The organism is Arthrobacter sp. P1_B3, assembly GCF_056406615.1.
In genome coordinates this window covers 1-57671 of the sequence record NZ_JBFTZV010000022.1, presented here as the reverse complement: position 1 = coordinate 57671, position 57671 = coordinate 1, and the positions used below count along the sequence as shown (strand labels likewise).

Sequence of the window (57671 nt, the reverse complement as noted above, 5' to 3'; positions counted from 1 at the left end):
CCGTAACGGACGACTGACAGGTAGCTGAAACCCCCTCCGCTCGGGCTCCTTACGCTAGTCCAAATCGACCACCCGTCCGGCTCCTCTCTGAGCAGGCGGACAGCCCACTCTTAGAGTCCCGATTCCACCGGCAGCCGAGCTGGCAACGATGCAGGGGTTGCCCACCGAGTGCATTAACGGGCTGACAAAAACTCGCTTAGCGGCTGGGCTGAGCCAGACCTGACAACTCAGACTCTCCGAGGCCGGTCGGACCGGTTGTGAGGGAGCAAGCGGGAGACCTTGAGGCACCAGCACACATCGAGACACAAGAAAATTAGAACCACTCGCACGGACGCACGACCATACCGGCTCCGCGGCCAAGGTAACTTGCGCTGTCACCCAAGTCAGATCCCCGGACACCGAAGGCTACTCACCGTCGAACCGTCGGTGCGGGGCGCACGTAAGGCGCTTCGTTTCTCCATACGCCACGGGGATTCCCCATTTCGCGAGCCGCGGCAGCAACTGGCGCCGGACGTCCGGTAGGGGTCCTTTTGAACTCAATACAAACCGCATAGGAGAACAATGTCTGTACTAGCCGGGCTCACAGCAGCCCTCACAGATGGTTCCGTGGAAGTCATAGACCTGACGACTCCGCTCAGCAGCGATACGCCGATACTGAATCTTCCGCAGCCCCTGGCCAACACACTTGGCCTCAGCCTTTCGCCCGTGAGTAACTTTGATGACGCTGGCCCGGCGTGGGCCTGGAACGATGTCACCGTTGGGGAGCATGCCGGCACCCACCTGGATGCGCCCGTGCACTGGATTTCGGGCAGAAACGGCAAATCCGTTGACCAGATAGAGCCGCACCGTCTCATCGGACCCTTGATTGTCATCGACAAGAGCGCCGAAGTGGCTGAGAATCCGGATTTCCTCCTGGAGCCTGAGCACTTTGAGCAGTGGCAGGAAGCGCACGGCCAGTTGCCCGACAATTGCTGGGTGATCTTCCGGACCGGCTGGTCCTCCAGGGGCGGGAATGCCGCCGATTTCGTCAATGCCGATGACGCCGGGCCCCACACTCCGGGGGTGTCCGTTGCGGGTGCCCAATGGATTGCAGCCAATACCAGCATCAGCGGGTTCGGGGTCGAGACAGTGGGCATCGATGCGGGCCAGGCGGCAACTTTCGACCCGATGTTCCCCGTCCACTCATTTCTCCTCGGTGCGGACAAATACGGCCTGACATCACTTCGACAGGTGGACAAGCTACCCGTCGTCGGAGCGACCCTGGTGGTCGCCCCCTTGCCGATCGTCGGCGGCACCGGCAGTCCCACCCGCGTCTTCGCCCTGGTGGAGGGTTCATGAGCGAGACGGTAAGGGTATCCACCCTCGTGGCCCAAACCCTGGCCAAGCTGGGCGTCCGCCATGTCTTCGGGGTCGTGGGAAGCGGTAATTTTGATGTCACCAACATCCTCGTGCAGGCCGGCGTGCCCTATACGGCTGCCCGACATGAGGGTGGTGCCGCGACCATGGCCGATGCGTATTCCCGGATGTCCGGCAAGGTCGGGGTCGTCACAACACATCAGGGATGCGGCTTAAGCAATGCCATTACGGGCATCGGGGAAGCGGCGAAGAGCCGGACACCGATGATTGTTTTGACCGCGGACACACAAAGCGCTGCGGTCCGATCGAATTTCACGATTGATCAGGACTCCCTTGCCCGAAGCATCGGGGCAGTAGCGGAAAGGATTCACTCCGTCGAGTCAGCCGTGGCCGACACGGTCCGGGCATTCCGCACCGCAGTCAACGAACGCCGCACCGTCGTACTCAGCCTCCCACTGGATGTGCAGAGCGGTTCCGCGCCGGACACCCTCGAGTCTGTCCGGCTTCAGGAACCAACCCGGTTGCGGCCCGATCCCGCAGCAGTGGAGCACCTTGTCCAGCTGATCCGGGAGGCCGAACGGCCCGTGTTTGTGGCCGGACGTGGAGGGCGCGGGGCCAAGGACGCCATTCTGGCCCTGGCCGAGCATGCCGGCGCCTTGGTGGCAACCTCCGCGGTGGCGAACGGACTCTTCAACGGAGAGACCTTTAATCTGGGCATCTCCGGCGGCTTCTCCTCGCCGGCGACGGCCGGGCTCATCAGCGGAGCAGACCTGATTATCGGCTGGGGCTGCACCCTGAACATGTGGACCATGCGGCACGGCCGGCTGATTTCCCCCGGCACGAACGTGGTCCAGGTCGACGTCGAAGATGCCTCCCTCGGAGCCAACCGGCCAATTACCCTCGGCATCCTGGGCGACTCTGCCCTCACCGCCGCCGACGCGCTGGCCGTGTTAAAAACCGTCCAGCCGGCCCCGGCGGAAAAATACCGCACCGAGACCAACGCAGTAACCATCAAGCAGGGATCACGCTGGCGGGATGTGGAGACACCCGACCTGTCCAGGGCGACCCTGATCGATCCCCGCGTCCTCAGCCGCGAACTCGACACGCTCCTCCCGGTGAACCGTATCGTTTCGGTGGACTCAGGGAACTTCATGGGCTACCCGAGCCAGTACCTGGCCGTGCCTGACGAGTTCGGCTTCTGCTTCACCCAGGCATTCCAGGCCATCGGACTGGGTCTGTCCACCGCCATCGGCGCAGCCATCGCCCAACGCGAACGGCTGCCCGTCCTGGGCGCTGGCGACGGCGGTTTCCTGATGGGCATCAGCGAACTCGAAACAGCCGTCCGGCTACAGCTGCCCCTCGTGTGCATCGTGTACAATGACGCCGCCTACGGCGCGGAAGTCCACCACTTTGCGGAGCTGGACGCTTCCCTGGACCTGGGCAGCGTCCAATTCCCGGACACGGACATAGCCGCCATAGCCCGCGGATTCGGGGCCGAGGGCATCACCGTGCGCACGCTCGACGACCTCGGGCCGGTGAAAGCCTGGGTCGACAGCTTCACCGCCGGAACCCAGAGCCGGCCATTGGTCATCGACGCTAAGATCGCCTCGGATGGCGGCTCCTGGTGGCTGGCTGAAGCCTTCCAAGGCCACTGATTCACTCATGACTGAACGGGACTGGATCCGGCCGTGGCCGGGCTCGGTCCCCTCCGGGTTTCCCGGCCATCACGCGGAAGTGAACGCCGCAACGACCCAGCTGCCTTTCTTAGCGTCCCCACATGTGTCGTCAGGGCCTCGAAGCTACCCGCCGGAGCCGACTCCACTAGCCGTTCAGAGGTCAGGAGTCTGTCGTGGTGGCGTTCCTCCCATCAGACAACGAGGGATAGTCGATCTGCAGCTGAAGCTCAACTTCGTAGGTCAGCCACCGGCTTTTGAGCAGGTCATGCCGGGCTACCGGAGCCGATTGGGTCGCCTGTGCATGGGCCGCGGTGTTCCAGTCGAAACAGACCTGCACTGGGTGCTTACCGAAGTACTGTTCGCAGACCCGGTCCGAGCCATACTCAGGCGACGCTGCGCAGATCCCCGAAGAACTCGTCCACGTGGGCCGGCGTCCACTGCCATGGATACTCGTTCGTGGACTCCTGGAACCGCGTCCGCCGACAATCAGCAGGATGCCGGCGATGGGTGCGAACGAGCCCGACACAATGCGGTTCAGCTCGACCCGTGAGAAGCCGCTTCCGGCTCCCAGAACGATGAGCGCGAGCAGCATCGTGATGAGCGCTGGCAGCCTTCGTTCGCGTCGCAACCGGATCATCCACCGTCGGTGCACTGACTGCCGCCGGCCTCGCGCTCCCGCTGACCGAGGGACTGACCAGCCCAGGGATCTCACTCCTCGTCCTCGCGATCGGACTGGGCTCCGGATTCCTCTCACACGTCAACGACGCCGGATTCTGGCTCATCAAGGAATTCTTCGGCCTCACAATCGGGCAGACCTTCAAAACCTGGAGCCTGTTCTCCGTGGTCGCCCCCGTTGTCGGGCTCGTACTCGTGCTACTCCTCAACGTGCTCGTGGGATAGCAAAGTGATCCCTCGGATGTCACGCCTCCGTCAACAGGCCCGGTGCTAACGCGGGGATGGAACGAACCGGTACGGCACCATCAAATTTCACCCGTCAGCTCGCAGCACCGGAGTCTGAACTTGCTCGACAAATGGCGAAAGACCCCTACAACTTCGAGTTCCTCGGCCTTACCGGCGAGGTCGCCGAACGCGACCTGGAAAACGCGCTGACGAGCCGCATCACCGAAACACTCCGGGAACTGGGCCCCGGCTTTTCCTTCGTGGGCCGCCAGGTACCCTTCGACGTCGATGGTGATGACTACTACGTCGACCTGCTGTTCTTCCACATCGAACAACTCCGCTTTAACTGCACCAACACGTTCGGTGCCGGCGTCACGGATGAGCTGATGCTTGCGGCCTGACGGCTTCCTACTCGTTGATGAGTTGAGCGCCGTCCTCGAAGCGTCCGCTGACGCGAGTGCTCTGTGCGTGCTTTTCGCGGATATGGCGCAGTGACTCCTCCAGGGCGGCGACTTCTCCCAGCCATGTTTTCTGTTTGGCCTCTTCGAGGCGTTCCAGTGCGTTGTTTTCCAGATCCCGCAGACGGGGAATTTGTCCCGGTTCAACCTGGAGCATGGGACAGCGGACGCAGGCGTGCTCGTGGATGCAGGGTGTTCCGTAAGGGCGATGGCATGTGCCGAGAGCGACCCGCCGGCGCGTGAAGTGGTTCTCGAAGTCGGACCATTCCTCGGCAGTTGGATCGCGGTACTCGAGGCTGGGTCTGAGACTTCGGCGGTGATCGATGAACGTTCGGTAGTTTCGGATGACTTGCTCGGGGTAGACCGCCACGTAGCCCTGCGTGGTGTTGAGGTTGATGTGGCCCAGAAGCTGTTGCGCGATATGGATCGGCAGGCCGCTGTTGACCGTCTCGGTGGCAAAGATGCGCCGCAAATCGTGCGGAGAGAATGTCAGGGGAGTCCCGTCGACATCGCGAAGGTTCGCTTTCTCTGCGACTGCCTGCAGCAACCCGTGCGCGCCTGCTTTCGAGAGAACCCGGGGCGGACCGCCCATCCTGACCTGGAACAGGTGGGGCAGCTTGGGTCCCCACGTGCGTTCCAGACCGTCGTAGCGGCTGATGAGGGGAAGAGTCCCATCTGGTCCCTTGACCCGCCGGATGATCACCGCCAGGACTGATGACAGTTCCGGTGAGACTGGGATGACTCTCTCCCTGTCGGTTTTGGACGGTGCCACCTGCAGCAACGGCGTCACTTCGCCTCCGGGTGGGATGTATCGGCGGATGGCTGTGTGGGTAAGTTCGAGCAGTTCCTCGATCCGCATGCCGGTCAAACGAAGGACCTCGATGATGGCCCAGGACCAGAACGCCTTTTCTTCGGCACGGTGGAGGCGCATCAACACCGGCGTGGCAGCCAACTTCGTCCTGGCCGTGGTGCTCATCTTCGGCGTGGCCATGGCACCGGCCGCCGGCGTCACCGGTTCCCTGTTCTCCATGGTCTTCTCCCGCGAAGTCCGTTATACCGGAGCATCAGTCGGATACACCATCTCCCAGATCTGCGGATCCGCGTTCGCCCCCACGATCGCCACCGCACTGTTCTCCGCAACCAAGAGCAGCGACTCCATCGTCGTCTACCTCCTGATCGTTTCAGCCATCTCGATCATCTCCGTTGCGCTCCTGCCCGGAGGCTGGGGACGCAAGGAAGCAGCACGCCAAAACGGCGAGCTGCAGGAAACCCCACGGACCCCGGAGCCCAGCACCGCCGAGGCCTGATCCGGCCGTCGGGGCGGACGGCCTGCGTGACAGCCAACCGTCCGCCCCGAACCGGAACACGACGAGCTCGGCGGGCACCAGCGACTTGGACCAAGGCCTCCAACATTCGACAGGAAGGGCCGGACCCCATGCCAGCAAACTCCCGGTACTACGTACCCGCAAGCGAACCCGCGCCGGAAGCAGCGTGCATCCATCGCCCGTATCCCTTCCTGGAATGGAGCATGCTGGTCGGTGCCGTCGTCGATGTCCGGCGCGAGGGCGTGTTCGTCAGGACAGGCCTCGTGGAGGACACCACACCATCCGGAGACACAGCCTGGATAGCGGCGGACGGGCTCGACCGCCGGATCATGATCGAAAAATCCGCGGGCTACGACCTCTGGATCACAGCCGAGCAACTCCAGCTCCGAAGGGTCCATCAGCTAAGCCGCTGAACTGGAGGCCGTCTGTGGGAAGGGACGCCGGCAGCAACGCAAAGAGAACCGCAGTGCAGGTAGCCCGATCGGTTACATGAAGGAGAGAACGTGGTCACCGTCCCCACCGAACCCAAGCTGGTCAACTCCAATTATGGAAATGGCAGCACGCACGCAAGCGGCAGCCCACGGAACGCCGAAGACTTTCCCCAAGGCCAAATCACCTCATCAGCCTGGGAAGGCTGGTGGCACCAGTTTCCAGCCGAAGACTGACTTCTAACGTGACTCAAAGACCGTCCCTTCAGAAGCCGGCACCTCGAAAATTTGACGGTCCTCCGAACGCCGGCCCATGGAGTTTTCCAGGTGACTGTGCGCCCAGTGAAGCTGAGGAAATGAAATGGGCAAAGAGCAAAGTAGACGGACGCGAATGGAACGCGACCGAGTTCAGCAGGCTGGACGCCGCCTGGCGCCAGGCAGGGAGGGGCGGATTGGTCTGCCTGGGCTGCGGCGGTCCAGCGTTATTCCGGTCGCCCTCCGGCAAGAGACCCCCCACTTTCGTCGCTAAACATCAAACTGGTTGCGCCGCGATGACAGTGAACTGGACGGTGTTCCGTTACCTGCAGTAACCCCACCAAAGCCGGGAAATGGCTTGAACTGACAAGGCAGCACACCGGGAGTGGGTCGCGGGTCTTCACGATCTATGACGGGGAAATGCAATGTCCGCATCCTCGCCATCGGCAGCGCGGGTTCAGGTCCGCAAGAGCCAGCATTGGTCGCGACATTGGGGAGGGGCCACCGTCCGTCGCTCAAGACCTGTCTGGGTCTCCCCACGGTTCCCTGCTCAAGCGCCGCTGTGATTGTTGCGGGAGACGGCAGCGCTTCATGCTCGTTCGCCGGAAGGGGTCATAGGTGAAGGACGTGACAGCGATGGACTTCGAGGACCCGTCGAGTGCATAGCGGACCCTCGGGTCGTGCTTGGAACCGCAACGAGGATTCCCACGGTTGGGGCCATCCTGTGGAACTTCACGAGGTCGTTGACGGCAGCGACGTAGAAGTTCAGCTGTCCGGCGTTATGCGCGGCTGCCCATATCGCCGGCAAGCTGAACTCCTGTGTAGCCCTCGTCGACGACATGCTCCGCCGCGACCACCACAACGAAACCTTCGAAATCCTGATCTGTGGAAAGAACGCAGGGTGAGATATGGCCTCGGACTTCGGCCCAACGTGGCCATCTCACAGTCCTCGGACTCGAAGAGACGGATGCGCTTGGCGACCCGGTTTCGGGACGCATCTCGACGGTAGGGCTCGAGCAGGTCGTTCGGCGTCCGGCGGCCCAGGGTGTCTCAATGTGCGGCGAACGCCCGGGCTGGGATGCGTTCCGACCGGGCGCCGCCAACGGTAGACGTGGCTCCTCGAGGATGACCAGGGTTTCGGTGGATCCTAAGCCTGGGGGCCTGGGTCCCCAAGTTGGGCCAGAAGCTTATCAACCGTACGCCCTAGTTGGGTGGTCTCGCCGTCGTTCAGGATGTCGAACATGTGCCGCCGTACGACGTTTACGTGATGAGGTCGCCTCCTGCTGCGGCCATCCGTGAGCTTCACGACAGCGGCGTCTCTGTACCACAGGATGTCTCGGCGGTCAGGCTCTGGCGACCATGGATTAGCAGCCGAGTTCCTCCTTCCGAGTATCACGATGGTCAGCTACTCGCATGAGGAGCTCAAGGGGCCCTACAAGGCCTCGCCGCTCTCCTCGGCGGCTCGCGTGTCGAAACCGTCGACGCACCTCCGCTCGCTGGCGCCCATGGGCCGGCCCCCAATCGTGAGCCGCTGGGCGGGCCCTCACCGCCTCATCAGGGTCCGCAGGAGTTTCAATGCCACGGAGATCGAGGCGATATCGACCTGTCCCGGTTTGGTTACTTCCGCGAGGGTGTCCTTGATCCGTGCGAGCTGCTCCTGGTGCCCGCGTTCCCACTCCACGATGCGCTCCACGGCATCGGACGTGCCGGCATCTGCGGCACTGAGGCCCTGGGTGGTCTCCATCACCGAGACGGTCATGTCCGCTACTGCGGAATACACGTCATCGCGCAGGGCGGCGCGCGCGAGGGCCTCCCAGCGGCTCCGCCGCGGCAGGTCGGTGATGCTGAGCAGCAGACTCACCGCACCGATCCGGTGGAACACCGCGTAGTACAGGTCGGTGATGGTGGCGATGGGTTCACGCACCTGTTCGGAGATCAGGGAGATGTCCAGCAGCCCGAAACTCTCCATCAGTTCGGAGACGCGCTTTCCCAATTCCCGCGGCAGGCCAACCTCGTCCCAATGCTCTAGCCGGTCTGGGATGCGGTCACGATCGGAGCCGCGCAGAAATTCCAGGGTAGTGGTCCGCAGCAGCTCAAACGTCGGCGCGATCCTGCCCAGGGCCTCGGCTACGGGCTGGTTCCGGTGGTCGTGCGTCACGTACCACCGCGTGGCCCGGTCGAGGACCCTGCGCATATACTGCGTCATTTCTGCGGCGTGTTCGCCGGGGAACGCGGGGGGGAGTGCGGCCAGCCTGTTGACGATCCACGGCAGGTCGTAGGCTTCCCGCGCCACCACGAAAGCCCTGGCAACACTGGCGGCCGTCGCCGTGGTTTCCTCGATGGCGCGGAAGGCGAACGTGATTCCGCCGAGGTTGATCATGTCGTTGGCCACTACCGTGCACACGATCTGGCGGCGCAGCGGATGGTCCTCCAGCTCTGCTTCAAACCGTTCGGAGAGCTGGCGAGGGAAGTAGCCGCGGAGGACGCGCCGGAACCACGGGTCGTCGGCAAGGTCGCTGGCGTTGAGCTCCGCGGCCAGTTCGATCTTGGCGTAGGCGGCCAGCACCGACAGTTCCGGCGCGGTCAGGCCCTTGCCGGACCGGAGCCGCTCGTGGAGCTCCTCCGTGCTTGGCAGGCCCTCCAGCCTGCGGTCAAGGTCGGTGGCGTTCTCGAGCCAGTCCATGGTCCGTTCGAAGCCCGGGCTCCACTCCAGCACCAGGTGCCGGTCGTTGAAGAGCAGGACGTTCTGATCCGCGTTATTGGCCAGGACAAGACCGGCCACCTCGTCCGTGAGTGAATGCAGGAAGCCGGTGCGTTCCGGCGACGGCATCTTTCCCGCCGCGATCATCCGGTCCACGAAGATCTTGATGTTTACCTCATGATCCGAGCAGTCCACGCCGGCTGAGTTGTCGATCGCATCGGTATTGAGCAGGACACCGGAGAGGTCGGCCTCAATCCGTCCGAGCTGGGTGATTCCCAGGTTCCCGCCCTCGACGACGATCTTCGCCCGCACCTCATTGCCGTTGACCCTGATGGGGTCGTTCGCCTTGTCGCCAACCTCGGCATTGCCCTCCGACGATGCCTTGATGTAGGTTCCGATGCCGCCGTTGTACAGCAGGTCCACGGGCGCCCGGAGGATGGCCTGAAGCAGCGCATGGGGTGGCAGGGACACGGTGCCAGGGTCCAGGCCGAGCGAGCGCCTGACCTGTTCGGTGATGCTGATGGCCTTGGCCCGGCGGGAGTGGACACCGCCGCCCGCGCTGATCAGGGCCGGATCGTAATCCGCCCAGGAGGAGCGGGGGAGGGCAAAGAGCCGCCGCCGTTCCTCGAACGAGGCCCCCGCATCCGGCGCCGGGTCAAGGAAGATGTGCCGGTGATCGAAGGCTGCCACGAGCCGGATGTGGCGGGAGAGAAGCATCCCGTTCCCAAAGACGTCGCCGCTCATATCGCCGATGCCGGCAACTGTGAAGTCCTCTTCCTGGCAGTCCACCCCGAGTTCGCGGAAATGGTGCTTCACGGATTCCCAGGCCCCGCGGGCCGTGATGCCCATCTGCTTATGGTCATAGCCCACGGTCCCGCCGGACGCGAAGGCGTCACCCAGCCAGAAGCCGTACTCAGCGGCCACCGCGTTCGCGGCGTCCGAGAACGACGCTGTTCCCTTGTCCGCCGCCACCACAAGGTAATAGTCGTCGACGTCGTGCCGTACCACGCGCGCCGGAGGCACCACGGTTTCGCCGTGTGCGGTGGTGACCAGGTTGTCGGTGACGTCCAGCAGCCCGCGGACGAAGATCCGGTAGCACTGAAGGCCCTCCGTCAGCCACGCGTCGCGGTCCACGGACGGGTCCGGCAGATGTTTCGGATAGAAACCGCCCTTGGCGCCGGTGGGCACGATCACCGAGTTCTTCACGTTCTGCGCCTTGACCAGGCCAAGGACCTCGGTGCGGAAGTCCTCGCTTCGGTCCGACCAGCGCAGCCCGCCCCGGGCCAGTGGCCCGAAACGCAGGTGGACGCCTTCCACGCGGGGCGAGTACACCCAGATTTCGTATTTGGGACGGGGAAACGGCGCACTCGCGATGGCGGAGGGGTTCAGCTTGAAGCTCAGGTGGGGCCTGTTCTGGTAGTAGTTGGTGCGGAGCGTGGATTCCACCAGGTTCATGAAGGTGCGCAGCAGCCGGTCGGCGTCGAGGACGGGAATGTCGTCGATCGCGGCCAACAGATCCTTCCGGGCCGCATCGGTGTCCCCGACCCGGCCCGGGGCCTCCAGATCGGGGTCAAACTTGGCCCGGAACAGTGCCAGGAGCCCGTGGGTTGCCCGGACATTGGCCAGCAGGGTATCGGCCATAAAGCCATACGAGGTCGTCGTGCCCAATTGCTGCAGGTACTTGGCATAGCTGCGCAGGATTGCCGCCTGGCGCCATTCGATGCCCTCCCGCAGGACAAGGCCGTTGATGCCGTCGGATTCGACATCCCCCCGCATGGCAGCGCAAAACGCGTTCGCGAGCAGTTCGCTGGTTGCCTCCGGGTCCACGCCGGCCGGGTACTTCAGCCCGAGGTCGTACAGGAAGAGATCCTGATCAGTCCCGCGCCGGATCTCGAATGGGCGCTGGTCCAGGACCTCAAGACCGAAGTCGTGCAGGAAGGGCAGGATATGGGTGAGGCTCCGGGGTTTCGTCAGGTAAAGCCGGATCCGGGCATCTTCGGCGCCTCGGGGGGGCGTTCCCGGCGGAACATATACCGTAAGCAGCGGATCCCTGTAGGGTCTACCGCCTGTGCCGTCCAAGTCGAACTTCTCGAAACTGATGATGTCCAGGATCGCGGCTTCGGCCTCGTAATCCGCGCGATAGCTCGGGGGAAAAGCGTTCGACCACAGCCTGGAAAGCCGCATGACCTCTGCCGCCGGGAAGCGCTCACGGATCACTTCGTCGAGCCCGTCCGACCATGAGCGGGTGGCTAATATCAGACGCCGCTCCAGCCGGGAAGGGTCGACGCCGGCCTGACGGGCATCGGTGGCAGCGGCACCCGCCGGGGCGCCCGAGGCGGAGCCGTCCATCAGGATCCGGAAGAACACACTGGCCATCGGGGATTCACTCAGACGGACCTCGAATTCGAGCGAGGAGGAGCCGAAGGCCTGTTTGAGCTCGCTTTCGATCCGGAGGCGGACGGCCGTGCTGTACCTGTGCCGGGGGAGGAACACCAGGGCGGTCATGAAGCGCCCGTAGCTGTCCGGTCGAAGGAACAATCGCGTGCGTCTGAGCTCCTCAGCGCGGAGAATCTCTGCCGCCAGCCGGGCGAGATCATCGGCCTCTATGTGAAAAAGGTCATTCCGCGGAAAGGATTCCAAAATGGCCAACACGTCTTTACCTCGGTGGGACCGGGGCGTAAGTCCAAGGCGTTGCGTGACGGCCTGGACCTTTTCGCGGATAACTGGAATCTGCCGGACAGAATGCTGCGCAGCGCCGGGGGTAAACAGACCCACGAACCGTCGTTCCCCTGTGACTTTACCCGTACTGTCGAACACCAGCAGGCGCAACTCGTCCAAATAAGACCCCCGCAGGACGGTTGACCGGAGGTCCGAGGTAGCGAGCGTCAAAACGTTTGGCCAAGAGTTCCCCCGTTCCCCGGGTTCCGGGTGCCGGGCGCTGTCCCACGGTGGCCGTCGCAACAGGCCCAGCGCGGAACTTCGGCGCCGAGTGAGTAGCTCCTGGCCGCCGGTCGTCGTGAGATCATAGTCGCAATAGCCGAGGAAGACGAAGTTGCCGTCAGCCAGCCAGAGGAGCAGCGCGCGCAGCTGTTCCACCGGCGGAACAGCTGCGGCCGGCGCCCCGTCCACTGCAGCGTAAGCCTGGGACACCTTGCTGCTGATGGCTGCCTCGTCATTGGCGGCAACGCTCACATCGTCCAACACCCTTTTCAGGCGTTCCGTGAGCTCGCTCGTAGCTGCATCATCTGCCAACCTTCCGATTTCCGCGGCCACCCAAGTCTCAGATGTTCCACGGGCCGGCGGCACGGACCCTTCCAGAAGGCCTTCTCTGGAAAGGCCGGGGCGGACGTCCAACAGCGCGTAGGAATCCGGATCGCGCAGCACCTGGAAGGTCGGATGCACGAGCAGCCGGATCGGGGCGTCTTCACGGGTTAGCTCTGCGGTTACTGAGTGAACCAGATATGGCATGTCCTCGGCAACCACCGCAACGATGCTGGCGTCTAGCTCGTTCAGGATGCCGACTGCGGCCTGTCCGGGGCGTCGCGACGACGCCACCGCGAGATGGTGAACGGCCCTGGCCCGGAGGGTTTCGGGCCTGTAGTTCTGCACTTCCTCCGTGGGTACATGAGCGTAGTAGTCAGTCAGGAAATGCCGGTCGGGCCTGAAGGCGTCGGTAGCGGCAGTATGCTCCTCGCGGTTTGATTTTCGTGACATGCCAATGCGCCTCCACAAGGCGGGGTGCTATTCCAACTGCGGTTGATTTGTCTCGTCCCCGCGCATGTTTTCATCATCGCGGTCACCCGGAAACACGTCCAGAGCCTCCGAGTCCCTGATCGCGCCAGCCGGTCCGCATATTGCGGCTGGGCAGCCAGGACCAGAGTCAGGGGACCATCGAAGACTTCGCTGAAGACCGCGCTACTGTCTGGGTCCGTCTATTAGACCTTAGTGAAAGAAAGCTGCTACTTGCCGCCGATGTTTCTTGAAGTCCCGAACCAAGCGGCAGACACGATGCAATCCTGCTCGCCATAAACGAAGTCGGAAATTTGAATCCGGCGCTAAATTGATTAGAAATTCCCATGTCCTTACATTCTGTCTACTGGCACCTCTGCGTATCAATTTCTGGCGTATTTAGTAGGAACAGGCCGGGTTGGGTCGGACTGACCGCGTCTTAGCTGTGGCTTGGCTGGTCTTGGCGAATGCGTTGCTGGAACGTCCCCTTCGCCGGGCTGTGCTGTGTGCCTGACGGTCGCGGTGCCAGTAGAGCGGCACTCACTCGGCTGGGATCCCTGCCCAGTTGTGCGGAGTCCAGTCCACGGGGTAGACGCATTCTTCCATCGAGAGGAGGATCGGTTCGGGGCGTTCTTTCGACCAGAACGTCCACCACACACTCGGGTCCGTGGTGACGATCTCGATTTCCCAGGCTATGGGTGGGAACAGGTTCCGTCGTTGCTTGGCGAAAACCTCCCTGACCTGTTCGCCCGGCACCGTCCAGGGGCCGGGGTGGAGTAGGCGCAGCAGTCCACGGCCGCGGAACTCCATTTGCTGCGGCGTGACCACGAGATGAATCCATGGCGGGCCTGCCTTGACCTTGTAGTTGCTGTAGGCGCCGCCCGTGAACTCACACCTCAGTGCTGCGTCAAAGATTCCGTCATCGGTGTCCCCCATGGGGGTCAGTCTAGGCTTTGCAGGAATAGGGGTCACGGAAGAGGAGAGGCGTAGCTGTGCGGGCCGCTGCGAACCGGGTTTAGAGCGCGTTCCAGGTGAAGGAACCTCCTTTTCTGGATGAAGGCGAACTCCTCAGGGTTCAGCCCTCAGGTCGACGTACCGGGACCACGGTTCACCTGCGGCGTCAGCGTGGAGGAAGGCGACCTGGTAGCTGTAGCCGAGTGCGTCGGCGACCAATGGGGGCGGCGTGAGAGCGAGGTGTTCGTCCAGGGCGGTGTTTCGTGCGCCGAGGAGTTCAAGTCCGAGGCTGCGGAGCCGGAGCATGATGGTGTTCGGGTGGAGGTGCTGGCCTGCGCGAGTTCCTGGGAAGATCCAGGGGCTGTCCGTGCCTGATCCTGTTCTGAGGTTGGGGCGGCTTCGGAGGTGCTGTCTGAGAAGTTCCGCGAAGGGCTGCGGGACGGGCGATGGATGCGTACCAAAGGAGATTCTGATCGTCCCGTTGGTGTCGTTGACGATGACTGCGTCGGTGCGGAGCGCGGCCACCCGAACCAAGGGTTGGGCATAGAGGAGGAGCAGAGTTCCGGCGACTCTGTAAGGCAGGGACTCGCTGGTGCCCGTGAGTAGTTCCTTCAGCCAGGCAAGGCGTTGTTCCTGCGGGATGGCCGGGCGGCTCTTCGCGGCATAGTGGCCGATTTCCACGCGCATGTTCGTGCCGGTCTTCTTCGCGAAGACAAAGTTCGCGAAGACAAAGAAGGTCCGGATGGCCTTCCTGGTGGTGGGTCCGGTCGCCAGCCAGGTCTCGACGTCCTGCTGGGTGCAGGTGGATGCCGTCCGGCTGTGGGTCTGCCAAAGCCAGTCGAGGAACTTGATGGTTTCGGTGATCTCCTGTTTGGCGGAGTGCACCGGGCCCCGGACCGTTGCGTCCGGCGTTGCCATGGCCCGGATGCGTCGGAGATGGTGCCATTTGGCGAAGTGCTCGACGGGTTTGGCGACTTCGGCCGGCAGGGGGCGGAGCTTGTCGTCGATCCAGGTTTCGAAGCGGTTCAGGTATACGTCCTGATGGGTGAGGAGTCCGTGGTGCACGAGCAGCGCCCGGAGATGGTCGGCTGCGCGTCCTGCCGTGGTGCGGTGGCCGTCGAGGCCTTCGTGGGTCAGGGGAGTCTGCCCGGTCGAGACGGATGTCAGGAGTGCCTGGACCTTGGGGGAGCGTTTCCAGGTGATGATGCTTTCGGGTCGATCCGCCTCGCAGAGGACGTCGACTAGCCGGGTTGCGGTTCTGGGATCGGCGGCATTGGTCAGCAGCAGGGCGGTGAGGTCGTCCCTGAGTGCGCAGCGGGCGCAGATGCCGCGGCGGTAGAACTCGCCTTCGTGATTGCAACGGGAACAGTGGAAGTTGTGGAGGATGCCCGCGCACGGAGCGCACCGTGGTCCGTCAACGGCTGACGGCGGACCGGGCCGCAGGCGGTTCTCGCCGCAGTCGGGGCAGGTGCCGTGTGTGCGGGTCGCCACGGTGAAGCAGGGCCCGCAGATCTTGCCTTCGGGCCAGCTCGCCCTGGCTTTGCCGGCGTTGCGGCCGCAGCGGGCGCACCGGACGGAGCCGCTCGTGCGGGGACGGCCACGGACTGTGTTGCGCGGGGTAAGTCCGTCCGGGTGTTCAGTGGCCATCGTCGATGATGCGCGCACGGCGCGGGCGGACGGTGCGGTTGAGGTCCACGACGTTGGGGGAGTTGGCGGTTCCGTCCTTGCGTGCCCGGACGTCGGCGGCGGTGACGGTGATGAGGTCTTCGGGGCCGCAGGAGAAGATGTCGCAGATCGCGGCGATGACCTGCAGGGCGACCCGCTCGGGCTTCTGGTTGACGATCCGGTAGACCTGGGGCCGGGACAGCGTGATTCCACGTTCGGCCAGCAGGGGGATGAGGTCGGTGGTGTTGTGAAGGCCCCGGGCCGCCATCAGCTCGGAGAGCCGCCACGTGTATTCGACCTGGCGCTTCATCGCTGTCCTCCCGTTTGCTGGCCCAGGGCCTCGTCCATGGTGCGGTCCAGGGACGCCCGCAGAGTGGTGCTGCGGAAGTCGTCGCTGACGAATTGGTAGATGCCGGTGGTGGAAGCGTACTCGTGTCCCATTTGGTATTGCACGAATCTAGGATCCCATCCGTCTTCCAGCAGGTGCGTTGCGTAGGAGCGCCGCAGGGAATGCAGGTCCAGCCCGTCCGCAGGCATCCCGAGCTCGTCGAGATACCGTCGGAGCCGCCGAAGGAGGGTGGACTCGACGATCAGGCCGCCGCGTTCGCTGGGGAAGAGGTCGGGCGTGTGAAGCGTTCCGCGGCCGTTGGCGAGCCAATCCTCAAGGATGCCGGCGGTCCAGTCGAAGACCGTCAGGACGCTGCGGGGCTTGGGCGGTGATGCTTTGCGGGACTTGCCGAACCGGACTTTGCAGACCCCGAACTTCCCGAACTTGCGCGCGTGCGGGTTGGTTGCGAAGTCGACGGTCTGCAGGTGCCGCAGCTCATTGAACCGAAGCCCGTAGGAGTAGGCCAATTTGAGCATGACCGCGTCGCGGTAGGCCGCCTGCCAGCCCTTCTTGCCGGTGGCCTCAATGAGTTCGACCTCGTCGTCGGCGCGGTCGAAGATCTTCTGGAGCTCCTCTTTGGTGAAGGGGCGCTTGGACGGCCGGCCTTCGAATTCCTGTACGTGCGGTGCGGTGTTCCACTCGTAGAAAACCTGGGCCGGATGGGTACCAAAGCGCTGTTCGCAGACCCGGTCCCAGCCATAATCGGGGTTGGCGACATAGGACGTGAAGTGGCGCAGCGCGGACTGGTGGGCGCGCAAAGTCGTGACTCAAGTGTCGGATCGAGCGCAGATCCCCGAAATACTCCTCAACATGGGCCGGGGTCCAGTGCCACGGAAACTCATTCACATGATCCATGAACCTGCGGACGTAACGGATGCGCTGGTCAATCGTGTCGAACTTCAGGTTGCGCGAGAGCTGCTGGTTGCGCCAGCCATCCAGCATCTCATTGAAGGTCTGCTGTTCGGGATGAAGCAGCTGGACGGAGCCCAAAACGTGAACCCGTCCTGATCCATCGACTGCCATTCCGTCTCCCGAGCCCGCTCAAAAACCTGAATCAATGATTCATTAAATGCATCATCTCAGCAAATCCGCAGGTCAGGGGCGTTATTTCTGGCATTCGGCGCGTGGGCACTGATCGCCCAGTCACGGCGGGATGCATCGATCGAAACGGGACAAACCCCTGAATGCCGCGGCACAGGGCGCCCTGGACGCGCGCCCCGGGATGAACGCGGGAGAGGGGCTGAATGATTCATCCAATGAGATACGCAGAGTACAATCTGGCATAATCTCCGTTATCGGCGTTCCATAATGTGCGGGGGAGTGCCCGCACAAGGGCAGTTTTCCTGTGCCGCTCGCTGCAGCAGCTGCCGCCAACCCCTGGGTCACCGGGTAGGAGATTCTGAAATGACCATCGACATCGGCCGATTCAGTGAAGCTCCCGGCACTGGCGTTGATGAGCCTGCGGGCACGGCTGGGGCAGAACAGAAGCCACCGGAACTGGTGTACGGCTCAGCCGAAGAGTTCCTGCACGAGCAGTTGCTGCCCACCTACGTCAGGGACGTCGACGGCCGCGCAGCTAAATGGTGCATCGAGTGGTACTTCCACCCCGAAGCCGTCTCCCGGATAGAAGCGCTGTGGCGGGCCTGGGAACACCTAAGACTCGACGGGGCCACCGGCATCAGCGTGTGGTTCAAAGACCACGCCGACCACCACATGAGCGTGCTCCTCGATCCACGCGGACCGTTCTACAAATGCGATATGCAAAAACACCGCGATCCTGAACATCTTGAGCCAAAAAAGGCCCCGAACGGCTGGTTCCCCGACGTGCGAGTCCAGGAGAGGTAGCTCTGGCAGAACTAGGTGACTCTAAGCTGTCCACGGTTGGGGTCAATCCGGGTTATCCACCGCTGGGATGGGGAGCCATTGGGGAGCTCCCTCGGCAGCAGAAGCGGTGGATAACCCATCAGGAACGTCCCCGGCTGTGGGCAGCGGGCCCTGCCTTCACCCCAAACACCGGCAATCGTGCAACGGGCTGGTTTCGGTACCGGCTGAGCACTGGTCCTCACTGGCCCGATGCCCGTTCGAGCGACACGCGGGGGGCGGTTCTCGGTACCGCTCACACAGGCTCCTATCCTGTTGCTATGGCGGTGGCCTACCGGCGTCTTCGTATCCTGACCCCGAGCCTTGGGGCCTACTACGGCGTGGTCGACGAGGAGTACCGGCCGCACGAGCTTGCATCCTGGTGGCTTGAAGTCCGTTTCTTCGGACGGGCACAGGCTGAAACGACCAGTGCGCAGTACGCCAGTTCCATCGCCTTGTTCCTGACTTGGGCGCACCAGAGCGGACGGGACCTTGAGCAGGCAGCCCGAAACCTTCACCTGTTCGCGGCCTACCTCGCGACAGAACCCCAGAGATCCGGGCGGACTGCCGGCTCGCCCCGGACGGCGAGAGCGCTAAACAACGACGGGAGTCGAAACGGGGGAAACAGAGCCAGTCCACGCTGCCGTTTCGGGAGACGAGAGGCCCGGTTTGGAGGTCCGAAAGCAACGCATATTCCTCTAGGGGAGCAGCCATGGCTTCACTCAACCACAACTGATTCAGATCGCGTAGGGGTCCGTGAAAAGGAAACCCTTTTCAGCCTAAACCCAAGCATGAAGGTGCGGGGAAAGAGCGGACCACCCAGATAAGCGGCAGCTTCGAGAAGGGAACGTAACTACACCTAGCGAGCCATCCTGCGTTCATTTTTCATGGTGGGGAGCGCGCTCTGCAAGATCTTCACGTACGGTTCCGTCAACATGTCTTCCGCCGAGCTATCGAACGAAAGCCACTGCAGCGTTAGACCATCCATGATCCCAATAAGCATTCGAGCGAGTGTCTCAATATCAACATCGAGTTCCGCCCCGGTTCTAACTTCACGAAGTAGCTGCGTACAACCGTCCAAATACCGGCGGTAAACCCGCCTAGCCAAATGTTGGGAGTCTGAACTCCGTAAAGACCACATCGTGAGTTCGAAGGTGGCGAGTTGCATGTCGCGACTGCTCTGTGCCCATTTGGCGAATGACCGCGTTATGTCCGCAACGCCCTGGTATAGCCCTACTTCTTGCTGTATCAGTACACCGACTTCGGCAAAGCCGGCGGCAGTGATGGCTTCATAGACTGCGTGAAAGAGATCCTCTTTGGTCGCGAAGCAGTAGTGGAGGCTGGCCGTGGGAAGCTGAGCCACTTCGGCGATTCGGCGGGTTGTCGCCCTAGCCACGCCTTCCCGGCTGATCACTGTAATGGCAGCGTCCACGAATTGCCTGCGGCGGTAACTGACAGGCTGATGGTCCTGGGGCATGCTGCCTCCTCGCGGCCGCTCTTCTCAGAAGCGCGGGATCCCGGAAGTTTCTTGATCTTTCCTAGTCTACTTGGACGCTTGGCCAATTCGACAGTGGGTGGGCTCTTAATCTAACGCCAGGAGGACCACCTGCGGCTTAGCGTCCGGGGCGCCCGGCCCTCCTTTGCTAGTTGAAACAACCGGCAAGCATCGGATCGGGCGTGCATCCAGATGGTCAATCGGCCTAAGAGAGGTTGCAGAGTTCGATTGAACGTCCAACCTACACGGGCTAGGCCACGCCTCGCGTCCCAAAACTCTGAATCGGTTGACCAACTACGTTCTTTAGAAGATACCTCTAATTTACGATCCCACCCTCGTAGTCTGCCTGCCTCTAGGGAAACGCCGCCGGTCTTCCGCCCTAAAAGTCTTGACCGCTTGGCCAAGTCAGGACTAAACTTGATCATGTGATCAACCTCACTACCCGGTTTGAAAGGAATTGATCAGCATGACACGAGAAGAGGCCTTTGCCGGTTGCTCTTCGGACTCGTACGTGGAGTTCTACGGGGGCCAGTGGCTTGTCATACCGTTTGCACCTGTTGAGCAGCCATCCTTTTTCACCTGCTTGCCTGGTCGCAGTCCCGATATCCGTTACTGAATCGCGCCCCGACCGGCCGGATCCTGGCAAAAGGCAGGCCTCCCCTTGAGACCTGACCACTTGGTCAAGCGGATGTCGGACTCGAGCGCCTGGACGCTGCGGTGATCGCTGCGGCGCAGCAGGTCCTCGGTGACGAATCCGAAGAACCGCTCGACCTGGTCAGCCTGGAGTGGCAGGAGATAACTGCACCATGATCGAGCCAATGAGCCGGCGGGGCGATCCGGCCGCCTGGCACTGGAACGGGCCAGGCAGGAGGTCTTTACGGCTCACCCCGCGCGCCAGCTTGACGTAACGTCGGTTATCGGCGTTTGACCAAGGCATGCGGGAGAGTAGAGGGCTCCGCCCCAATGGGCAGGCGACTGGGGTCTCCAAAGATGCCTCCTCGTGCTTAGCTGGAGGCATGGCGGCACCCATTGAGGACTACGCACTCTTGTCGGACCTGGCCACCGGGGCCCTCGTGTCCAGGAGCGGGAGTGTGGACTGGTTGTGCTTCCCGCGCTTTGACTCACCGTCCATATTTGGGGCACTGCTGGGCAACGAGGACCACGGTCGGTGGCTGCTGGCACCGGCCCAGCCCGATGCAGTCGTCGTATCCCGGCAGTATCGGGAGTCGACCTTCGTCGTGGAGACCACATGGCGTGCCCCAAGCGGCCAGCTCAGTGTGACGGACTTTATGCCGGTCGGACGGGGCCAGTCCTCGCTCTTGCGCCGGGTTACCGGGCTTCACGGATCCGTTCCGGTGCGCCTGGAACTCAGCATGCGGCCGCAATACGGGGCACTCAGGCCCTGGATGAGCCGCGTACGCAACGCCACCGGGGGCAATGTACTGCTGGCCATGGCCGGCCCAGATGCCTGGGCCTTACACGGCCGGCATTTGCCGGAAGCCCACGACCGTGTGCATGTCGGGAATTTCGTCGTCTCGCCGGGCGAGACTGTGGACTTCGAGCTGACATGGTTTCCGTCATACCGGGAAGCTCCGGCACCGCTGGATTTTGACGCTGCCCTCGGTGAGGCGGTGAGCTATTGGACCACGTGGGGTGGTCATTGCCGCAAAGACGGAGCCTATGGGGTGGACGTGAAGCGGTCGCTGCTGGTGCTGCGCGCCCTGACCCACTATGAGACCGGCGGGATTGTCGCCGCTCCGACGACCTCCTTGCCTGAGGATTTCGGCGGTTCGCGCAATTGGGACTACCGCTACTGCTGGCTTCGCGATGCGGCGTTGACGCTGGAGGCCATGTTGACCCATGGGTATGAATCCGAGGCCTTGAAGTGGCGCAACTGGCTGCTTCGAGCCCTGGCCGGCGACCCCGAGGATATTCAGATCATGTACGGTGTCGCCGGTGAACGCGAGTTGCCCGAGAGGGTGCTGGACCACCTCCCGGGGTACCAGGACGCCAGGCCGGTGCGGATCGGAAACGCTGCGGTCGCGCAATACCAGGCGGATGTCGTGGGCGAAGTCATGGTGGCCCTTGAGCGGCTGCGCCTCGCCGGCGGCAAGGAAGATCCCTTCTCCTGGGCGCTTCAGCGGGCCCTACTGGGCTACGTGGAGAGGCACTTCGATGACAAGGACTGCGGTCTGTGGGAGATTCGAGGCACGGCCGAGTACTTCACGCATTCCAGGGTCATGATGTGGGCGGCCTTCGATTGCGGGGTCCGGGCGGTGCGAGACCACGGACTCCCCGGACCTGCGGAGCACTGGGACGAACTGCGGGGGCGGCTGCGGACCGAAATCATGGACCGGGGTTTCAACCGCGAGCTTGACTCGTTCACCCAAACCTACGGCGGCCACACCACCGACGCAGCGTTGTTGACTTTGCCGCAGGTCGGCTTCCTCGCTTACGACGACGAGCACATGATTGGCACCGTCGCGCAGCTGGAGGGGGAGCTCATGACTGAGCACGGCCTCTTGCTGCGCTACCGGACCGAAACGGGCATCGATGGGCTGGAACCAGGCGAGCATCCGTTTCTTGCCTGTTCCTTCTGGTTGGTGGAGCAGTACGCCCGCACGAACCGGTGGCCAGAGGCCAGAGCACTCATGGACGCCCTGGTGGGGTTCTCCAACGAGCTGGGGCTGCTCAGCGAAGAATTCGCTCCGCAGGAACAGCGGATGGCCGGCAACTTCCCGCAGGCCTTTTCCCATTTGGCCCTGGTGCGTGCCGCCGACGCAATGCACAGCGTGGACCGGCTCAGCATGGCGGTGAATACGCCTACGTAAGATCAGCAAAGCGGATGCTGCTGAGCACATTGCCGACTGTTGGCCCCTGAACGACGCGTCCCGCGCGACTTTCAGTTCCGCATCATGCAGCGTCGTCCGCTGCCGTCGCCGTGCACTGGGAGGAACGCAGCGTTGATATCCGGCAACGCCGGCCCGTCATGGAGAGCATCAAATTGCCCTGCCGACGTCCACGGAACCGGTCATTGCTTTCCCAAGAACATCATGCTCAGGCGTTCCCTGAAGCGGCCTCTGCACTCTCGTCAGGTTCGGTCCATTCCAGCGCTGCGACAAAGATTCACAACGCATGGCAGATGCAGCGCGACAGCTCGCTCACGGTACACGTGACCTGGAGAGTCCCCCGGACAGTTACGTAATCCTGGGCAATCTCGTAGACAGCCAGCGCTCGATTGAGCAGGTGCTCAGACAGTTAGCCGAATGGCACCGCGGTAAGGCCGCCGGCAGGCACTACCGCGCCAGCCACGACGAAAGCACCCTGGGCATCATGACAGCCGTTACAGACCTGGATCTGGCTGCGCAGCAGGCAGACGGCCTTCAGGAGACGCTATCCCGAGCCCGCGGAGCCAGCGGTGTAGTCCGAGGGTTCGATGAAGTCCGTCCGCCGGAAGAAGATTAGGCAGATTTACCCATTTCCCGGGCCCCGCTTCCCGGTGCTCCCCCAACGATTTCAACGGGCCGATGACCCACGTTACGTAAAGTAGCGGCTCAGAAGGGGCAGCCGCGTGTATCAAGTAGACCCCAACTACTATCGCCACTAGCCAGACCAGCAGGGCGCCCCACCTGCAGAGAGGTGGGGCGCCGCCCTCTGTTATGACACTGTAAGTTTCCCTGGCTTCGGGTTGGCCTTCTTCGTGACGATGCCCCAACCGTTGACTTGGTTCCCGTCTTCATCGCTGGAGATCGTGTTCTGGGGGTTCAGCGCGGACAGCTCTTGAGCAATGGACAGAAGTGCCGCTACCTCCGCAACCTTGAGTCGCTGGTCCACGGTCAGATGGTCCTGATCGGCGATGCTGCCTGCGCTTTGCCCTTTCGCGGCGCCTATCGCGTCAGTCAGCGCGTCCCAAGCGGTTGAATAATCGTGGCTCATTGCTCGATCCCCTTATTTGTCTATTGCCGGACTTCCCGACCACCGCCCACGCTATAGGACGGCCCTGATCGCACGGGCAATCGGTGGGTAAGCGGTGGCTGTGACGCGCTGGGCAGGCGCGAGACGGCGCTCCGTCCCAAAGCGCTGAGGCACGGCTGGGGCAGTACCTCAGAATGGGCAGTTAGCAGGGCACCGGAATCGGTGGCCATACCGTCAGTCCGACTCGGTTTCCTTTGAAACCTCGGCGTAGTCGACGGTTTCGATGCGGGGTACTATCGTCACTCGGCTGACCTTGAGCTCTGACGCGATGAGCGAAAGAGACACGCGGGCAGCGCACGCTGCCGTGTCATACAGGGCGTGATTCAAGTAGGACGCAGGAAATGTCCGTTGCAGCGTGTCCACGAGCCCTTCGCCGTCCAACGCCAATTGTGCGCCTCCATCCAGCTTGGCCGCGACAACCGTTTGTGTCCGGCTGTTGCTTCCTGAGATGTCGAGATGGCCAATTGCGTGAAATTCACCAGGGGCCAATTCCATGAGTCGGATGTGCCAGTCCGAACTCTCTTCGACGTTATGAGTGGTGCTAGATCGGGTGCTCAAGACTGTCAGCGCGCCGGAACCAATGGCTGTGAGTGCGTCAGATTCCGGTCGCACTTTGGTAGTCACCGGCGCCCGGCAATCGCAAGCCGTGCGAGATCGCCACTGATGTCCTCGTCGCTGTTGTCTTCCTGAGCGGAGTCACTGAGATTGGACCAGACAGCACGATTTCGGGCTTGCTCGGCCCAGACACTTCCATCTTCCACGTTGATGGAGATTCGGGCACCAACTGCCATCGCATAGCGGACGATAGTGCTGATCTTCGGGTCACCGTCATAGCGTTCGAAGGCTGTCACCGCTGTCCGGGTGATGCCGATGGTGGTGGCTACATCTTCCTGCGTGAGCCCCTTCGCCCGCCGCAGGTCAATGAGGTCCGCCAGAAGATCTTGAGTTTGGTTGATCAGGTCATTTGCGAGGATCTGGCGAGCATCGTTGCTGTCAGAAATGAATAAGGAGTCGTTGTTTTCCATGTTGCCCCCGTTAGGTTCGTGCTACCAAGGTATGTCAACTACAGCTAACATTCCAGTTCAATGCCCCACGAGTAGGAATTCTCCATCCCATCGTTATATCTGTACCGAGCCTCGTTGATGTGACGATCTTGAACGCTGTCTGGGTCGCCCGCGCTCGGTTTGCGCCCGAACTTGAGTCCGAGGAGAAGGCGCTGATGTGCTGGCGGTTCAGCAAAATAGAGGCGCAAAAGGTAGCGTTTGGCCGGAACGGGAGAGTCCGGGTTTACCTGCAGCCTCATCTCGAGAAGGTGGGGAGCCCGTTGTATGTCGGCCACGTCCAGCCGCTCGCCGAATCGAAGTCGGCCCCGTGTGGCGTCACGGGACATCCGATCCCACATCGCCTTAGCCAGGAACTGCTCCTGCCCTTCAATGGCGTCGAGGTGCTTAAATATCTCGGCCTTCACCGCACATCGGCCGTCGGCCGAACGCTCGCGGCACCAACGCCAGTAACCACCGCGCCGCGTCGACCTATCGCCCAAATACGAATCGGACCCTTGACGGGCCGATCGCGGGCCAGGTTTCGGAACTGTCATGCTCTCCCCCTAAAGCAGGAAGCAGAACGGCGCCGTCGCCGTCATTCCCCCAAATTGTGCTATTCAGGAGTCTAAGGCAAGTGGCGCCCGCACCTAAGCGCGAGCCGCTAAGGGATCCCGTTCCGCGTAGCGCTGGCACCCGCGGCGCCTATGCTTGGCACTGAATCGGCCGACCTCATGTCCCCTTCATGATGTACCGCTGGCCGCGGGCCGATCGGTCGACATCTACGCTGCGCCGAACGTTGGAACTTTCCTATGCTCTCCTGGCCTGGGGCGCCGGCGGCCACGCGCACGGGCAAGGTCCCTGCTCGGGGCTGGTCTGGTCTCCACTGCTACAGGGGAACACAAGTGATCAGTGACTGGACGAGGGACATATACCTCAGTGAGCTCGTTTATCAGGCAGAATGTGCTGCCTTGGCGAAGCGTCTCTTGGACAACGCCATCGAGAGGAAAGACATGCCCTCGGTGTTCGCGTTGGCCCAGAATGTCATGGGTAACGCAGCTGGCATGTCAAAGCAACTCGTGGCTTGTCCCGGACAACTGCCGACCTAGTATCGACGGCGCGACCAGTGGCCGCCCACCGCTTACCCACCGGAAACAACCAACACCACCCATAAATATCCCGCATCTGAGCGGCAGGGGGGACCTATCGTCCGCTTGGACCGCTCGTGCATCAGGACACGGCAGGCTTGGCCTCGGGCGCGAAACTCCTGACACCTCCGTGGGTTCACCCACGCCGCGAAAAAGCCACCACCCGTTGGCACTGAGCGGCCACACTTTGCAGAATCGCGGTTGGTAACGCAGAACGTCGAACGTCCTGTGACCAGCTGGAGTACACCTCAACCTGACGTCAGGCAGGCGGCTGAAAGGTTGTCGGAATAGGGTTTCATTCGGGCTTTTCTGACAATGGCTAGAAGAATGTCTCAGAAGCAACCCTGACGATAGCCGGCCGAGCGCAGCTAGCGACCGCTACAGTTTCTGAGGCATCCCCAAGATTGGTGCTGGCAGGATAGTACCGTGACGATACACGCTCTTGACGGGAATGGCGGTTCGACGCTGCTGCGGGTGAAGGTCTCGATCGTAGGGAGCGATCCGGCCATTTGGCGGCTCCTGGAGGTCGACTCTTCCCTGACCCTCGACCAGGTCCACGACATCCTTCAAACCGCTGTTGGGTGGCGGGGGTCGCATCTGCATTCCTTCACCGACACCGACCCCTTTGTGCGGCTGCGTGCCGTCAACGGACGTGTGCGTGAACCACGGCGATGGGTCGCCTTGGACCTGCTGGAGGACAGTGATGATGACCTGCCCGAGACGGAGTGCGTCCTGGGCCAGGTCCTGACCAGCGAGTCCGGCCCCCTGTTCTATGAGTATGACTTCGGGGACGGCTGGATCCACCGTCTCGAACTCAATGGAAATCTCCCCGCTCCGGCCGACGCCCCGCGGGCACGGCTCGTGGACGGGGCACGGCGGGCGCCATTGGAGGATTCCGGCGGTATCGGCGGCTACCTCGACCTGTTGGACGTTCTCGCCGACCCCGGCCATGAGGAGCACAGCAACCTGCAGGCATGGGTCGCCTGGACGGTCGGGCCGTGGCAGGGATTCGATCCGGAGTGGCTGGACATCGCTGCCGTGAACAACGAACTGGCCATGCTCTTCCCCACCGAGTCCACCGAGTCCACCGAGTCCACCGACGATCCAGGACCCGGCAGCGAGTCGGTCATCCATGAACTGACGCGCCGACTGCCCCCGGGTATACGTCGCGAGTTCCGCTCGTACCTGGCCGGCGCGGGCCTGGACGGTTCCGCATTCGTGGACACGGACGTCGCCGACGCGATGACCGCTCCTTACCGGTGGCTTGCCCGCCGCATCGGGCCCGAGGGCCTGCCGCTCACCGCTGCGGGCTGGCTGCCGCCGGCCGTGGTCCTCGAGGCAATGACCGAACTCGGCTGGGCACGCGAGTGGAACGGCAAAGCCAACCGCGAGGACCAGACCCTGCCCGTGCTCCTGCTCCGTGAAAGCGCCCAGCATCTCGGCCTGATCCGCAAAATCAAAGGCAGGCTCGTCCTCACAGCAACCGCCAAGCGGCTGCTTGATGACCCCGGACAGCTTTGGCTTTTCCTCGCCCGGGCCATAGCCCACCGACACCGTCAAGACTCCGAACGCGACGCGGTACAGCTGCTCCTCCTCGAGGTCGCAGCAGGAAAACGCACCCTATGGGACGACTACCTTGACGCCGTCTCATTCGGGCTCGGAGTACTCGGCTGGACGACCCGCACCGGGTCTGACCTGCCACCCGAAACCGTCCAGTCACTCCTCTACGATGTCCGAGCAGCGCTGATAAACCTCGGCGTCTTCAACGACCGCGACGGACTGACGACAACGACTGTCACGCCGCAAGGGCAAGCTTTTGCCCGCGCCGCTCTGGAATCCTGAACCACTCTCCCCCGCATCCGCGAACAGGGCCGCGACCACCCCAATTGGATGGAACACGACGCAGGGAAGTCTGTCACTAACGGAGTCCGTGAGTCACTGCCTGCGAGCCCATAGTGGACGTCACGTCACTAGAAAACTTTCAACTTCACTAGTTCGGAGCCACTTTCCGGCTGGGGGATCATGCAGCCCGGCCAGCCATCGAGTACGTCAGGAAAGGCGCGTCGCGGGCCGGCATGACAGTGACATTGCGATCCGCTCGTGCAGAGTCGACCCGGATGGGCAGTTCGTGAATCTTGGCATATCCCTGTAGCTGCTTCAGCGCGTCCGGCTCAACCAGGGCCTGCGAGAGGTCGACCTCCACGCCCAGGCCCCGACCGAGACTGCTGGTGCGCTGGACTATGGGATACAGCGCCTGAAGGCTTGACGTGGTCACATGGCCTGTCGCTGCAATCTGAATCCGTGCGCCATCAACGTCGACACGAACAACCACGGAGAGCTTGTCGCTGGCCAATACGCCGCCTTTCATCGGTTCGCTGCCACGCTGCAGCCTCCCCAGCGTAGGCGTCGAATGTGACCTGCGCAACATCCGCGACATCACTTCTCCACGCCATTCACGTATCGGGACGCGATACGTGCCGCAAGTGGGCGGGACGTCCTATCGGCCCGGAACTGGCATCGATGACGCCCTGAACGCTGCTGCCCGACCCGTCAGCTCGCGGCACAGGTCTTATCCCTCGCACTCGATGCAGTAAGAGCGGCCGTTCTTTTCGCGCGCGAGCTGGGACCGGTGCCTGACCAGGAAGCAGGAGTGGCAGGTGAACTCGTCCTCGGCCTGGGGAACGACTTGAACGATGAGTTCCTCGGAGACAAACTCGCCGCCGGGGGTTACGGCCTCATCCAGTGCGTCGGATTCGTCCAGCTCACGGACGACGCTGCGGGCATCCGGAGCGTTGGCGGACTGCAGCGCCTCCAGGGAGCGGTCCTGTGATTCTTTGACGTCGGAACGTACTTCGTCGTAATCGGTTGCCACTTGGGTCATTCTCTTTTCTGGCGTTCTTAACTGACGGGAATGCAACGTACACCATAGCCCCGATATTCCCTGATCGCCCGGCCCGCGGGCCCCGTCCGAAGCGCAAAATTCGACCTTGCATGCGCGGCCGGACTCTTAACGCGTCATGCGTCAAAAGGACTCGCTGGGTCGAGCTCGGGTGCTCCGGTGATGGCCGCCGGGGACGGCAGGGTTGCCTGCTCATCGACCGGAAGTGCCTCGTACGCGTAGGACGTTACAGTCAGGGATTGGGCGGCACCATCGAGGGCATAGCGCACAGTGCGTTCGTTTCTGGATCCGCACACCAGGATCCCGACAGTCGGGGCCCGCCTGGGCAGCCGGAGCATGTCGTCGGCGGCTGCGACGTAGAAGTTCAGCTGCCCCAGATGCTCGGGTTTGAACTTGCCAGCTTTCGGTTCTACGACAACGAAGCCCGTTAACCGCACCAACGACCCGCCCCGCGGTTGATGCCAGGCACCGCTCGCCCGTCAGGAACTGGGGCAGTCATCAAGTCGGGCAAATCTGTCACTACCGGACTCTGTGAGTTTTTACCTGCGGCCGGCAGCAGAGATTTCGTTTAGCGTGATTGAGCCGCCCAGTTAGATACTGCCCGGAAGCGGCTGACCGTTCGGCCCTAATTGTCCAGATAGTGTCTGGACAATTAGGCTGGCCGTCGGAACCTACAACCTCTCGTTCGCCATACGGGCCCTGGCCGTCTGGCCCCAACCCGGAATTCCGGACTTCGGCCGGGGCTGGAATCACGGGACCAGGACTTCCGCGGTGGCGCGGTTGGCGATCGGGAAGACCTTGAATCCGCTCAAGCAACATCAGGAATTGTCCAAAGCTCTCTGGACAATTAAGCCGGCGCTTACAGCACGAGCGCGCCGTAGCGGGCGTGAGTTCCCCAATGTGAGCGGATTATTGGCTGTCTTCGCTGTCAGAGTCTGGTTCTGCCCATTCCAGGGCCGCTACGAGGTGCCCCTCGTTGGGGAGAGCCTGTTGTTCGGAAGCCGGGAGCTTGTCGTATGTGTAGGCGGCGACGGCCATGGGTGAGGTGGAGCGTCCCAGGCTGTACCGGACGCTGCGGTCGTTCTTTGTGCCGCAGATGAGGATGCCGATGGTTTCGTTATGGTGCTGGCGCCGGAGCATGTCATCGACAAGGGCGACGTAGAAGTTGAGCTTGCCGGCGTACTCCGGCTGGAACTTGCCCGTCTTAAGCTCGATAACCACATAGCGGGATTGCTCTATGTGGAAGAAAAGAAGATCCACATAGAAGTCATCGCCGTCGACATCGAAGTGGACCTGACGGCCGACGAAGGCGAATCCGGGGCCGAGTTCTCGGAGGGTTTCGGTGATTCTGCTGGTCAGGGCGTTCTCGAGGTCGCGTTCGGCGACTTCCCCGGAGAGGCCGAGGAATTCGAAGTTGTAGGGGTCTTTGGCGACCTGCTGTGCGAGTTCTGAATCCTGCGCAGCAAGCTGCTGCGCAAAGTTCGAAGATGCTGCGCCTGTTCGCTCCAGCGTCTTGTTCATGATCATATTCAGCAGCACGTTCCTGGACCATCCGTACTCGACGGCTGCGGCGGCGTAGGCCTGGGTGGAGGCAGTACCGAGTCTTTTGTCGAGGAGGACCATGATGTGGCCCCAGGGCAATTGCGCAGCAGGCTGCTGCGCAATTGGCCCATCGGCCCACGTTCCGGCGAATGTCGTCATGTATTGAATGTTGCGGGCGGAGAGTCCCTTCATATCGGGGAACTCTTTACGGAGGTCTTCCGAGAGCCGCTTGATGACCTGGCTCCCCCACCCCTGTTGCTCCTGCTGTACACGCACTGCCTGTCCGATGGACCAGTACAGCTGGATCAGCTGGGTATTGACCGTCCGCAGTGCCTTGATGCGCGCGGCCCTGACCCGGTCCTTGAGCTCGCCGAGGAGATCGTTGTAGCCGGCGGGGAGTGCGAGATCGGGGGCGTCAGTCATGCATCCGATCCTATCGAGCCCGCTTGCCTCGGATCGGCATGTCCACAGGGAGCGGGTCCTTAGCGGCTGGGACCGTTCCTGGTTTTCTGGGCCCCGAGGGCGGCACCTGAGTTTGTTTTCCGCGCCTTCGCCGGCGCTTTACCCGTGACGAGTGCGGCACTGGGGTGCGTGCCCTCGCTGCGGGCCGCGGCAAGGCGCCCCTTGACGCGTTCCTCGCTGGCGGTTCCGGCGAGTGAGGCGGCGAATGCCTGGTGATGGCCGGCGGAGCCGTATTCTGCGGCCGAGCTGTTTTCGGCCTTCCCACCCTGGTCTTTCAGCCGTTTGCTGTCGTCGGCGGTGACCTTGCCCTCCAGCTCGCGGTCGAGCTCGGCGATGCGGGCGAAGAGTTCGACTTCGGTGCGTTCGTAGCGCTGTTCCAGCGGCTGCTCCTGGGAGCCTTTGAAGCCGCCCTCGGCAAGGAGTTTCGCTTCGTACCAGTCCTTGGCGGCGTCCACGAACCTGGCGTCGTTGAAGTGGTCCTCGCCTGCGCCGGTGAAGTTCGCGGTGGTTTCTTCGCGCAGCTGGTCGATGGTGGGTCCGTTGAGGCCGTCTTTGCCGATCAGGTACAGGCGTTCCTTCACGGCGGTGTCTGCAGCCTCGATGGCCGCGGGCGTCGTGGCGTCTTGTGCGCTCTGCAGCGCCGCCGACAGGGCGGGGTTGTTCAGGTATTCGAGAGGTACCTGGTGCCGCTCCATTTCCGGGGCCAGACTCTGGGCCTTGGCGCGGAGCTCTTCGGCCTGTGCCGCAGCGATGAGTGCCATGCCCTGCCGGTGCTCGGCCACTGCTGCGCGGCGCGCCTGTTCGGCGCTGATTGTCTCGATGCCGGATTCCAGGTACGCGGCGTCCGTACCGACGTCGCGGGTGTCGATGCCGTAGCGGCACTGGACTTCGCTGCGGATCCGTTCGGATGCGGCGAGGGCGGCGGGGTCATTGTCCTTCCAGCCTTCTGCGACGGCGTGGGCCGTGGCGATGTCGCTTGGCTGGGCCTTGTCCCACCATTGGTCCTTTTCCACGGGCGCCAGTGCCGCGTGGGCGGCGCTGCGTTCGGCGGCGAGACGTGCCCGGGCTTCGTGCGCTGTCTGGGTGTCCTGATGTTCCTGTTGCCGCTGGCTCTCCTGGCGCTGGCGTGCCAGTGTCTCGGCAATGCGTGAGGCGATCATCAGCGACTGCCGCATTCCGCCGTCCAGGACGTCATCCATTCCGTCTGATTCACTCATGCTGTTCCCCTTGCAGTTGGTGGTGGTCTATCGGTCGAAGCCAGGACCTGAGTCGCGTCGGCTGGGCTGGTAGGTCTTGGTCGGCGTCGCCGGTGTTGGCGTCGTTGGCACCGCTGATCCCGGGCGGATGGGGACCATGCCGCGCCGGGCGATATCAATCGCCCTGGGCGGTATTCCAGCGTCGGGGGCCGGCTGCTGCCCGGCGTTCACCAGAACCGGCTTGGGCATGGTGCCGGTGAACGGGGCAAGCCGTTCCTCGACCACCGACCGGATGCGCTGAGCCTCACGCGTCCGCCCGGACTGGGCATGCATTTCATACACGGCGAAGGCGGTGTTGATCAGCTGCACCATAAGTGCCGTTTGCGCGGCCGTCTTGTCCTTGCTGGACGCGGCCATGAACAATATGGCCGTACCGGCAATCGACGGCAGCGGCACAGGTTTGCCGTGCTGCCGTGGTGAGCGCAGCTGTGCGGTGCGGGACAGTTCAGCAGCGGTGGCCGCCAACGGACCTGGGGTCGGTTCCAGCCGGTACGACCATGCCGCGAACGCGCCGGATACGTCCCTCGCAGCCTTCGCCCAGGTCCCGTGATCATCCCGCGGAATGGCGCGCAGCTGATCCGCCAGAGCGGCCGCGTTACGGGTGTACTCCACCCACATTTCCGGCGGCGGCGTTGCATGCTCGGGCCCGGTCCTGGTGACCGTGCGTCTGTTGCGGGCCGCTGCGTTCCATTCGGCCGCGGCTTCGGTTGCCAGCTGCGGGGTGTCGGGCCATTCTTCACGGAGGGCACCGAGTTTCAGGTCGGAGGCGAGGGTCCCGCCGCCGAACCAAATGGGACGTTCACCCCGGGCGGGGCGTTCGGCTACGGAGTACCCGACGATGACGTCGGTGGTGTTCTTCGCGTAGCGCGGCCGCACCAGCAGGCCGGTGTCACGGGCCCTACGGACGAACTCCGCCTCGGACCCGGAGGCGCTGGCGCTGGCGCGGACTTTTCGTGCCAGGGATGAGCGGTGCATTTCCCGCTCGTCCCGGACGGCGGTGGCCTTTTCGGCCCGGTCGTAGCCGCGGGTGGAGTGAATGGAAGAGAGTTCTTCCAGGCCGTACTTGGTCTCCAGGGCGCGGCAGGTCTGCTGTGCGCGTTTGTAGTCGCCGTGGGTGGATGCTTTGGTGCCGTCTTCGCGGACGAGTGAGACGGCGATGTGGATGTGGTGGTTGCCGTTCTCTGACGTGCCGTGGTTGATCGCGGCCCAGCGGCACTGGGCTTTGCCGCTGACTTCGGTGAAGCCCATGGCATCGACGAAGTCGTTGGCAATATCACCCCACTGCTGGTCTGTCAGTGCACCTTCTTCGGCCCGCAGGCTCAGCGAGCAGTGCCACACATCAGCCGGTTTGCGGCCGTTCTCCACGCGCTGCTTAGATGCCGCGTCCCAGCGGAAATCCTTCTGCAGGATTTCGACGCCGAAGGACTTCCGGGGCTGGTCCAGGTGCTTCGCGATCGCCACGGCGTCATCGCGGTCCAGGACGCCGTCGTCGTACCAGGCCATGATCGCCGCATCCCCTGCCACCAGGTGCGGATCGGTGTGGGAGTTCTTCGTCTTGTCCGCATCCGTGGATGCCAGGTAAACCATGAGCCCGCCCATGCGCGAGCCGCGGGTGATGTTGGGAATCATCGGCTACAGCAGCCCCTCAATGGTCCGGTCAATCCGCATCGCCACCTCGCGCACATACGCCAGCGCAGCCTTCGCATCCTGCGGGAACTCATCCCCGGCGTTCGCGTGCCGGGCGATCTGGTTCACATTGTTCGACACCCGCGCCAGGAGCGTGTGCAGGGACATCAGTTCCGCCATCGCCGCCTTCCGCTCCGTCGGAGTCTCAGAAGTCTCGGACAGTGCGGCGGACACCAGCAGATTCGGGACAGTAACTTTCTCCCTGGCGGCCCGGGCAACCAACGCAGCCTCTTCCCCGGCGGTGACCCACACCTCGCGGCGCTTCTTCGTCCCCGCCGGCGAATTCTCCCGGCGGCGCTTGGACAGGCGCGGACGGGACTCATTCTGCTCAGACACGCACTCCCCCGTCCCCTTCAAAGCCCAGCGCAGCGACCCCGAAACCGGGGACCACACCACCGAGTGTGCCAAGTCAACCGCCACAGGCGCGTGAGCGACACGCCATTTACACCCGTGTAAATGTATAGCTTGCTCCGCCGATGTTGCGTATCGGTCTTTGGTCGCCGTGGCTTCCGCGGGCGGCGACCGGCGGCGGGTTAGGGTGGGTGGCATGGCGAACCTCGACATTGAACAGACTCGTAACCAGGCCCGCGCGCTGCTTGACTCGCGCATCGAATCCGTCACCACACTGGTCAAGACCCGGCAACGGGTCGCGGACCTCAAGGAGCACCTCACCGAAGCTGAACGCGAGGACAAACGCGCCTACGTCCGGGCCACTAAAGACGGATGGAGCACCGAGGAACTGAAGAAGCTCGGGCTCGAACCGGGCGCCGTCGCCCGCCGACGGAGGGCCTCATCCGCGGAGACCGCCGGACAGGTCTCCGCTGCCCCGCACGGTGATGTGTTGACCACCGCAACCACACAGCCCTAGCGGGCTGCCGGGTCCTTCCCCATGGGCCATGCCGGTTGTGTCCGGCGCACCAGGGATGTGGGCCGCTTTCTTCAGCCAAGGACCCCAAAGAAGCACCCGCAAGCGGGTGCACCAAACCGCAGGAACGGCCGTCACCTTTTAGGTGGCGGCCGTCGTCCGTTTATCCGGTCTACGGCCCGGCGCTGCTGCGGCTCCGGCTCCGGCTCCGGCTCCGCAAGAGGGTGGATTGGCTCCGCAGGCCGGCGGGTTGTTCCGTGGGTCAGGTGGCTGGCTCGATGAGTTCGGGGCCGTTGTTGCGGACGCTGTTCACCCGGTCCGTGACCACGGTCGGGGTCAGGACCGGTTCGGGAATGGCGTCCAGGATCTTCTGCACCTCGGTCTTGTCGGTGGTGCCGGGGTTGAGCCAGTCGTGGAACATCTCCGGCGGGACAATGACCGGGGCCCGGTCGTGGACGTGGCCGAGGGAATCGTGCGCCGTGGTGGTCAGCACGGTGCAACTGAGCAGCCACCGGTGCGGATCATCTACGGGCAGTGACGGGTCCGGCCAGAACTCGTACAGCCCGGCGAAGGCCAGCAGCTCGTTCTTCCCGGAGTGGAGGTAATGGGGGATCTTCTTCCCATCCTCGGTTTTCTGCCACTCGTAATATCCCTCGGCCGGGATCAGGGCGCGACGCTTGATCGCGGCCTTGCGGAAGGCCGGCTTGTCCAGGATCGATTCGCTGCGGGCATTGATCAGCTTAGAACCGATCTTTACCTCCTTCGCCCACGACGGGACGAGGCCCCAGCGGGCGATCAGCAGCCGGCGCTCCACGGTGTCTTCATCCAGCCTCTCGGCGATGATCGGCACGTCCTGGGTCGGCGCCACATTCCAGGACGGCGGAGGCGGGCTGCCCTCGATCTCCTTCGCCTCGAAATGGGCCAGGAGATCCCCTGTCGCCTTTGACATCACGTATCTGCCGCACATGTCTTAATTGTGCTCCGCCCAGGTCGCGGCGGACGGTTGAGGTCAGTCCTCGGTGGTTGTTTCTTCGGGGATCTGTCCAGCCGCGATGCGCTGGGCCGTCTTGTCGTAGGCGGCTTCAATGTAGGCCAGCAGGTCAGCTTCGCGCACGCGCCAGATGCCGCGGCCGCCGAACTGCGCGGCCCGCAGTTCCCCGCTGCGCACCAGCGTATAGACCAGCGGGCTGTTGACGTTCAGGACCTCTTTGACCTGATCCAGCGTCAGCATCCTAGGCAGTCCCACAGCCGCCGCAGGCGCCGCGGGCGCGTCGGTGTCCTCGGTCCGTTTCGCCATTCTCAGTTTCCCTCGTTCCGGTGCTGCAGTTCATCCCTGGTGCGTTGTCCGCGGCGCAGCGCACCGACCGGAATAGGATCCCACGTCTTGCCCTGGTTATGGCGGCGCTGCAGCCGCTTTACTTCCCGCATCGTTGCCCGCACGATGAAGTCCGACACGGACGCATCCCCCTCTAGGTGTCCGGCAGCCAGGAACGCCGCGCGGACCTGCCCGGCCTGCTCCTCGGTGAAGTACGGGGTGAACGCCGGAATTTTCTTAGATGGCATCCGGCGTCCGGGGCCAGGGGTGGAGGCTGTCCAGGTATCCGGGCTTCACGCTCATGCTTCCGTCATCGTTCGTCCGGACATCCGAGTGCTGATGGCTGCCGCCGACGTGGGCGATGGCGGCCAGCAGGAGGTCAAGGGTGCCCCGGTCCAGTCCCGGCACAACCTTGCCCAGGTCGACCGAAACAGCGTCGGCCACGGAGCCGGTCAGCAGCAGGAACCGGCGCTCCCCGCCGGAGAGTCCGTCAACGTGCCCGGGGATGGCCGCGAAGTCGATCCACACGTTCCCGCCATCCTCCTGCTTCACCCAGGGCTGCCCAGGCTGGGCAAACCGGCCGCCGAAGGCGCGCAGCAGCAGCTCCGTTGCCGCTTCAAGGGTGTAGGAGCCTTTGGCCCAGGCCCGGAGTTCATCATCGTGAGTCATGGATCAGCCTTTGCAGTGGAAGGGTGCAGAACGGTGCTGTCTGAAGGGTAGTGCCGGCCGGAGGTTCGCTGCCAGCCCTTGCGGTGGCAGGCGACAGCCGTTTAGAGCTTGGCGCGCCACCCGAGGGTGCCGGTGTTGACGCGTCCTGAGGGTTGGCGTGGAGGCAAATCCACGCATCGGCGTCAGATTGTTCGCCCCTTATATCCTTGGCATTTCGGACATCGTGGGCCACGTCAGGCTTCCGGCTCAGCATCAAGGTGCGGGACATTGATGTGCCCGGCCGGGTTGGCGGAGAGGCCGAACCACGCCTCATCGTCCCCGTACTCTCGGGGGGACAGGCTGAACCTGTCCGGCGGGAGCTCCTCGTCCTGCTCCGGGCCGGCTCCGGTGCGCGTGATGACCGCGGCGGCATGGCGCAGGGACGGACCGATGTCCTCGACCTCGAGTTCGACGACGGTGCGGTGCTCCCCCGTCTTGGTCGTATAGGTCCGGGGTTTCAGGGTCCCGGTGGCGATCACGCGCATCCCCTTGGTCAGGGACGCGGCGGCGTGTTCGGCGGTGCCGCGCCAGGCCGTTGCAGCCACGAACTCGGTTTCCCCGTCGGCCCACTTGCCGGTCCGAGGATCGAGGGTCCTGGGGGTGGAGGCGATGGTGAATCGGGTGAGGGCCGTTCCGGATCCGGTGGAGCGCAGCTCGGGGTCGGCGATGAGGTTGCCGATGACGGTAGTGGCCGTTCGGCCGCTCATGCGAGGGCATCTTCCCGGGTGCCGGCTTCGATCCCGACGACTCGGGCGATCTTGTCCGGGTTCAGGCCGGACCAGTGGTCTTCGGTGTTGTCCTTGTCGTAGACCACAACGGGGACCTGGGAGTAGCCGAGCTCTTCGCGGATGTACTCGAAGGCGGCCTGGTTGGCGGTCACGTCCACCTCGGTGAAGTCGACGCCGGCGTCCGTGAATTTCTGCTTGGTCTTGGTGCAGCCGAAGCACCCGGCGGGCTTGGTGTAGATGGTGACAGTCATGGTCAGTCCTCGGTTTCGTATCACTCTTAGTTAGGTTCGTCTGCTCTGTACTGCTGCCTCAATTCTACCAATCATTCAACTGAATGAATAGACATTTAACCCCTAAATCCAGGGGTTTTTATCCGAAAAATATGAACCGATTTCCTGAGTCCGTCCGGGAGCCAGGCGTCAGCCGCTGTCAGTTTCAGAAGTCGTCTGCACTGAATGTCAGAAGTCATCTGCACTAAGCTCTTGGGCGGCGGTCTTGTTACCTCTGGCCTTTGCAACGGCTTCGTCGGACAAGGCGCAAGCCCGTGCCCGGCGACCCGCGATGTTTGTTACTGCCCGGAGGCGGCGTAGGGCAGGAAGAGTGCTGCGTCCGTTCCTTGGCCAGTGAGGGTTCTGCTTTCGAGGAGGTGGATGGTGGTCGCGGTTGCTTCGAGAGTACGAAGTTGGACGTCGAGTGGATAACCTTCGTGCGTGTGCCATCTCAGTGGCCCTGCCCGCAGAGGATGGCCAGCTTCTTTCCAGACGCGCAAAATCATGCGGGCCGCGGTACGACACTCGGAGATGGTTGCTCCCAGCTCGTCGATGATCGTCCGCATGAGTCGAAACCAGATTCCGGCGTGAACTTGCCGTCGCGGCAGGTCGACCGATCCCGTTGTCATCGCGTGCCAGGTTCGGCTGTCCATGGCCAGGACCGTGGCGGAGGCCGACCTCGGAGTTGGTGGTTTGCGCTCCCAGTCCGAGAAGTAACTGGCAGCCTTCGCGCGCGGTTCGAGGAGGCATCCATGGAAAGGGCAGCTAAGCGTCAGTGAAAGCAACCACAATAATTGGTACGGGTACGGCGGTTTTGACGTGGCAATACATTGCGGGCATGCCCGCAATGCCTGTCGCGAGGGAAGCCATGCCCGCCAAGTGGGAATCTCCCTCGGGCGCCGCCTTCCTGCCGGCAGCAACACGGAAAACTGTCGGGTATAGATCGTGAACGCCTCAGGGTGCGGTTCCATCTGGTCGACGAGCCAGGGTGCCCAGCCGCTGAGGCTCATCCTCTGAATCCGGTGCAGGTCAACACCGGTTCGCCGTGCCAGCTCGCGAGCGAATCCAGCGGGCGGGCAGGTGTCCAGGTCTTCGGGCCCGCCCAGTGCATGACCCAAGTCCGACACGAGATCGTCAAGGCTGACACCGTAACGATCGGCGATTCGCCGCAACCATGACGAGAGTGACTCGCCGGGCAGTGGTGCAGGATGCACTGGCCAGCGGCGCGAAACGATCACAGCAGTTCCCGCTCGAACAGCTTGCGCCGTTCGCTGGGGCCGATGTAATCGGCCATGGTCAGCGTCCGGCGGTTGATCCTCTCCTCCCCGCTTTCAACTGCGGCGACCGCGGCGGCAGTCAGAAGGTGGGCGAGCTCTCCTATGGTGCCCTCGCTACGGGCGAGCAGGTACCGGGCCATGTCCTCGGTATCGATCGAGGACGGTGAGTGGAGAGGGAACGAGGCGGCGAAGCTAGCCAGCAGCGACCGGGTTTCGTCGCCCACTTCCCAGAGCGGCAAGACGAACGGTTCGAACCTGTTCTCGAGCTGGTCATCTGACCTCACGGCAAGGTATGCCTCACGCGTGCCTACCCCTACAAGGGGAATGTGGAGCTCATTGCCCAGAAACCGGAGCAGGTTCAGGAACTCACGCCGCGTCTCGCCCCGACCGGCCAGAACGTTGTGGAGCTCGTCGATCACCAACATCCGCACACCCACCTCGTGCAGCAGGGAAAGTGCCAGCCGCTCGACGTCGGCGAGGCGCTGCCGTGGCCAAAACGGCGCACCGAGCGCGGCAAGTAGTGCCGTGTAGAACCGAAGCGCCGATGGTTCCGAGGGCATCTGCATGCACACGACCGGAATGTTTTCGCGGTCTGCCTCCGTCACGGGCGGGTGCTGCCGGCGGAACCGTTCGACCACCATCGACTTGCCGTTGTTTGTTGGCCCGATCAGCAACAGGTTGGGCATGCGCTGTTTCCTCGGCCAGTGAAAGAGCATCTCCAGGCGTTCCACGGCGTCGACGGCCTTCGGATACCCGATCCACCGATCTGCACGAATCCGGTCCAGCCGCTCCGCCGATGGCAGCCGCGCCAATTCCCGCGATACCGGGTGCAGATGCGGCAGGTCCAGCAGCCGGTAGTCGTCCACGGTCACCATTCCTCAATCTGTTCAAACGGTTGAATGGGAACCCCTGTCGGGTCCGCGTCTGTTGCAGCATCCGGTGGCGCCGGAATCGTCAATGCCCGGTTGGCTGGGTGTGCGTCGCCGGCATGCTTGCGGCGTTCCGTTTCCCTCCGGACGCGCTTGGTAGTTCTTGCTGCGGTCTCAGTGACTTCGCGCATTTTTGTTCGATCGTCCGAAACAACGCCGCCTCATCCACCTGGGCTGCACCTCGTTCGCGTAATCGTGCCAGCGCCTGCCGGTGTTCCCACACACTGACGGCAGGGTTCGAGATCGACCTATACGGGACTTCCACATAGTGATGGCCTTCCGGCTCCAAGACCCACACCCGGCTGATGTCGCGCGGATCCCGCCGGACGATGAATGAGCCCAGGCTGTCACGCCGGGCGATCCAGGGCTTCAAGGCGTTCGCGAAGTAGTGGACATGGTCGATGACGAAACCGGTGCGGGTCAGGGTACGGCGGAAAACTGGGAGAAAATCCACCAGGAACGCCGTCTGGTTTGCCGTGACGGACGGTGCGCCGGTGGCGGCGACCCCGGCAGCCCATTGCCCTGCCGGCGTCTGCCCTAATGTGCTGTGCACGCTGCCGTGGTAGCCGGCGACCGCAAGCACTAACCATCTCTCCAGCTCAGGTAATGTCAACGCGGCCATCTTCTCCGAGTTATACCGGCCACGCTCTGCCGGATTGGCGAAAGTGGTTCCGGGAAGTTCGTGGATCTTGCGCATCGTTGTGCCGATCACGCGTTCAACGATGCCGCCGTAGTGCGGTCTTCCCGGCGGCCGGTAGGCCAGCCGAATGCCGTGCTGCTCGCACCCGCGTCGCAATGCCTCGCTCTTGAACTCCGCCGCGTTATCCAGGAACAACGATTTCGGCTTGCCGCTCATCGGCCAATCCGCCTCCACGCCGAGCCGTTCGAGCCAGGGCCGTTTGTCACCGGCGGCGTGGGCAAGGCACAACCCCACGGACACGGCCGACGGCGGCTCCAAAGTAACGACCATTCCCACGAGCGTCCGGCTGTACACATCGATCGCAACGGTCAAGTACGGGCGGCCAATCGATCGACGCTCGCGCTCATCCACGATGACCACATCAATGACCGTGTGGTCGATCTGTACCTGCTCCAGGATAGAACCGATCACCGGCACGTCACCGCCGGCGGACTGCAACGGCCTCACAGCGTCCGCGCCTTCCCTGCGCCGGCCGACCTCAACCGGGTTAAGCATCGAGATGCGCCGGGCCACCGTGTTCCTGGTCGGGGCCTTCAATCCCCGCGCCGCGCAAGCGCGGGCGATCTCGCGGTGGATCGCCGCCACGCTCCGCTTCTGGCGTGTAAGAAACCGACCGCGGATCAAGTCGCGAATGATTTCCTCGACCGGCTCAGGCAGACGGTTCCCACCCTTGCCACCAGTTGAACGGCGAACCGCAAGATCAGTAACAAGACCAGAACCCTGGCGGTATCTGCCCAGGAGCACGTATACCTGCCGGCGGGAAACACCGAGCTCCGCGGCGGCCCTGTCAGCGTCCGCAAGCCTTATCGTGCCCCGTGCCGCCAACGACCCGATCACTGCGTCCCGGCTCCGAGCCTGTTCCCATGCGGCATCCGGCATCGTCAGCTGTCCCTGCGCAACAATGCGAACCGGATCGGCGTCCATGCCTGCCTCCTTTGGGAACAGGAGTACCGAACAGAAGCGACCTTAGTGCAGAGGAGTACCGAACAGAAGTGGCCCTAGTGCAGAGGAGTACCGAGCAGCCAGTGTTCACAAGTCGTCTGCACTACCCCCGAAATCACGGGAAAGTCAGTGCAGTCAGCTTCTGAAAATGACACACTCGGCCCGGTCCCAGCCAGCGGAATGGAGCTGCGGTGGACCACCCCGCTTCCGGACGGCAGACGGCAGGCAGCTGCCCCCGCCAGATTCCGCTTCAGGTGCAGTTCCTCAATGGCGACGGCACGCCCGGTTAGAGTGTTGCCATGACGCTGGGGGACGCGGCCGCCGAGCCGCTGGTACACATCAAAGACTTCCGGATGGACTTCGGGGACACGACGGTCATCAAAGACCTCTCCTTCGATGTCCGGGCCGGGGAAACCTTCGGGTTCCTCGGCAGCAACGGATCCGGAAAAACCACGACCCTCCGGGCGCTGCTGGGCATCTACCAGCCGACCGCCGGGACCCTCCACATCGGCGGCAAACCCTTCGCCCCGCAGGACGGGGCCCGCCTCGGCTACCTGCCCGAGGAACGCGGCCTCTACAAGAAAGAGTCCGTCCTGGATGTGATGGTCTACTTCGGCCGGCTCAAGGGCCTGGACAAAACCCACGCCAAAACCTGGTCCCGGGACTACCTCGAACGGGTCGACCTCGCCGACAAAGCCACCACACGGCTGGATAAGCTCTCCGGCGGGCAGCAGCAAAAAATCCAGCTCGGCGTGACCATCATGAACGACCCCGAACTGCTGATCCTGGACGAACCGACCAAGGGCTTCGACCCGGTCAACCGCCGCCTGCTCATGGACATCATCGAAGACCAGAAACTCGCCGGCGCGACCGTCATCATGGTCACCCACCAGATGGAAGAAGTCGAACGCCTCTGTGACCGGGTCATCCTGCTCAAAGACGGGACCTCCCGCGCCTACGGCACAGTCTCCGAAGTCCAGGAACAATTCGGCGGCACCGTCTACCGGCTCACCTACACCGGGACCCTGCCCTCCTCGGCCCTGTATGACATCGTCAGTGCCGGCGGCGGGCACGCCGAGCTCTCCCCCCGCCCCGGCGGGGACGAAGCCGCCGTCCTGCGCGAGCTCATCGGCCACGGCGTGGCCGTTCAGTCCTTCACCACCGCCAGGACATCCCTGGACGAGGTCTTCATCAAGGTCTACGGCGAAACCCACGACATGGCGGAGGCATAAACCCCATGACACAGAAAACCTCCACGCAGCTCCCCTCCCCCGCCCCGGCGCCGGCCACCCCGCCGCCCACGCCCAAGCGCCCCTTCGCGGGCCACAACCTCGGCACCGTCGTCGGGTTCGAATTCACCCGCACCGTGAAAAAACGCCGCTTCTGGATCGCGACCCTGGCCATCCCGGTGGTGATGGCGATCGTGTTCGCGCTCATCTACCTGAGCAACTCCTCCACCGCGGCCAGCGCCGACGCCCAGAAGACCGCGGCCCTGTCCTTCACCTACACCGACGCCTCCGGACTCATCACCCCGGCCATCGCCACCGCCATGGGCGGCCGCCAGGCCCCCGATCCGGACAAAGCGCTGCAGGACGTCAAAAACGGCGCAACCGACGCCTACTTCGCCTACCCCGCCGACCCGGCCACCCAGCCGGTCAAGATCTACGGGCAGGACCAGGGGATCTTCGAGAACGGCAAGTACGACGCCGTCGCCAAACAGCTCCTCACCGCCTCAGCCCAGGCCACGATCGGCTCCCCGCAACTAATGGCCGCGGCCAGCGGCGACGTCAAGACCGAATCCCAGACCTTCAAAGACGGCCAGCCCGCCGGCGGCTTCGGCTCCGCCGTCCCGCCGCTGATGTTCCTGCTGATCTTCTACGTCTCGATCATTCTGCTCTCCAACCAGATGCTCAACAGCACCCTGGAAGAGAAAGAAAACCGAGTCACCGAAATGATCCTCACCACCCTGAACCCGACCACCCTGATCATCGGCAAGATCATCGCCCTGTTCATGGTCGGCCTGGTCCAGATCCTGGTCTTCCTCACCCCCATCGCCGTCGGCTACGCCTTCTTCCGCGACAAACTCGCCATGCCCGACCTGGACCTGTCGACCCTGACTTTCGAGCCCGGCACAATGCTCGTTGGTGCGCTGCTGCTGCTGGGCGGCTTCACCGTGTTCACCGGTGTCCTGGTCGCGATCGGCGCGGTCATGCCCACCGCCAAAGACGCCGGCACGATCTTCGGGCCCCTGATGGCGCTGATCTTCGTCCCCTTCTACGCCATGACCCTCATCGTCTCGGACCCGCGCGCACCCATCGTGCAGATCTTCACCTACTTCCCGCTCTCCGCCCCCGTCACCGCCATGCTCCGCAACGGCTTCGGCACCCTCTCACCTGTAGAGGCAACCATCGTCATCGCCGAACTCTTCATCATCGGATTCCTCATCCTCCGCCTCGCCGTGCACCTCTTCCGGTACGGGTCCATCCAGTACTCGGGCAAACTCTCTATCGCCGGCACCTTCCGCAAGAAGAACGCCCCGGCCGTTAAATGACCCCGTCCCGCCGGCACCCCGGCGGTCTTTGACGGAACACTCCCAGACCGGCTTTGACCCAGGAGTTCATGGCTGGATTCACGAAGGCGCAGACAAGATGTTGTGCCAGGGCTGTTGCGAAGCCGGCGGCTGTGCGGATCAGGTGCTCCGAAAACCTCCACCCGACTCCGAGCACGATTGGTCCGGCCGGCCATCCTTCATCCGGCACCGGAGCCTCTGGAGAAGCGTGCGACGACGGCGACGAATGCGGCGGTTCCGGTGGCGACTGCCATGGCATAGGCCATGGCGGTGTAACTGCCGAGCGGCAGAGGTCCTGGGGGCGCTTGGACTAGGCGCTTTTTCTGAAAAGCTGACGTCGCAGGTATTCGACGGCACTGCGCTCACCACGACCGTCCCTCACGCGCTTGTACCGTCTGATGAGCTCCACCGCAGCAGCATCCGGAAGGTCTGCTACGAATGCATCCACCACTTCTCTTGGGACATCAGGCAGCTTCTGCTCGAAAATGCCTGGAAGGTCCTGCCGAACCCCTTTGGCCATGACCCGGAGTTGCTGACGTTCCGCAGCCGACAGTGGCCGGGCAGCAGCAAGTGCATCGGCATACTCTTCATACCCGCGGGATATGTCCAGATGAGGCGGGATAGGGTCGACGCTGTTTGTTCCCAAGACGATCCGTGGAATCGCTTCAGTTCTTACCCATTCTTCCAAAGTCCGCAGCTCATGCATTAGGACCATCCAACCGCCCGTGTGGGGCCGGCGGATGCCAATCTTGGGCCAAATACTCATTGGAACTTGCACCCCGACAGGGACACTCGCCAGAACATCGCCGACGCTCAGCGGACTGTCATCCTCATATTCACCAGCAATCACAAGTCCAGGAACATGGAAGTCAGGCACTATGGCGCCCAGCCGAAGGGCGGCAGCAACGGGCATCCTGTGTTTCGAAAGGTTGGTGTGCTCGGCCAGAACCCTGAGTGGATGGGACTCGTCATCATATGGCTGCAGATCTGCGATGCGGACACCCAACGCCCCGGATAAATGCAGAACTGGCAGCGTCTTGCGGCGTTTTTGCCCGGCCCACTCGGCCAGAGCGGGTTCGTTCGTCTTCACAGGCATTTCGATGCCCTTGGCTTCCTCGCTATCGAGCTTGCGTCCGATCAGGTGCTCAACCTCGGCGTACAGGGCATGTTCGACGGCTGAGCGCATCTGGTTGAATGCATCGGACGCGAGCCGCGGTACGGCCTCGGGAAGGGGCGAACTCTCCCCAAGCAATACCACCGCTAGTCCGTCCTGGACGCGATTCTCGAGTTTCATCGGTTCAGGGGCTAGGAAGTCGTCTATGACCTCGCCTAGTTTTTCGATGACGGCATCAACATGAGCGAGCGTGTACAGCAGGTGCCTCTGATGCTCGGGAAGCCAGTCGTTCACAAGGCGCCTTGGATGAGCTCGGGCCCGTTGTTGCCCATGCTGTTAACCCGCGGGCTGATTTCTGGGACTTCACGTTGGCTGAGGGCCCTGGTCAGTGACGAGACGCTGACGCTGAGCCGCTGGGCGGTCTCCTTCAGGGTATGACCTTCGCTGCGTAGCTGCCGGGCCGTTTCAAGTTTCCCTGCGGTCATGGTGCGGGGCCGGCCACCCAGCCGGCCGCGCGCCTTCGCAGAAGCCAAGCCAGCTTTTGTCCTCTCGGACAACCGGGAACGCTCGTACTCTGCCAGGGAAGCGAACATGTCAAAAATGAGTTTGCCGTGCGCACTGGTGGTATCCAGCCACGGCTCCGCCTGGGAACGGAACCCTATCCCCCGCTGACCCAGCACCGTCACAATGTCAGCCAGGTCCGCCGTACTGCGCCCCAGCCTGGTGAGATCAGCAACCATCAGGACGTTACCCGGCTGTAGGTAATCCAGGCATTCCTTCCACCGCGCCCGAACCTGCGTCGCCCCGGACGCGTATTCCTGAAACACGCGGACCGCCCCCGCCGACACCAGCGCATCAACCTGGGAATCCAAAGACTGCCCCCGGGTACTGACCCTCGCATAGCCGATCACATTGCCTGACACGTCAAAAACCCTCCGGCCAACGTTTTGACCGACTTTCTTTTCGGAAACCAGTTCTGACCAACACTATTGGGGCATTCGGGTCGTTTTTCGGAGGCTTGCCATGGGCGGGTCAGAAACGGTCGTTTTTGAGGCGCGTTGGGGAACTACAACACCAGTGGCTCGAACTCACCATCGGTGCGGTAATCTCTGACTCGTACTATGTGAGATCGCTCAGCTGACGCGCCCTTTAGGACGACAAGCCTGGCCTAGAGGAATGGTTGGATGGGGGCATATCGTCCGCCGCCGGATGAATACGTTCGGCCGACAAACAGAGTGTTTCTGAAGCCAGATACCTACATCGACAACCATTTTGTGCGTGGAACGTCTTACCACCAAGAGGGTCTTCGTCAATGTCGCGACGGGATGAGTCTAGAGATTGAGTTGGTGCCGGAGCCAGGCAACCCTGAGGATCACTGGGCAGTGGCACTGCACGTCGACCGCAAGCGCATAGGTTATATCTCAGCCCAGGACTCAGGCTTATGGCAGGACGTCGTATCGGTCTACAACCGACGTGGCATGGCCGTGTATGCGGAAGGCATCGTGCGATCTTACGATGATGGGCTGATTGGAGTTACTGCGTACTTGCCAGGCTTCTCTGAAGCCGAAAAGCGAATGGCCGAACTCGGGCTCTTTGATGAGTGTGATCGCCTTATTGCGTCCTTGGCGCCAGACGCCCGTCAGCGGATACTCAACAACGGAAGGTACGGCTTAGACGAGTCAGACGTGCTTCTTTTGCAGTCGAAACAGCATCTGGCTCCCAGCCTTAACTGGCGAAGGGGAACTGGATCGCATTCGGATGATCGGTACCCCAATGCACTTTATCGTCGGCTAATCACTGTCGACCGCATCGAACGTGAGCGGGTGGCTGTGGAGCGAGAGGAAGCCCGAAGAGCCGCTAGACTCGAACGCCAGCGCGCACAAACCGAGAAGGTCGAAGCGAAGGCCAATGAACGTAAGGCCTTCGACCAAGAGATACTCAGCCTCTCTGCGGCCGGCAAAACGAAGTCCTATATTCGGAGCCACCTCGCATGCTCTGACTTCAGAATCAATCGTGTACTGACCGAAAGTGGCATCGCACGGTCGGCGGATCAGAACCAAGACTCTAAGCATGAACGCTTGACCAGGGGACGGAGAGCCCTTCAGATGCAACGCGATGGCATCACAAGAAAGGAAATTGCGGCAGAGCTGGGCTGCTCCCTCGAGACGGTGAAGGCGATCCTCAAGGATGCGAAATTCTACGAGGACCCAGAAAGCGATCCTGACCGTCTCCAACTAGTACTTCAGTCCAAAGCCCCTTTCCTTTCGGGCATTGGCTATCAAGCGGCGGCCATGGCATTGGGTGTCTCTGAGGCCAAGCTCAAGGAGGCTCGACGTGATCTCAGCATTCTGACCGAGATGCACTGACTCGCTCTGAGTGGTCCTTCTTGGGGAATCAGAGTAGCTGCTCCTACATCAATCAGGCGACTCTTTTCGGTCAGTCGACGATATCCAACGCAGGAAGCTGACCCACAATCTTCATCGTTTCCACAGACACCGTGACGACGCGTTTGATGAGGTCCAGTATGTACCGGGGATTTCCAACTTCACGGCAGTAGTCGTTGGGGTCGTTCATGATCTGCGAGTCCTTGTGTGTGGTCACCTGGTAGCGGTCGAGAATCCACTCCAGCGCCGATTTGCCGTTGACCTGGTAGTCGAACGCTTCATCGGGGATGCCGGCCAGGATGATCCGCGGGTTGTAGATAATCCGTGAGCGGTCCTTGCGGGCGCCGAAGGACAGCTTGTTCACCCGGTAGAAGTCGAACGCTTCGTCGGAGATTCCGGCAATCGAGCCTGACGAGATCTCCTCCAGCGGAAATGGCTCGACCGTCTCGTAGTTCAAGTGCAGCTCGGCGAGCTGCCGGCCGGCTTGACTAAAGCCCCAGAAGTCCTTGACCTTGGGGATGCGCGGCAGCATCTTCATCAGGTCTGCCTTGTACTGCTCCTTGTACGTCGGGCTGTGCAGCAGGCCGTAGACGTAGTAGAAAATGTCTTCCTTACCAATCTGAATGTCCTCGTAGAAACCGCGATAGGTGGTCAGCGTCGCATCAGTGATGTTGTCTTTCCGGCGGTAACCGTCGACGACGCCCGGATCAATCTCCGCAAACAGGTCGCCTTGCGTTTCGGTTGATACGGGCTCGTAGGTGTACAGGCTGAACCATTGCGCCTTGGATACCGACTCCAGGTCCGGAAGCATGTCAACGATGAGACAGGACCAATCCCTTCGCCGCTCGCCTGAGGCTCCGATGGCGAGGTTTGGGTGAGCAGGTGTAGGGAACAGCTTCGGGAGCTGATAGATCATGTCGTTCATTTCGCGGCTGAAGTACGCGGTCTGTTTGGTAAATGGTCGATAGGCAGACGTCACGAGGGCTGCCGCCACGAAGGAATGTTCTTTGTCCCTTGATAGATCAGCCAGAAGCCCACGGTTCCAGCTGACCTTGGTTGGATTCGTGTCTGGTTGCCTTGACCCCGAAGACCGTTCAACCTCGTAGTTCGAAATCATGCGGCGCATGTTCGCTTCAACTTCACTTCGGCTGAAGTTGTAGCACCAGGCATCGCGGTTGGTTTTCAGGCCTGATGAGTAGTTTTCGAAAATTCCGAGGGTGTTTGGCTTGCCCTTGGTTGCTTTGTCTCCGATGGACTGGAAGGCGTCGTAGTTTTCATCACTGTGGTTGATCCAATCCCCGGAATCATTGGGCGCTATGGTTTCCCAGTCTGTGCCCTCCAGCGACTGCTCGATCCCGAGGATGTCGAGCTTCTGCTCCCTAGTGAGATAGTCGCCGATGTCACGGTACTGGATGTCCGCGGGCCCTTTATGAGCTGAATTCTTGATCAGAATGGCAATGGCGATTGGCGTGCGCGCCCCACTACCGAAAATCTTGCCGCCTTCCTTGCGGGATAATTCCCCAGAAGTCCGCTGGTTCCCACGGAGGTTGTAGACAAAGATGCGGCTGAACTCGTTGGCGAAGGTCTTGCGGATTCCGTCGGCAGAATTTCCTTCGATGAAGGATCCGTTGGAGACGAAGGCTATGACACCGTCGTTCTTGATCCTGTTGGAGGCCCAGCGGATCCCGCGGATGTAGGAGTCATAGAGACTGTTCTTGTTGGTGCCCGTGGAGAGCTTCGCGTAAGACTCGACGATCGAAGCGTCCAGTACCGGGTAGGACTGGTTCTGATTGTTGTCATTCGCGCTCTCCTGTCCGCCGGAATACGGCGGGTTCATGACGATGACGCGGATGTCCTGGTCCTTCTGCCGCTGCACTCTCGCTGAATTTTCCGGGAAGAATTCGCTGGACTCGATCTGGCCGTCGGACTCGTTGAGCTGGAATGTGTCCGTCAAGGCGATTCCGTCAAAGGGGACATAGCCGTGGTCGAGGCCGTGCCGTGCGGATTCCTCGGCGAAGACGGTCTCGATGTTGATGGCCGCAATGTAGTAACTGAGCAGGACTACCTCGTTGGCGAAAAGTTCCTGCGTGTACTTCCGGTGCAGGTCCTCAGGCTGGATCAGCCCGGACTGCAGCAGCCGGGTCACGAAGGTTCCGGTGCCGACGAACGGCTCAAGGATGGAGACACCCTCGTCGGAAAGGGATTTTCCGAATTCGAGCCGAAGGGCGGCATCCGCGGAGCGCAGGATGTAGTCCACCACCGGGACGGGAGTGAAGACGATGCCCAGCCGGTCCGCAACCCGGGGGAAGGCATTGCGGAAGAAGTTGTCGTACAGCTCCAGGATGATCTTCTGTTTGGCGGCGGCGTTGTCGATGGACTTCACGCGGGCCCGGACGGAGTCGTAGAACTTCTCCAGACCGGCGCGTTCCTTTTCGAACGCGGAGTGGTCATCCAGCTGGTTCAGGATGTTCTGCATCGAGAGCGAGACGGGGTTGTGTTCGGTGAAATTAGAGTCCTTGAACATAGCGTCAAAGACGGGCTTGGTGACGAGGTGCTGGGCAAGCATTTCCACAGCCTGGGCCTGGTCGATTTCCGGGTTCAGGTTCTCCTGCAGGCCCTGGATGAAGTCGTCGAAGGCTTTCCGGTGTTCCGGGTTCGCTTCGGTCAGCAGGTTATTGATGAGGGTGATGTGCTTGTTCGCGATGTCGGCGATGTCCTTGGACCAGTCTTCCCAGTACATCCGGTTGCCGCACTTGTCCACGATCTTGGCGTAGACGGAGTCCTTCCACTCCCCCACCGGGAACTGGAGCGCCGGCTGCACGTAGGTCGGTTCACCCTCTCCGTCGTCGCCATTTCCGCCACCCGTGGCTTCTCCGCCGCCGGCGTTGCCGCCCACATTCGTCTTTGCTTTCTTTTTCGGGGAGAGGTCGACGGTGTCGACGAGGATGGATTCGGGTGCTTTGGCGTTGAGCTCGATCTGGTTGATCGCGGCATCCATGCGTTCATCGTGTGCTCGGAGTGCCTGGAGGACCTGCCAGACGACCTTGTAGCGGTTGTTGTCCCTCAGGGCCTCGGAGGTGGACATGCCTTCGGGGATGGCGATGGGCAGGATGATGTAGCCGAACTGCTTGCCCTTGGCGATGCGCATCACCCGGCCCACGGCCTGGATGACGTCGACCATGGAATTGCGTGGGTTCAGGAACAGGACGGCGTCCAGGGACGGGACGTCCACGCCCTCGGTGAGGCAGCGGGCGTTGGTGAGGATTCTGCAGACTGGCTGATCCGCGGGGCTGTCGAGGTCTTCCTTGAGCCAGTCGAGCCGTTCGGCGCGGGTGATGGCGTTGAAGCCGCCGTCCACGTGCTTGACCTCGACCTTCAGATCATCGGTGGGGTCATCGTTGTCCAGGTTGGTCAGGTGCACCCGGACCAGGTCGGGGAATTCGGATTCCACGAGTTTGGAGGATTTGATGTCCCGGTTGAACGCCACGGCGCGTTTCATCGGTGCAAGGTCGTTGCCGAAGGACGCCTCGTGGGTGCCGGAGCGGCGTTTGGCCAGTCCGTTCCAGCAGCCGATGAGCTTGGCGACGTCGTCGATCTGCAGTTCCATGTCTGAGTCCGCCAGCTGATCCTGGAAGCTCGAAACAACTTGGCTTTGCTCGACGCCCAGGACGAGGACTTTGTAGTCAGTCAGGAGCTTCTTGGTGACGGCTTCGCCGAAGCCTATCCGGTAGAACACTGGCCCGTACTTGGTCTCGTCGTCCATGGAACACAACTCTGCGTCCCGCTCCAGCGCCTTGTTCTTGGTGTCGTCGTTGAACATCCGCGGGGTGGCCGTCATGTACAGGCGCTTGGCGCCGGCGACGACGTCGTTGCGGTGGACCTTCACGAAATGGGAATCCTCAGTGCCGGCCAGGGTGGCGCCGGTCGTGCGGTGGGCTTCATCGCAGATGATCAGGTCGAAGTCCGACAGGCCGGCTTTCTGGGCCTGGGACACGGCGTCGATGGACTGGTAGGTGGAAAACACCACCGTCATACCCTCGTCCAGCTCGCGGGTTCCCATTGCTTCCAGCAGAGTGGCCCCGTCCGTGGTGGCCGGGATCTGCAGGTCATGGAGAGCAACGTCCGTGAAGTCGGAATTCTTTTGCCGGCCGACCTTGGTGTCGGAGCACACGGCGTAGGCGTGCATCGTCTGCGTGGTCTCGTCCGACCATTCCTTCAGCGACTGGGACATCAGCGCCAGAGAAGGCACGAGGAACAGGATCCGGGCGTGGCCTTCCTGCTCCGCGACACGTTCGGCGATTTTTAGGGCGGTGAAGGTCTTGCCGGTGCCGCACGCCATGATCAGCTTGCCTCGATGGTTGGTCTCGAAGCCTTTCAGGGCGGCGTTGACCGCTTCGTGCTGGTGCGTGCGCAGCTGCTTCTTCTCATGAAGCCGGGGAGCCTTGGAAGGATCGGTCAATTCGTAGGTGGCCCAGTCGATATTGGAATTGCGGAAGTCCGTCAGACCGATGCGCTGGATAGGAATGTGCTGGTTGTCCAGCATCTCCTCCGCGTTACCTGACCAGTCCCGTCCGGTCGTATCCACGATGAGCCGGTGCGTGAACGGCGGCTTTCCGGACGCGGAAATGAACGAATCAATATCCGACTTCTGGATCCGATGGCCCTCGGCGTAGAACTTGCACTGGATCGCCGTGAAGCCGCCATCCTGACGCTCGGCCACCAGATCGATGCCGTTATCTTTCTTGGCCGCCCGGTCCGGCCAGTCCCTCCACAACCAGACGTTGCGGTACTGCGGAGCCTGCACACCGTCCTTCTCCAGATACCGCCCAACGAGCTGCTCGAAGTAGTTCCCCTTCATCCGTTCCGAATCCGCAAGGTCACGGTAGGAATCAAGCAGTACATCGAACGTCGTTGCCAAAGAGAAACCCCCGGAGAAGAGAAGCATGCGGATCCGGCTTGAACCGGTGCCTCCGATCATATGATCTTCCACGCCGGCCACCGGCGCTGGAGATGCTCCGTTGCTATCGATGCTGTCCGACGCTGGTGCTTTCGAACCTCGCATTGGGTCGCTATTGACGTTCTCGACGAGGCCGCTCCCTGGCGTTCCAGTGGTGGCGGGTCGCCGTGGCGTTCGCCGTCCAGTACGCAAACCGGAGGTTAACGCTCGCCTCAGGCGAGTACGGTCAATCCCCACTTGAGGTATCTGCGACGATATGGTTAGGCAAACTTGAAGGAGAAGTGATCGACTGTGGCAAGGGCTGACCTCCTGCTGGCCCTCGTTAAATCCGGGGCCGGTACCGATGACCTTGCTTTCAGGCGCGCAGCTGAGGCCTTGATTGCAGAAGAAGAAGCAAAAAAACATGGTGTTCTGGCGCACCAACTGACCGATGCACTCACGCGCAGACGTCCGTCAGCTTCGAAAGTGACCACACTCGGTCGAAGTGACGAAGCGTCTGGCCTCCTCCATGAGCGAGAGCCGGAACGACGCCTCGCTGACTTGGTATTGCCGGGGCTAGTTCGTCAACAGTGCGCCGATCTCCTGGAGGAGCATCACCGCAGAGATCTTCTACGTAGTCACGGGGTAGAACCCCGTCACCGGCTCCTATTCATCGGCCCTCCTGGCGGCGGTAAAACTTCCCTTGCTGAGGCCGTTGCCACTGAGTTGGCGGTCCCGTTACTGACCGTGCGCTACGAAGGACTAATTGGCAGTTTCCTCGGCGAAACAGCTTCAAGAATGGAAGCTCTCTTTTCCGCGGTTCGAGTGCGCCCCTGCGTGCTGTTCTTTGATGAGTTCGATGCCGTTGCCAAAGAACGAGGGGATACGCACGAAACGGGAGAAATCAAGCGTGTGGTCAGCTCATTGCTTCTTCAAATCGACAAGCTGCCAAGCCACGTAATTGTCGTAGCCGCCACCAATCATCCCGAATTACTCGACCGCGCTGTGTGGCGCCGTATGCAGATACGTGTCGAGCTTCCTCATCCGACTCGGGCCGGAAAAGTTGAATGGTTGAAATCGTGGTCAGCTAAGACCGGACTCGATTTTGGACTCGCAGCCAGAACTATTGCGGACCGTCTGCCCGACATCAGCTACGCGGAACTCGAAGAGTTCGCCTTGGACGTGCAACGGAAGACGATCCTGAGCGGACCAGACGCCAGCAGCGGACGAGAAGCGACGCAGCAGCTCTTAGAGCAGTGGATAAAGCGGGCAGGAGCCGACATTGAGTCCTGATGCCACGGGGTCACCGTCCAGCCGACCTGTTCTCTTCGGTTCCGTAGGCCGGCCACGGTCGGTAAAGGTGACAGGTAGGGGCTCATCCAAAGTTGCATTCCACAACGAAAGCAACCGTATTAAGCGCCTCGGCGAACGGTTCGAAGAGGCAATGGCGGACTTCGGGACTCAGGTTGCGCTCTCTCAATCCCTCCACGCCACAGACCCACAGCTGGTCCTTGTCTTCGAAGCTCTCGATGAGCAGACAGACCTCGGCAAGGTTGCTGACAGACTGGGATTTGAGATCCTGAACGAGTCCGAAGGTTCTATGTCACCAACTGATGACTTTGGCTTAATATCGGATTCCCCAAGAGATCCTGAGATCAAAACTTGCCTCCACGCTGTCTGCCTAAATCAGTCCGCAATGACGCGGTTGCTCGCTCTATGGAAGGAGTGGACCAGCACAGGGCGCGTTGAACGCGGCTATGGCCCGCTCAAGGAGCTTTTCAGTCATCTGAAAGACGTCCGCCCCTGGGGCCCTGCGGACAGATTGAAAGCAATCGATTGGGATCAATACTTCGCCGAGCGTCTGCCGGATCAACTGCATACGTTAGAGATTGAACTTTGGTATAGAAAGTCGCCTGTGCTGCGGCAGAAGGCTCAATTAGAAGTCGAAGGACTTGTCAGAGCCGCCGGCGGGACAGTTCTTACTTCGGCAATCATCGGCGCGGTTGGCTATCACGGAATCAAGTGCACCGTTCCCGAGGACTTTGTGCAGAAACTGGCCCAACGCGAGTTCACCCAGGTGCAGGTGGTCAAGTCAGCAAATGTGATGTATCTGCGGCTGTCTGGTCAAACAGTTCAGGTGGAATCTCCGTCTACAGATGCCGAAACCCCGGATGTGCCGATGCCAACCGGGGCTCCGGTTGTGTGTCTTTTGGACGGCGTACCCGCAGCCAACCATCCTTTGCTATCCGGCCGCGTCATAGTGCACGATCCCGACGATTTGTCATCCGATTCGCAGAACACAGTCGAAGATCGCAAGCATGGCACGTGGATGGCCTCCACAGTGGTGTGGGGCGACAGGGGCGCCAATGAAGCTCCGCTGAATAGGCCCGTACTTGTACGCCCAATATTGTCGCCGACCGCCGACACCGTGGATCGCATTGAAGAAATCAAGGCAAACGATCTAACCCCGGATCTAATGCAACGCATCTTCCGCGAACTGTATGAGGACATCGACGGGCAGAATGCAGTGGCCCCCGAGATCGTCGTAGTCAATCTGTCAGTAGGAGACCCGACGGCGCCCTTTGACTCCGTTCTGTCCTCGTGGGCCCGAACTCTCGACTGGCTAAGTTTTCGATATGGCGTCTTAGTTGTCGTTTCTGCAGGCAACTACGGTGAACTTCCGCTCGGGCCGTTGAACTCGGATTCCATCCAAGAGCTGAAGGGCGAAGATCGGAGAGAATCCGTACTTGCAGCCCAACACCAGGATCAAGCAAACAGAAGGCTGCTCTCCCCCAGCGAGGCCATCAATGCTCTGACCGTGGGAGCAATGCACGACGACGCATCTGATCTGAAGCCTGTCGGGTACGTGTTTGATCCAAGTGATGGGCTTCCGACCGTAAGCCCTGTGAGCGCGCTTGGGGGTGGATACCGGAGGAGTATCAAACCGGAGGTAATGGCCCCAGGTGGCCGAGTGCTCTTTACCTCGCCCGTGATCCCCAAGGGGTCACTCACAGTTGCCCGAGCCACCTCGAAAGGCCCGGGTATTCGCGTCGCTTCGTCCACTATTGGGCAGGAGTCCTTCACCACCGGCACGAGCCCCGCCGCAGCGCTTGTCACTCGGCAAGCTTCACGACTTCATGATGCACTGGACGAAATCGTCAACGGCGTCCCTCTTTCCCGTCATGAACGCGCGGTGGCTATCAAGGCGCTACTGGCGCACGGTGCTCGTCACCCGGAGGGATTCAAAAGCGATTCCCTGCCAGTTGAGAAGGCAATGGGCTTCGGCTCGATCAACCGAGACTACTCGCTGGGATGCTCCCGCAATGAGGCGGTAATTCTTTACCTGGGTAGTTTGGGGGCGGCTGAAGAACAGGATCTTCTGTTGCCACTTCCCGAAGGGTTGAATGTCAGGGAAACGAAACGCATCACGGCAACTCTTGCATGGCTGAGTCCGGTCAACTGGCAACATCGCCAATATCGGAGGGCCGCCATGAGTTTCACTAAACCCACGGGAACGCCAAAATTGGACTCCCCTATCGACCTCTCAGACGATGACGCGAAGCGCGGCAGCGGCACCATCAAACATCTGACATGGGAGACAGAGAAGGCATTCGCCACGGGCCAAGGATCCAATGTCGCCCTCAAGGTGAAGTGCCTGGAGCAAGCCGGTGGACTGGCGGGAGAACGAATACCCTACGCGGTGGCGCTATCGCTGTGGGTGGCGCCAACGCTAAACATTGACGTCTACGCCCAAGTCAGACAACAAGTCATGCCCCAAGTGACCGTACGTCCGGGCATCTGAGCAAGGACAAGAGCCGGTCCGTATCGGTCCGGCGCAAAAGCGAGGCAGGGCCGGCGTGAGTGCCCTGCCTGTTTTTCCCTCTGCAAAGGAAATCTGTGGTTCAGCTTAGCTGAACGGTTTGTGGTGCTGCCGCGGGCTGGTACCTCGTTGTTCCTGGTCCCGCGGGTGATAGTCCATAGGTCGCCTGGTCGCGGTCAATGGCGGTCCGTCGCTGGTGAGTGGCTGCTGTGGTTCGTCCTGGGCGGCGGACCGCCCGACCTCTGGGAGGTTCCTGGCCCTGCTGGGGTGAGTGGCCGGGCGGCTGCTTTGGGGTCAGCCGCCCGGCTCACTGTCCGGTTACTCGGTGTCGGTGGTGTGCTTGTCGAGAATGATTTTCTCCACGGCGCTTGCCGTGTAGCCCCAGGCGGTGAGCTGGTTCAGGTAGTGGAAGTGCCGCTTCTCGGCGCTCCGCCATGAGTCTTTCTGGATGGTCTTTTCATACCCGGCGCAGATCAGGGCGATGAGGGAGAACTCGGGCCGGGCGGTGGTTTTGGCGGTGTGGTCCCGCAACGGGTTCCAGCCCCAACGGTCGGTGTCCGCCCCGGTCCTGGCCCCGATCATCTCGGTGGCGACCTTGCCGTCGTAGCCGCTGGCGGTTTCGGGGTCGTGGGTGATGGCGCGGACGGCGAAGTACTGCCAGCCCTTCGGCGCGGTCTTCCGCGAAAGCAGGGTCTTCACAAAGTCACGCCTGACCTTCGTTGCACTCTCCATCTCGCGGTTATTCGCGATCAGGGTCTTCCGCTCGGCTTTCTGCTCCTCGGTCATCGGGCCTTTCTGGGCCTGCGTGCCGCCGTCGTAGCGTTCGTACCTCGGGGTGAAGCCCAGGTCCTTCCAGCCGGTGATGACGGGCTTGGCGTTGTGCTGGCCCCGGTAGTCGGTGCTGATCAGGTAGGCGTTGGCGTCCTCGTCGGTGGCCGGTTCCCCGTCGGCCCGCTTCGCGGCCGAGACGTACAGGTTCTCTTCGTTGGAGTAGTGTCCGGCGTCCTCCACGACGGTCTTGCCCTGGGCTTCCAGTTCCTCGATGAGCGCGGCGAGGGCGGCGGCGCTGTCGCGGCGGTCCCGCAGCAGCTGCGCGACGTGGAGGAGCTGATCGGGTTCGTCCGCGATCACGGACTCCAATTCCTCGGTCGCGTCCTCGTTCCCTTCAAACTCGGCCATGACGAGCGCTTCATCAATGGTGTATCCCTTGCCCAGGGCGGCGGATCCGGCGTCGGAGGACTTGGCTTTCAGCGCACCTTCCACGGCGGTCTTGGTGCGCCCGGTCTTCTTGGCGATCGCGGCGGCTGAGACACCGATCAGGGACAGCTGGTGGTAGGCGTCGGCCTCGTCCGCTTCTGTTAGTTCAGCGCGCTGGATGTTCTCCACGACCTGGGTCACGATGCGCTCGGCTTCCTCGGGGGACTCGATGATCATCACCGGGATGCTGGTACGTCCGGCTTCAACAGCCGCGCGGGTGCGGCGCTGTCCCATCAGGACATGCACTACTCCGTCGTCCTTGCGGTGGGCGATGACCGGTTCCATCACGCCGTGTTCGGCAATGCTGGCAATGAAATCGGGTGTCAGGGCGGCGTCTTTGCGGACGTTGATGTCCACGGTCAGGGTGGCCGGGTCGAGCATTTCGAGGGTGGGTGTTGCGTTCATGGGTGTTGCTCCTTTTGCAGAGGATTCCGGTGGGTGGGGCGGCTTAGGTGACCGGCCAGCTTCCCCTCTCCCCCAGTTGTTTTTTGGTTGCTGGCAAGCTCGCTTGCTCGGCGGCCGACGGAGCCCTGTCTACCCGCAGGGCAAGGGGCAGGAAATTCCCTCAAGGAAATCAGCGACGCAGGAGCGCCGGAGGGACATTTCCTGCACCGCAGGCCCCGGTGGAGCTTGCGGAACCGGGGCTAGACGGGGTGGAGC

The 57671-nt window shown here is 62.3% G+C and carries 49 protein-coding genes and 1 pseudogene (1 of these 50 running past the window's edge); 18 read left to right on the top strand and 32 right to left on the bottom strand.

Annotation, left to right across the window (positions count from 1 at the left end; genetic code table 11):
* The 3 genes from AC1D2F_RS19085 to AC1D2F_RS19075 all read left to right on the top strand — a co-directional run.
* A protein-coding gene (locus AC1D2F_RS19085; RefSeq protein WP_284991235.1) for an organic hydroperoxide resistance protein crosses the window boundary here: on the top strand, positions 1 to 17 show its 3' portion. 406 nt of this gene lie to the left of the window's left edge; only the last 17 of its 423 coding nucleotides appear in the window; its start codon lies beyond the left edge, outside the window; its stop codon occupies positions 15 to 17.
* Positions 18 to 561: 544 nt separating this feature from the next.
* Positions 562 to 1338: a cyclase family protein gene (locus AC1D2F_RS19080; protein WP_476967473.1), complete on the top strand. Its 777-nt coding sequence runs from the start codon at positions 562 to 564 to the stop codon at positions 1336 to 1338.
* Positions 1335 to 3011: a thiamine pyrophosphate-binding protein gene (locus tag AC1D2F_RS19075; RefSeq protein ID WP_476967472.1), complete on the top strand. Its 1677-nt coding sequence runs from the start codon at positions 1335 to 1337 to the stop codon at positions 3009 to 3011. The genes AC1D2F_RS19080 and AC1D2F_RS19075 overlap by 4 nt, the downstream gene beginning before the upstream one ends.
* Before the next feature lie 181 nt (positions 3012 to 3192).
* Here the strand turns inward: AC1D2F_RS19075 and AC1D2F_RS19070 are convergent, their stop codons facing one another.
* Positions 3193 to 3669, bottom strand: coding sequence for a hypothetical protein (locus AC1D2F_RS19070; protein ID WP_476967471.1), 477 nt, complete (start codon positions 3667 to 3669; stop codon positions 3193 to 3195).
* On the opposite strand from AC1D2F_RS19070, the gene AC1D2F_RS19065 reads away from it, so the two are divergent.
* Complete coding sequence (locus AC1D2F_RS19065; protein ID WP_476967486.1) at positions 3636 to 3932, top strand: GntT/GntP/DsdX family permease; 297 nt, start codon at positions 3636 to 3638, stop codon at positions 3930 to 3932. The genes AC1D2F_RS19070 and AC1D2F_RS19065 overlap by 34 nt on opposite strands.
* Positions 3933 to 3979: 47 nt before the next feature.
* Positions 3980 to 4333, top strand: a pseudogene (locus AC1D2F_RS19060) (PDDEXK nuclease domain-containing protein); the annotation flags it as partial.
* Between the two features lie 7 nt (positions 4334 to 4340).
* On the opposite strand, the gene AC1D2F_RS19055 reads toward AC1D2F_RS19060, so the two are convergent.
* Positions 4341 to 5249 carry a tyrosine-type recombinase/integrase gene (locus tag AC1D2F_RS19055; protein WP_476967470.1) on the bottom strand — a complete coding sequence of 303 codons (909 nt, stop codon included), beginning with the start codon at positions 5247 to 5249 and terminating at the stop codon, positions 4341 to 4343.
* Positions 5250 to 5271: 22 nt separating this feature from the next.
* Between AC1D2F_RS19055 and AC1D2F_RS19050 the strand changes: the two genes are divergently transcribed.
* From AC1D2F_RS19050 to AC1D2F_RS19040, 3 genes are all read left to right on the top strand, one after another.
* Entirely contained in the window at positions 5272 to 5697 is a 426-nt protein-coding gene (locus tag AC1D2F_RS19050) for a hypothetical protein (protein ID WP_476967469.1), read from the top strand.
* 128 nt (positions 5698 to 5825) lie between these two features.
* Positions 5826 to 6128 carry a hypothetical protein gene (locus tag AC1D2F_RS19045; RefSeq protein WP_476967468.1) on the top strand — a complete coding sequence of 101 codons (303 nt, stop codon included), beginning with the start codon at positions 5826 to 5828 and terminating at the stop codon, positions 6126 to 6128.
* A 90-nt stretch (positions 6129 to 6218) separates the two neighbouring features.
* Positions 6219 to 6380, top strand: coding sequence for a hypothetical protein (locus AC1D2F_RS19040; protein ID WP_476967467.1), 162 nt, complete (start codon positions 6219 to 6221; stop codon positions 6378 to 6380).
* Between the two features lie 1561 nt (positions 6381 to 7941).
* On the opposite strand, the gene AC1D2F_RS19035 is transcribed toward AC1D2F_RS19040, so the two are convergent.
* From AC1D2F_RS19035 to AC1D2F_RS19015, 5 genes are all read right to left on the bottom strand, one after another.
* A complete protein-coding gene (locus AC1D2F_RS19035) occupies positions 7942 to 12813 on the bottom strand; it encodes an NAD-glutamate dehydrogenase (protein WP_476967466.1) in 4872 nt (1623 codons plus the stop codon).
* 555 nt (positions 12814 to 13368) lie between these two features.
* Entirely contained in the window at positions 13369 to 13764 is a 396-nt protein-coding gene (locus tag AC1D2F_RS19030) for a hypothetical protein (protein WP_476967465.1), read from the bottom strand.
* A 132-nt stretch (positions 13765 to 13896) separates the two neighbouring features.
* Positions 13897 to 15429, bottom strand: coding sequence for a recombinase XerD (locus AC1D2F_RS19025; protein WP_476967464.1), 1533 nt, complete (start codon positions 15427 to 15429; stop codon positions 13897 to 13899).
* Complete coding sequence (locus tag AC1D2F_RS19020) at positions 15419 to 15757, bottom strand: helix-turn-helix domain-containing protein (RefSeq protein ID WP_476967463.1); 339 nt, start codon at positions 15755 to 15757, stop codon at positions 15419 to 15421. The genes AC1D2F_RS19025 and AC1D2F_RS19020 overlap by 11 nt, the downstream gene beginning before the upstream one ends.
* Positions 15754 to 16593, bottom strand: a complete 840-nt coding sequence (locus tag AC1D2F_RS19015; protein ID WP_476967462.1) for a tyrosine-type recombinase/integrase — start codon at positions 16591 to 16593, stop codon at positions 15754 to 15756. The genes AC1D2F_RS19020 and AC1D2F_RS19015 overlap by 4 nt, the downstream gene beginning before the upstream one ends.
* Positions 16594 to 16681: 88 nt before the next feature.
* Here AC1D2F_RS19015 and AC1D2F_RS19010 point away from each other — a divergent pair, with 88 nt between their 5' ends.
* Complete coding sequence (locus AC1D2F_RS19010) at positions 16682 to 16843, top strand: hypothetical protein (RefSeq protein WP_476967461.1); 162 nt, start codon at positions 16682 to 16684, stop codon at positions 16841 to 16843.
* Positions 16844 to 17239: 396 nt separating this feature from the next.
* Entirely contained in the window at positions 17240 to 17680 is a 441-nt protein-coding gene (locus AC1D2F_RS19005; RefSeq protein ID WP_476967460.1) for a DUF4913 domain-containing protein, read from the top strand.
* Between the two features lie 874 nt (positions 17681 to 18554).
* Here the strand turns inward: AC1D2F_RS19005 and AC1D2F_RS19000 are convergent.
* On the bottom strand, positions 18555 to 19172 hold the full coding sequence (locus AC1D2F_RS19000) for a TetR/AcrR family transcriptional regulator (protein ID WP_476967459.1): 618 nt from the start codon (positions 19170 to 19172) through the stop codon (positions 18555 to 18557).
* Between the two features lie 953 nt (positions 19173 to 20125).
* On the opposite strand from AC1D2F_RS19000, the gene AC1D2F_RS18995 reads away from it, so the two are divergent.
* Positions 20126 to 22021, top strand: coding sequence for a glycoside hydrolase family 15 protein (locus AC1D2F_RS18995; RefSeq protein WP_476967458.1), 1896 nt, complete (start codon positions 20126 to 20128; stop codon positions 22019 to 22021).
* A gap of 826 nt (positions 22022 to 22847) precedes the next feature.
* On the opposite strand, the gene AC1D2F_RS18990 is transcribed toward AC1D2F_RS18995, so the two are convergent.
* From AC1D2F_RS18990 to AC1D2F_RS18975, 4 genes are all read right to left on the bottom strand, one after another.
* Positions 22848 to 23126 carry a hypothetical protein gene (locus AC1D2F_RS18990; RefSeq protein WP_476967457.1) on the bottom strand — a complete coding sequence of 93 codons (279 nt, stop codon included), beginning with the start codon at positions 23124 to 23126 and terminating at the stop codon, positions 22848 to 22850.
* Positions 23127 to 23339: 213 nt separating this feature from the next.
* The gene (locus AC1D2F_RS18985) at positions 23340 to 23660 is read right to left on the bottom strand and encodes a hypothetical protein (protein WP_476967456.1); all 321 of its coding nucleotides are present in this window, start codon (positions 23658 to 23660) and stop codon (positions 23340 to 23342) included.
* Positions 23661 to 23785: 125 nt separating this feature from the next.
* A complete protein-coding gene (locus AC1D2F_RS18980; protein ID WP_476967455.1) occupies positions 23786 to 24190 on the bottom strand; it encodes a helix-turn-helix domain-containing protein in 405 nt (134 codons plus the stop codon).
* Between the two features lie 44 nt (positions 24191 to 24234).
* Positions 24235 to 24762 carry a hypothetical protein gene (locus AC1D2F_RS18975; RefSeq protein WP_476967454.1) on the bottom strand — a complete coding sequence of 176 codons (528 nt, stop codon included), beginning with the start codon at positions 24760 to 24762 and terminating at the stop codon, positions 24235 to 24237.
* A 1017-nt stretch (positions 24763 to 25779) separates the two neighbouring features.
* Here AC1D2F_RS18975 and AC1D2F_RS18970 point away from each other — a divergent pair.
* Complete coding sequence (locus AC1D2F_RS18970) at positions 25780 to 27195, top strand: plasmid pRiA4b ORF-3 family protein (RefSeq protein WP_476967453.1); 1416 nt, start codon at positions 25780 to 25782, stop codon at positions 27193 to 27195.
* 178 nt (positions 27196 to 27373) lie between these two features.
* On the opposite strand, the gene AC1D2F_RS18965 is transcribed toward AC1D2F_RS18970, so the two are convergent.
* The 7 genes from AC1D2F_RS18965 to AC1D2F_RS18935 all read right to left on the bottom strand — a co-directional run bounded on the left by AC1D2F_RS18965 (position 27374) and on the right by AC1D2F_RS18935 (position 33534).
* Entirely contained in the window at positions 27374 to 27706 is a 333-nt protein-coding gene (locus tag AC1D2F_RS18965; RefSeq protein WP_476967452.1) for a hypothetical protein, read from the bottom strand.
* A gap of 216 nt (positions 27707 to 27922) precedes the next feature.
* Positions 27923 to 28225 (bottom strand): DUF4193 domain-containing protein, encoded by a 303-nt coding sequence (locus AC1D2F_RS18960; protein ID WP_476967451.1) that lies wholly within the window; start codon positions 28223 to 28225, stop codon positions 27923 to 27925.
* A 143-nt stretch (positions 28226 to 28368) separates the two neighbouring features.
* Complete coding sequence (locus AC1D2F_RS18955) at positions 28369 to 28689, bottom strand: PDDEXK nuclease domain-containing protein (protein ID WP_476967485.1); 321 nt, start codon at positions 28687 to 28689, stop codon at positions 28369 to 28371.
* Positions 28690 to 29161: 472 nt separating this feature from the next.
* Positions 29162 to 30217, bottom strand: a complete 1056-nt coding sequence (locus AC1D2F_RS18950) for a PDDEXK nuclease domain-containing protein (RefSeq protein WP_476967450.1) — start codon at positions 30215 to 30217, stop codon at positions 29162 to 29164.
* A 59-nt stretch (positions 30218 to 30276) separates the two neighbouring features.
* A complete protein-coding gene (locus tag AC1D2F_RS18945; protein WP_476967449.1) occupies positions 30277 to 31473 on the bottom strand; it encodes a hypothetical protein in 1197 nt (398 codons plus the stop codon).
* 27 nt (positions 31474 to 31500) lie between these two features.
* Positions 31501 to 33141: a relaxase/mobilization nuclease domain-containing protein gene (locus tag AC1D2F_RS18940; RefSeq protein ID WP_476967448.1), complete on the bottom strand. Its 1641-nt coding sequence runs from the start codon at positions 33139 to 33141 to the stop codon at positions 31501 to 31503.
* 3 nt (positions 33142 to 33144) lie between these two features.
* Positions 33145 to 33534 (bottom strand): MobC family plasmid mobilization relaxosome protein, encoded by a 390-nt coding sequence (locus AC1D2F_RS18935; protein ID WP_476967447.1) that lies wholly within the window; start codon positions 33532 to 33534, stop codon positions 33145 to 33147.
* A gap of 211 nt (positions 33535 to 33745) precedes the next feature.
* Here AC1D2F_RS18935 and AC1D2F_RS18930 point away from each other — a divergent pair, with 211 nt between their 5' ends.
* Positions 33746 to 34066, top strand: a complete 321-nt coding sequence (locus tag AC1D2F_RS18930; protein ID WP_476967446.1) for a hypothetical protein — start codon at positions 33746 to 33748, stop codon at positions 34064 to 34066.
* Positions 34067 to 34325: 259 nt separating this feature from the next.
* Here the strand turns inward: AC1D2F_RS18930 and AC1D2F_RS18925 are convergent, their stop codons facing one another.
* From AC1D2F_RS18925 to AC1D2F_RS18885, 9 genes are all read right to left on the bottom strand, one after another.
* Positions 34326 to 35030: an SOS response-associated peptidase gene (locus AC1D2F_RS18925; RefSeq protein ID WP_476967445.1), complete on the bottom strand. Its 705-nt coding sequence runs from the start codon at positions 35028 to 35030 to the stop codon at positions 34326 to 34328.
* Between the two features lie 42 nt (positions 35031 to 35072).
* Positions 35073 to 35360 (bottom strand): helix-turn-helix domain-containing protein, encoded by a 288-nt coding sequence (locus tag AC1D2F_RS18920; protein WP_476967444.1) that lies wholly within the window; start codon positions 35358 to 35360, stop codon positions 35073 to 35075.
* Between the two features lie 2 nt (positions 35361 to 35362).
* Positions 35363 to 35626 (bottom strand): ParB family protein, encoded by a 264-nt coding sequence (locus AC1D2F_RS18915; protein WP_476967443.1) that lies wholly within the window; start codon positions 35624 to 35626, stop codon positions 35363 to 35365.
* On the bottom strand, positions 35616 to 36047 hold the full coding sequence (locus tag AC1D2F_RS18910) for a hypothetical protein (protein WP_476967442.1): 432 nt from the start codon (positions 36045 to 36047) through the stop codon (positions 35616 to 35618). Before AC1D2F_RS18910 ends, AC1D2F_RS18915 begins: the two co-directional genes overlap by 11 nt.
* Positions 36048 to 36280: 233 nt before the next feature.
* A complete protein-coding gene (gene ssb, locus AC1D2F_RS18905; protein WP_476967441.1) occupies positions 36281 to 36793 on the bottom strand; it encodes a single-stranded DNA-binding protein in 513 nt (170 codons plus the stop codon).
* Positions 36790 to 37065, bottom strand: a complete 276-nt coding sequence (locus AC1D2F_RS18900; protein ID WP_476967440.1) for a glutaredoxin family protein — start codon at positions 37063 to 37065, stop codon at positions 36790 to 36792. The genes ssb and AC1D2F_RS18900 overlap by 4 nt, the downstream gene beginning before the upstream one ends.
* Positions 37066 to 37382: 317 nt before the next feature.
* On the bottom strand, positions 37383 to 38297 hold the full coding sequence (locus AC1D2F_RS18895) for a TniQ family protein (protein ID WP_476967484.1): 915 nt from the start codon (positions 38295 to 38297) through the stop codon (positions 37383 to 37385).
* Between the two features lie 20 nt (positions 38298 to 38317).
* A complete protein-coding gene (locus AC1D2F_RS18890) occupies positions 38318 to 39235 on the bottom strand; it encodes a TniB family NTP-binding protein (RefSeq protein ID WP_476967439.1) in 918 nt (305 codons plus the stop codon).
* A gap of 79 nt (positions 39236 to 39314) precedes the next feature.
* On the bottom strand, positions 39315 to 40913 hold the full coding sequence (locus AC1D2F_RS18885) for a Mu transposase C-terminal domain-containing protein (RefSeq protein ID WP_476967438.1): 1599 nt from the start codon (positions 40911 to 40913) through the stop codon (positions 39315 to 39317).
* Between the two features lie 317 nt (positions 40914 to 41230).
* Between AC1D2F_RS18885 and AC1D2F_RS18880 the strand changes: the two genes are divergently transcribed.
* Both AC1D2F_RS18880 and AC1D2F_RS18875 read left to right on the top strand, forming a co-directional pair.
* Positions 41231 to 42163, top strand: coding sequence for an ABC transporter ATP-binding protein (locus AC1D2F_RS18880; protein ID WP_476967437.1), 933 nt, complete (start codon positions 41231 to 41233; stop codon positions 42161 to 42163).
* Positions 42164 to 42168: 5 nt separating this feature from the next.
* Complete coding sequence (locus AC1D2F_RS18875) at positions 42169 to 43482, top strand: ABC transporter permease (protein WP_476967436.1); 1314 nt, start codon at positions 42169 to 42171, stop codon at positions 43480 to 43482.
* A 328-nt stretch (positions 43483 to 43810) separates the two neighbouring features.
* Here the strand turns inward: AC1D2F_RS18875 and AC1D2F_RS18870 are convergent, their stop codons facing one another.
* Together AC1D2F_RS18870 and AC1D2F_RS18865 are read right to left on the bottom strand one after the other, a co-directional pair.
* Positions 43811 to 44908 (bottom strand): hypothetical protein, encoded by a 1098-nt coding sequence (locus AC1D2F_RS18870; protein WP_476967435.1) that lies wholly within the window; start codon positions 44906 to 44908, stop codon positions 43811 to 43813.
* Positions 44905 to 45525: a recombinase family protein gene (locus tag AC1D2F_RS18865; protein WP_476967434.1), complete on the bottom strand. Its 621-nt coding sequence runs from the start codon at positions 45523 to 45525 to the stop codon at positions 44905 to 44907. Before AC1D2F_RS18865 ends, AC1D2F_RS18870 begins: the two co-directional genes overlap by 4 nt.
* 471 nt (positions 45526 to 45996) lie before the next feature.
* On the opposite strand from AC1D2F_RS18865, the gene AC1D2F_RS18860 reads away from it, so the two are divergent.
* Entirely contained in the window at positions 45997 to 46980 is a 984-nt protein-coding gene (locus AC1D2F_RS18860; RefSeq protein ID WP_476967433.1) for a hypothetical protein, read from the top strand.
* Between the two features lie 70 nt (positions 46981 to 47050).
* Here AC1D2F_RS18860 and AC1D2F_RS18855 read toward each other — a convergent pair whose 3' ends face one another.
* A complete protein-coding gene (locus AC1D2F_RS18855) occupies positions 47051 to 51976 on the bottom strand; it encodes a DEAD/DEAH box helicase (protein ID WP_476967432.1) in 4926 nt (1641 codons plus the stop codon).
* A 270-nt stretch (positions 51977 to 52246) separates the two neighbouring features.
* Between AC1D2F_RS18855 and AC1D2F_RS18850 the strand changes: the two genes are divergently transcribed.
* Together AC1D2F_RS18850 and AC1D2F_RS18845 are read left to right on the top strand one after the other, a co-directional pair.
* Positions 52247 to 53227, top strand: coding sequence for an AAA family ATPase (locus AC1D2F_RS18850; RefSeq protein WP_463883200.1), 981 nt, complete (start codon positions 52247 to 52249; stop codon positions 53225 to 53227).
* Between the two features lie 403 nt (positions 53228 to 53630).
* Positions 53631 to 55736, top strand: a complete 2106-nt coding sequence (locus AC1D2F_RS18845; protein ID WP_476967431.1) for a S8 family peptidase — start codon at positions 53631 to 53633, stop codon at positions 55734 to 55736.
* A 336-nt stretch (positions 55737 to 56072) separates the two neighbouring features.
* Here the strand turns inward: AC1D2F_RS18845 and AC1D2F_RS18840 are convergent, their stop codons facing one another.
* A complete protein-coding gene (locus AC1D2F_RS18840; protein ID WP_476967430.1) occupies positions 56073 to 57416 on the bottom strand; it encodes a ParB/RepB/Spo0J family partition protein in 1344 nt (447 codons plus the stop codon).
* Positions 57417 to 57671 lie beyond the last annotated feature (255 nt).

What these genes read in the sequence shown, in the direction of transcription:
- AC1D2F_RS19080 (WP_476967473.1), top strand. Translation starts at nt 562, where the DNA reads ATGTCTGTACTAGCCGGGCTCACAGCAGCCCTCACAGATGGTTCCGTG.
- AC1D2F_RS19075 (WP_476967472.1), top strand. Translation starts at nt 1,335, where the DNA reads ATGAGCGAGACGGTAAGGGTATCCACCCTCGTGGCCCAAACCCTGGCC.
- AC1D2F_RS19070 (WP_476967471.1), bottom strand. Translation starts at nt 3,669, where the DNA reads ATGATCCGGTTGCGACGCGAACGAAGGCTGCCAGCGCTCATCACGATG.
- AC1D2F_RS19055 (WP_476967470.1), bottom strand. Translation starts at nt 5,249, where the DNA reads ATGCGGATCGAGGAACTGCTCGAACTTACCCACACAGCCATCCGCCGA.
- AC1D2F_RS19050 (WP_476967469.1), top strand. Translation starts at nt 5,272, where the DNA reads ATGATGGCCCAGGACCAGAACGCCTTTTCTTCGGCACGGTGGAGGCGC.
- AC1D2F_RS19045 (WP_476967468.1), top strand. Translation starts at nt 5,826, where the DNA reads ATGCCAGCAAACTCCCGGTACTACGTACCCGCAAGCGAACCCGCGCCG.
- AC1D2F_RS19035 (WP_476967466.1), bottom strand. Translation starts at nt 12,813, where the DNA reads ATGTCACGAAAATCAAACCGCGAGGAGCATACTGCCGCTACCGACGCC.
- AC1D2F_RS19030 (WP_476967465.1), bottom strand. Translation starts at nt 13,764, where the DNA reads ATGGGGGACACCGATGACGGAATCTTTGACGCAGCACTGAGGTGTGAG.
- AC1D2F_RS19025 (WP_476967464.1), bottom strand. Translation starts at nt 15,429, where the DNA reads ATGGCCACTGAACACCCGGACGGACTTACCCCGCGCAACACAGTCCGT.
- AC1D2F_RS19020 (WP_476967463.1), bottom strand. Translation starts at nt 15,757, where the DNA reads ATGAAGCGCCAGGTCGAATACACGTGGCGGCTCTCCGAGCTGATGGCG.
- AC1D2F_RS19010 (WP_476967461.1), top strand. Translation starts at nt 16,682, where the DNA reads ATGATCCATGAACCTGCGGACGTAACGGATGCGCTGGTCAATCGTGTC.
- AC1D2F_RS19005 (WP_476967460.1), top strand. Translation starts at nt 17,240, where the DNA reads ATGACCATCGACATCGGCCGATTCAGTGAAGCTCCCGGCACTGGCGTT.
- AC1D2F_RS19000 (WP_476967459.1), bottom strand. Translation starts at nt 19,172, where the DNA reads ATGCCCCAGGACCATCAGCCTGTCAGTTACCGCCGCAGGCAATTCGTG.
- AC1D2F_RS18995 (WP_476967458.1), top strand. Translation starts at nt 20,126, where the DNA reads ATGCGGGAGAGTAGAGGGCTCCGCCCCAATGGGCAGGCGACTGGGGTC.
- AC1D2F_RS18990 (WP_476967457.1), bottom strand. Translation starts at nt 23,126, where the DNA reads ATGAGCCACGATTATTCAACCGCTTGGGACGCGCTGACTGACGCGATA.
- AC1D2F_RS18985 (WP_476967456.1), bottom strand. Translation starts at nt 23,660, where the DNA reads ATGGAATTGGCCCCTGGTGAATTTCACGCAATTGGCCATCTCGACATC.
- AC1D2F_RS18980 (WP_476967455.1), bottom strand. Translation starts at nt 24,190, where the DNA reads ATGGAAAACAACGACTCCTTATTCATTTCTGACAGCAACGATGCTCGC.
- AC1D2F_RS18975 (WP_476967454.1), bottom strand. Translation starts at nt 24,762, where the DNA reads ATGACAGTTCCGAAACCTGGCCCGCGATCGGCCCGTCAAGGGTCCGAT.
- AC1D2F_RS18950 (WP_476967450.1), bottom strand. Translation starts at nt 30,217, where the DNA reads ATGACTGACGCCCCCGATCTCGCACTCCCCGCCGGCTACAACGATCTC.
- AC1D2F_RS18945 (WP_476967449.1), bottom strand. Translation starts at nt 31,473, where the DNA reads ATGAGTGAATCAGACGGAATGGATGACGTCCTGGACGGCGGAATGCGG.
- AC1D2F_RS18940 (WP_476967448.1), bottom strand. Translation starts at nt 33,141, where the DNA reads ATGATTCCCAACATCACCCGCGGCTCGCGCATGGGCGGGCTCATGGTT.
- AC1D2F_RS18930 (WP_476967446.1), top strand. Translation starts at nt 33,746, where the DNA reads ATGGCGAACCTCGACATTGAACAGACTCGTAACCAGGCCCGCGCGCTG.
- AC1D2F_RS18925 (WP_476967445.1), bottom strand. Translation starts at nt 35,030, where the DNA reads ATGTGCGGCAGATACGTGATGTCAAAGGCGACAGGGGATCTCCTGGCC.
- AC1D2F_RS18920 (WP_476967444.1), bottom strand. Translation starts at nt 35,360, where the DNA reads ATGGCGAAACGGACCGAGGACACCGACGCGCCCGCGGCGCCTGCGGCG.
- AC1D2F_RS18915 (WP_476967443.1), bottom strand. Translation starts at nt 35,626, where the DNA reads ATGCCATCTAAGAAAATTCCGGCGTTCACCCCGTACTTCACCGAGGAG.
- AC1D2F_RS18910 (WP_476967442.1), bottom strand. Translation starts at nt 36,047, where the DNA reads ATGACTCACGATGATGAACTCCGGGCCTGGGCCAAAGGCTCCTACACC.
- ssb (WP_476967441.1), bottom strand. Translation starts at nt 36,793, where the DNA reads ATGAGCGGCCGAACGGCCACTACCGTCATCGGCAACCTCATCGCCGAC.
- AC1D2F_RS18900 (WP_476967440.1), bottom strand. Translation starts at nt 37,065, where the DNA reads ATGACTGTCACCATCTACACCAAGCCCGCCGGGTGCTTCGGCTGCACC.
- AC1D2F_RS18890 (WP_476967439.1), bottom strand. Translation starts at nt 39,235, where the DNA reads ATGGTGACCGTGGACGACTACCGGCTGCTGGACCTGCCGCATCTGCAC.
- AC1D2F_RS18885 (WP_476967438.1), bottom strand. Translation starts at nt 40,913, where the DNA reads ATGGACGCCGATCCGGTTCGCATTGTTGCGCAGGGACAGCTGACGATG.
- AC1D2F_RS18880 (WP_476967437.1), top strand. Translation starts at nt 41,231, where the DNA reads ATGACGCTGGGGGACGCGGCCGCCGAGCCGCTGGTACACATCAAAGAC.
- AC1D2F_RS18875 (WP_476967436.1), top strand. Translation starts at nt 42,169, where the DNA reads ATGACACAGAAAACCTCCACGCAGCTCCCCTCCCCCGCCCCGGCGCCG.
- AC1D2F_RS18855 (WP_476967432.1), bottom strand. Translation starts at nt 51,976, where the DNA reads ATGATCGGAGGCACCGGTTCAAGCCGGATCCGCATGCTTCTCTTCTCC.
- AC1D2F_RS18845 (WP_476967431.1), top strand. Translation starts at nt 53,631, where the DNA reads ATGACGCGGTTGCTCGCTCTATGGAAGGAGTGGACCAGCACAGGGCGC.
- AC1D2F_RS18840 (WP_476967430.1), bottom strand. Translation starts at nt 57,416, where the DNA reads ATGAACGCAACACCCACCCTCGAAATGCTCGACCCGGCCACCCTGACC.